The sequence below is a fragment of the uncultured Muribaculum sp. genome, assembly GCF_910583865.1.
Taxonomy (GTDB): domain Bacteria; phylum Bacteroidota; class Bacteroidia; order Bacteroidales; family Muribaculaceae; genus Muribaculum.
In genome coordinates this window covers 1-57671 of record NZ_CAJTYX010000008.1, presented here as the reverse complement: position 1 = coordinate 57671, position 57671 = coordinate 1, and the positions used below count along the sequence as shown (strand labels likewise).

Below are 57671 nucleotides of genomic sequence, written 5' to 3'. Positions count from 1 at the left end.
ATTATGACCGAACGGGGTGATGAGGTGGAGGCGTCGGCTCCGGTGGTCATATCGGCAAGCCGTTCGACCGATATACCGGCATTCTATGCGGAATGGTTCTTCGACAGGCTTTCCAAAGGATATTGTTTGTGGTATAACCCTTTCAACCGGAGGCCGACATATGTTTCATTCCGTAATTGCCGGGTCATAGTGTTCTGGAGCAAGAATCCTGCACCGTTGATGCCGTATCTTTCCCGTCTTGATGAGCTTGGAATCAATTACTACTTCCAATTTACTCTCAATGATTACGAGCATGAAGGTTTTGAGCCCGGTTTGCCGTCATTGGACAGTCGTGTCGAGACATTTCGGGCGCTGGCACGCAGGATAGGCACGCAAAGGGTGGTGTGGCGGTTTGATCCTCTGATCGTCACATCTTCGCTTGATGTCGCGGGATTGCTCGGCCGGATCTCGCGTGTCGGCGAGCTGCTGAAAGGATATACCGGGAAAATGGTTTTTAGTTTTGTGGATATCGCATCATACGGCAGGATTCGTCGGAACCTTATGTCTGTGGCCGATAGTTTCTTGGATAATGAGCCTTTGCAGGGCGAACTGTCGGATGATATGCAGGTGTGTCTTGCGGAGGGATTGGCGCAGTTGCGCCGCAGATGGCACGAAGAGGGATGGCCTGTTGAGATGGCTACATGCGCCGAGTCCGTCGATTTGAGCCGGTTCGGGATTATCCATAACAGTTGTATCGATAGGGAGATGATGATGGATGTTTTTTCTGACGACAGGGAGCTGGTGCATTATCTTGATTATGGCAAGTTGCCCGAGGCCGATCTCTTTGGCGGGACTCTTTCTGTACTCCTTGCATCGCATAGGTTTAAGGACAAAGGGCAGCGTCGTGACTGTGGGTGCATGATAAGCAAGGATATAGGCATGTACGACACGTGTCCGCATGGATGCATATACTGCTATGCGAATAGGAGCCATGCGGCCGCTCTCCGCAATTTCAGATCCCATTCGTCCGACAGCGAGAGTATAGTGGCAGGAAGGATATAGTATATCGGATTATAGATATCGGATTATAGATGTAATAACCAACGATTATGAATTATGATGAAAGTGGATATTTTGAAGAGTAGCTATAGGATACTGCTCCTTTCGGGGAGCATGGTGTGCTGCATTTCTGGCATTAGTGCCGATGATGCGTCGGGGATATCGTGTTGGATATCTCCCGTGCCGGGTTCTCCGGTTGCATATGTGGACCCGTTTATAGGAGCAAGCACCAACATGGATCGTGCGGGGACGTATCATGGGCTCGGCAAGACCTTTCCCGGAGCTACTACGCCTTTCGGCATGGTACAGGTAAGTCCGAACACCGTGACCGGAGGCGACAACGGGTCCGGCTACAGTCACGAGCATACGACGATCGAGGGCTTTGCGCTGACGCAGATGAGCGGAGTGGGGTGGTATGGCGATATGGGGAATTTCCTCATGATGCCTACGGTCGGGAAATTCTGTCCGGTGGCCGGCCGGGAAGATGGCCGTATCGCCGGTTACAGGTCGCACTATGACAAGGGGAGCGAGACGGCTCATCCGGGATATTACAGCGTCCATCTCACAGATTATGACATAAAAGTCGAGACTTCCGCCACTCCACGATGCGGAATCGCCCGCTTCACGTTTCCGGAGTCGGACACGTCGCGTATTCAGGTAGATCTTGCTCGCCGCGTCGGAGGCGCCTCCACGCATCAGTATGTGAAGGTGGTAAACGACAGTACGTTGGCCGGATGGATGCACTGCACTCCCGAAGGTGGCGGTTGGGGTGACGGTGCGGGAAAGGTGGAGTATAGGCTGCACTTCTATGCCCGTCTGAGCCGGCCGATGGAAAAGGTGTGCTTATGGCGCGCCACGATTCCGGAGGGCACGTCACGTCATCTCGCCGACATAGGCTCCGATGCCTATATGATTGCGATCCGTGATTCTGCGGAAATCATACATGGCGCGTATGAACTTGAAGGCGACCATATCGGCTTTTTCGCAGAGTACGCCACTTCAGGTCACGAGGCGATAGAGATGAAGGTCGGGGTGTCGTTTGTTGACATGGAGGGAGCGAAGCGCAACTTCATGGCCGAGGTGGACGGGCGCAGCTTCGACGACGTTCACCTTGATGCTGTCGGCATGTGGGAGAAGGCTCTCGACAAAGTGCGCGTGAAGGGTGGCAGTGACAATGAGCGTACGGCATTCTATACGGCGTTGTATCATACGATGATAGACCCGCGTATCGTCTCGGATGTCGACGGGCGCTATGTCGGGGCCGACAATGCCGTGCACAAGAGTGCCGACGGTTATGTGCGGCGCACTGTTTTCAGCGGCTGGGATGTGTTCCGCAGCCAGTTCCCTTTGCAGAACATAATCAATCCGGCTGTCGTCAGCGACGAGATCAACTCCCTGATCGCCATCGCCGAGGAGAGCGGCAAGGGGTACTTTCCGCGTTGGGAGCTGCTGAACGCTTACTCCGGATGCATGATTGGCAACCCTGCCATACCTGTGATTGCCGACGCTTATGTCAAGGGGATACGTACTTTCGATGTGGAGAAGGCGTTGCGTTATGCCGTAAACTCATCCGACATGTTCGGCACAAAGGCTTTGGGGTATGCTCCGGAGCCGTTGAGTGTGTCGTGCACGTTGGAGTATGCGTACGCCGACTGGTGCTTGTCGCGGCTGGCGCGTGCCTGTGGTGACGATTCTGTCGCTTCTGAGTTTGAGCGCCGGGCGCAGGCCTATAGGAATGTGTTTGATGAAAGTGTCGGATGGTTTCGCCCGCGTAAGGCCGACGGCACATGGATGCCGTGGAATCCCGACGATTCGCCCCTCACTCGTGAGGGCTACGGCTGCATAGAGTCCAATCTGTACCAGCAAGGGTGGTTCGTGCCCCATGACCCTGAAGGGATGGCGCGACTTATGGGCGGGAAGCCTGCGGCCATATCGGCGCTCGACACGCTGTTTTCAAAGACTCCGGGCGATATGAAGTGGAATGCGTATTATAACCATGCCAACGAACCTGTCCATTTCGTGCCATATATATATAACCGGCTTGGAGCGCCCTGGCTCACGCAGCTGCATACGCGCGACATATGCCGGTCGGCCTACGGGGTAGGCGTGGAAGGTCTTGTCGGAAATGAGGATGTAGGGCAGATGTCGGCGTGGTATGTACTTTCGGCATCCGGCATTCATCCGTCATGCCCCGGAGAATCTTCGCTTGAGATAACCTCGCCGGTGTTTGATGAAGTGGAATACTGTCTTGACGACAGGTATCATAAAGGTGGAAAGTTCCGGATCATCGCTCATGGCAATAGTCACGGAAATATCTACATCGACCATGCATTGCTCAATGGGAGGCCTTATGATAAATGTCGTATTGATTTCGATGAGATCAGCGCTGGCGGTGTCCTTGAACTGTTCATGTCTCCGATTCCCGGATTGCATTGGGGAACGGATTGATTCATAGCGATGTCACGTCATTGTAAAGGGAAAAATCCGGTTGCGTGGATGCTCGGTTAAATTTGGTTAATGATCATGATTACATTTGCGTGATTTACTTTAAAGGGTGGGCATTTGCATAAAATTATATTAAAATGTTATGATATAGTTTTCTTTTTAGTAAATTTGCATGTCATTTACACTCACATGGCAGATGAGTGCATTCCATTTGTGAAATCAAAATCGTGCTATTAGCAGTTTTAGGCTTATAAATTATGGAAAACTTTGCAAAGAAAAGAGGCGGTCGTCGTCCCGGTGCAGGCCGCAAGAAATCGACAGTGAAGCGCTATGGCTTTAATGCGCCGGCCACGGTACATGCTGTACTTCAGCAGGTCGACAGCATTACAGACTTCATTTGTGAGGCTGTGCTTAAGCATGGTCAGGATAAGGGTCTTTGCTGAAAAAGGATTTCTCTCCACCACGACATCATTCTCCTTTGGCTGATATCCGGCTGAAGAGCTTGCGCCGTAATGTCCTGCATTGCGGCGCAAGCTCTTTTCCGGGGTCAATGGGTAATCAGCGTGCGAAATTCTATCCTTGTCGGTTATCTGCTGAACGCATCATATGGCGCGTTGTGGATGGCGGGAAAATGCGTTTGGCTGTCACGATAAATATTTGTACCTTTGCGGAAATTTTAACATGAGACCAAAGGTCTCTGACGGAACAGAAAGAGAATAACAAGATTATTTCCCCAAATATAGTATGAGCAAGAAATTTAACGAGTACGATAAGCTCAACCTCTCCGAAGTCAACCGCGAGGTGCTCCGGGGGTGGAACGACGAGCACTTGTTTGAGCAGAGCATGAAGGTGCGCGAGGGCGCGCCGTCGTTTGTGTTCTACGAGGGTCCGCCCTCGGCCAACGGAATGCCCGGCATCCACCATGTCATCGCTCGTACTATCAAGGATACCTTCTGCCGCTACAAGACCATGAAAGGCTTCCAGGTGAAGCGCAAGGCCGGATGGGACACCCACGGCCTCCCCGTGGAGCTTGGCGTGGAGAAGAGCCTCGGCATAAAGAAAACCGACATCGGCACAAAGATTTCCGTTGACGACTATAATGCCGCCTGCCGGCGCGAGGTGATGAAATACACCCGCGAGTGGGAGAACCTTACCAACTCGATGGGCTATTGGGTGGATATGAACGACCCGTACATCACCTACGACAACCGCTTCATCGAATCCGTGTGGTGGCTTCTGAGCCGGTTGCACGAGAAAGGATATCTCTATAAAGGCTACACCATCCAGCCTTATTCTCCCGCTGCCGGCACCGGACTCAGCAGCCATGAACTGAACCAGCCGGGATGTTACCGCGATGTAAAGGACACTACAGTGACGGCCCAGTTCCTCATTGCCGATCCGAAGCCGGAGATGGCGGAGTGGGGCACGCCGGTGTTCCTTGCCTGGACCACCACTCCATGGACACTTCCCTCCAACACGGCCCTCTGTGTCGGTCCGAAGATCGAGTATGTGCTTGTGCGCACGTTCAACCCCTACACGGGCGAGAAGATAAGCGCCGTGATGGCCAAGGAAAGTGTGTCGGCCTACTTCAAGCCTGAGGGGGCCGAGGCCGAGATGACCTATACTCCGGGCGACAAGCTGCTCCCTTACCGCGTCGCCGCTACATATGCCGCCGACGAACTGATAGGGATGCGCTACCGCCAGCTGATGCCGTGGGTGAAGCCTTGTGAAAAGACAGGCCGTCTCGCTCCGGAGTTTGTCAATGAATATGCCGAAGCGCATACCGACAAGACCTTTACAGCCGGGCGCGACACCTTCGTTGAGCTTGCCGAGGAGGCGTTCCGCGTCATCCCCGGCGACTATGTGACCACCGAGGACGGTACAGGCATCGTGCATATAGCTCCTACTTTCGGTGCCGACGACGCCAAGGTGGCCAAGGCCGCAGGCATCCCCGGACTGTATATGGTGACACCCAAGGGCGAGACACGCCCGATGGTGGATCTTACCGGAAAATATTATACCGTCGACGAACTTGCCCCCTCTTTCGTGGAGGCATGTGCCGACGTGCCTGCATATTCGCACCATGCCGGCGAATATGTGAAGAATGCCTACGATCCGCGCTTCAATCCTGACGGAAAGTATGATGAGGCTGCGGCTGCCAAGGCCGAGGATCTCAACATCGTCATAGCCATGGAGATGAAGAAGGCCGGTGAGGCGTTCAAGATAGAGAAGCATGTGCACAACTATCCCCACTGCTGGCGCACCGACAAGCCTGTGCTCTACTACCCGCTCGACAGCTGGTTTATCCGCACTACCGCCGCCCGCGAGGCGCTTATGGCCAACAACAAGACCATAAAGTGGAAACCCGAGTCGACCGGCACCGGCCGCTTCGGCAAATGGCTTGAGAATCTCCAGGACTGGAATCTGAGCCGTTCGCGCTACTGGGGCACCCCGCTCCCCATCTGGCGCAATGCCGACGGCACGGAGGAGATCTGCATCGACTCTGTGGCTACTCTCTTTGCCGAAATCGACAAGGCTGTCGAGGCAGGCGTGATGAAGAGCAACCCCTACCGCGACCGAGGCTTCGTGCCGGGCGACTATTCGAAGGAAAACTACGAGAAGATCGACCTGCACCGCCCTTATGTCGATGACATAGTGCTCGTAAGCCCAACCGGGAAGCCCATGCACCGCGAATTGGATCTTATCGACGTATGGTTCGACTCCGGTTCGATGCCATACGCACAGATACATTATCCGTTTGAGAACAAGGAGGCCTTCGACCGTGGTGACCTTTTCCCCGCCGATTTCATCGCCGAGGGTGTCGACCAGACGCGCGGATGGTTCTTCACGCTTCATGCCATTGCCGGCATGGTGTTCGACTCCGTGGCCTACAAGGCCGTGGTGTCCAACGGTCTTGTCCTCGATAAGAACGGCAACAAGATGTCGAAGCGCCTCGGCAACGCCGTGGACCCGTTCAAGGCGATAGAGACCTACGGCTCCGACCCGCTGCGCTGGTACATGATCAGCAACTCTTCGCCGTGGGACAACCTCAAGTATGATCCCGCAGGCGTCGAGGAGACTGTTCGTAAATTCTTCGGCACTCTGTTCAACACATATTCATTCTTCGCCCTCTATGCCAATGTCGATGGCTTCGACAATTCGTTGCCACAGGTGCCTGTGGAGGAGCGTCCCGAGATAGACCGGTGGATTTTGTCGGTGCTCAACACTCTTATACGCGAGGTGGATGCCGACCTTGATGATTACGAACCCACGAAGGCGGCACGCGCCATAAGCGAGTTTGTCCAGGACAACCTGTCGAACTGGTATGTGCGCCTCAACCGCAAGCGCTTCTGGGGCAAGGATATGGATGCCGACAAGCTGTCGGCCTACCAGACACTATACACATGCCTTGAGACCGTTGCGTTGCTCATGGCTCCTGTCGCACCCTTCTTCGCCGACCGTCTCTACAAGGACCTGACATCTGTCACGCGCGGCACTTCCACATCCGTGCATCTCGCCCTCTTCCCCGAGGCCGGTGCGAGCGACGCGGAGCTGGAGGAGCGCATGCGCCTTGCACAGCAGATCACGTCGATGGTGCTCGCATTGCGTCGCAAGGTCAACATTAAGGTGCGTCAGCCGCTCGCCACGCTCATGGTGCCCGTGTCCGACGCGCATCAGGCCGAAATGCTGCGCTCTATGGCCGACCTCATCTTGAGTGAGGTAAATGTCAAGGAGATGCGCATAGTGACCGACGAGGATGGCGTGATGGTAAAGCGCGTGAAGCCTGACTTCAAGAAACTCGGCAAGAAGCTCGGCAAGCAGATGAAAGCCGCCGCCGCCGCCCTTGCCGCCATGTCGCAGCCCGACATAGCGCGCTTGTCGCGCGAGGGTATCATCACGCTCGACCTTGACGGCGTACCCGTGGCCATAGAAGTCACCGACGTGGATATAGTCAGCGAGGATATCCCCGGATGGGAGGTGGCTACCGACGGCACTGTAACCGTGGCGCTCGATGTGACCGTGACCGACGAGCTGCGCCGCGAAGGCATAGCGCGCGATGTAGTCAACCGTGTGCAGAATCTACGCAAGGAGCGCGGATTCAACATCACCGACAAGATCCGCCTGCAGTTTGCCCCGAACCCGGCTACCGACGAGGCTCTTGAGGCTTTTTCGGGCTACATCATGCGTCAGGTGCTCGCTACGGAGCTTACCATAGCCCCTGTCGATGCCTCTGACCCCGATGCCGCAGTGATGGATATCGACGGGATCAGTCTCGTTGCCAAGATATGCATTGTATAATACCACATAACATAGACACATTATGAGTGAGAAAACACGCTATACCGATGAGGAACTTCAGGAGTTCAAGGAGCTGATTCTGAAAAAACTTGACAAGGCCCAGAAGGATTATGAGCTGCTGAAGGCCAACGTGATGAACAGCGACGGCAATGACACCGCCGACACGTCGCCGACATTCAAGGTTCTCGAAGAGGGTGCGAGCACCCTCGGCAAGGAGGAAGCCGGACAGCTGGCACAGCGCCAGATGAAGTTCATCCAGCACCTGCAGGCCGCCCTGATACGCATCGAGAACAAGACCTACGGCATATGCCGCCAGACCGGGAAGCTCATTCCCAAGGAGCGTCTGATGGCGGTGCCCCATGCCACGCTGAGCGTCGAGGCCAAAGAGGCCGGGCGCAAACGCTGATACAATCTTTTTTCATAGCCTATGAAGCTTTCCAAGGGGTGGCTTGCCACCATCATCATCATTGCCGTGCTGCTTGCCGACCAGATCGTCAAGATTTGGATAAAGACACATATGTATCTCGGCGAAAGTATCTTCGTGACCGACTGGTTCCAGATTTATTTTATCGAGAACAACGGCATGGCTTTCGGAATGGAGATGGGAAGCAAGCTTTTCCTCACGCTTTTCCGCATCGTGGCCGTAGCCGCGCTCATCTACGCCATAGTCCGCATAAAGGATAAGCCGCGCTATTCCGCCGGCTTCATGACATGTGTCGCGCTTATTACGGCCGGTGCAGCCGGAAATATCATTGATTCGGTGTTCTACGGCGTGTTGTTCAATAATCCTGCGCCTCCCATGGTGGCGCAGATGTTCCCGCCCGACGGGGGCTATGCACCGTTGTTCCACGGCAAGGTGGTCGACATGCTCTATTTCCCGCTATTCAGCTTCTATTGGCCGGATTGGATACCTTTCATAGGCGGACAGTTCTTTCTGTTCTTCCAGCCGATATTCAACATCGCCGATGCGGCGATTACGGTCGGCATCCTTGTGTTGATATTGTTCTATTCCAAGGCGCTGTCGGTGTCCGAGGGGGAGAAGCCTAAGCCTGAAGCCGAATGATGCGCCGCCGCTCTCTTCTTGTCCCTGCCGCTCTCGCCTTGTTGGCTCTTACAGGCGCTTGCGACCGTACTCCCGATTATGTGATCGGGAAGAGCCGCATGGTAGATTTGCTTGTCGACATACACAAGGCCGAGGGGGTGGTGGACCTCAACCGCGCACGCTACGGCTCCGACTCCATGCGCAAGGTGATGAAGCAGTCGGTGCTTATGCGCCACGGGGTCACCCAGGAGCAGTTCGACACGTCGATGGTCTGGTACGGCCACAACATAGAGAAATACATAGAGATATACAACGACGTGGTGGCGCGCATCGAGGCGGAAGTGGCTGAGGTCGATGCCGACCAGGGCGGCGCACGTGTCGACATGGCCGTGGTTGGCGATTCGGTCGACGCATGGCCTGAAGCGCGCATGCACCGCTATTTCTACGGACAGCCCGATGCCATGGTGAGGTTCAATCTGCGCCGCGACGAGAACTGGGAGAAGGGTGACATCTACACGTGGCGATTCTACATGAACCGCACGCAGTCGCCGTTATATTATGCCCTTGCGACACAATATACTGATGGTACTTCCGACTACGTGACCGGAACCACCTCGGCCCAGGGGTGGAACGAAGTTGTGATGCAGCTCGACACCGCCCGTACCGCCCAGAATGTATTTGGTTTCGCCACCGTGTCGCCTGCTCCTTCCGAAGTGTCATATATCGACAGTATATCCCTTGTGCGCACGCGTTTCTCGCCCGATCATTACGACCGCACGCCTCTGTCGACTTATCGTCCCGGCGAGAAGCCGGAATGACCGCTTGCCGATGTCGCAGGCATATTTTTCTGAAGATGTCAAATATTCAGTATCTTGCTCTCGGAGTCCTTCATCGAGGAAAGCTCTACCGCAATTCTATCGTGTCGCTTGTCGCCGGTCGTGTCGTCATTCAGCCGTTTGACGGCGAGGTAGCGCAGACGGTTTTCGTCTCGGGACTCGTTGCCGTGTGCGATTCTTCCCGGCTGACATCCGGCCATCGGCGCGCCCTCACTCTCCGCGTGCAGGACGCGCCTCTCCTCGACCGTGCCGTTCTCCGCGCCGACCGCTATCTCACCTCCAACTCCCTTTATCTCGGTGAGGCATCCGAAGCATCGACGCCCGTCCTCCTCCTCTTACCCCGAAAATAAACAGTTTATGGATATGGAGTTTAATATGAATGACATGCGCGACTTCCTGGAGAGGGAGGCGGCGCTGATAAATAGGCCTGAGTTCATTGCGGACGATCCCGTGCAGTTCCCGCGCCGTTTCGAGTCGCTTGCCGACATTGAGATCACGGCTCTTCTTGCCTCGGCGATAGCGTGGGGCAACCGCAAGATGATATGCCGCGATGCCGACCGCATGCTCGCGCTGATGGACCATCAGCCCTATAAGTATATGATGGACCGTGGATACGAGGATCTGGATCCGGACATGAACATACATCGCACCTTTTTCGCCCGTAATCTGGTAAACTTCCTGTCGGGGCTGCGGCGCATATATGAGCGGTACGCTTCCCTTGCCGATTTTGCCCGTGCCAACAATGTCGGTGACGCGACGGCGCCTGCGTGGCGGCTGGTCGAGCTGGTCAATGCCGAACTTGATGCCGTATGCGAGGGTGGTGTGCACGATTCACGTTGCCTTCCCGGAAATCTCGACAATACGGCCTTGAAGCGCGTCAACATGGCCTTGCGCTGGCTGGTGCGTGACGACGGCATTGTCGATATGGGTGTGTGGAAGGGCGTAATCGACCCCTCCCGTCTCTACATCCCCCTTGACGTGCATGTCGGAAACACCGCCCGTTCGCTCGGGCTGCTTGAGCGCCGTGGCAACGACCGCCGTGCCGTGGAGCAGCTTACCGAGGTGCTCCGACAGATGCGCCCCGCCGATCCCGTCTACTACGATTATGCCCTTTTCGGCATAGGCGTTACCGGCAAAAGCCTTGGATAGTTACCCTTGAATATATATCGTTAAAGGATGTTGTATATGCGGAATGTTTGTTGTATATTTGCGAAATAAGTGAATGAAAACAGCTTAAACGTTGAAAATCATATAAATTTTACACATTTATTGTATGAAAAAAGTTTACCTTAATTTTCTTCCGCTCCTTGTGGCTCTGTTGACGGCCTTACCGTCGCAGGCCGGCACGTGGAGCTACGATTGGCCCGTTTCGGCTACAAAAGACAAGAATGCCGGTTTCTATAATCTTGGCAGTGACAAGACGTTGACCACTCAGACTCGTACTCTGAATGAACGTGAGTGGACAATAAACGTTCCGGAAGGTTGCTATCTTGCGTTCACTACTACATCCGGCCAGATGGTAGGAAAGGTTACAGGTGGAGTATTGCCTGTCGATGCATTCAACCTTGTTTCAGGTTCATTTGAAGGTAAAATCAAAAGTGTCACTATCAGTTCCCGTACTGAGGCTACTGAAGCGGCGGTCAATGTAAGTGTCAACGGCAAGGCTTACGCTTCCGCTGCCACTCCGGCTTCCATTGCCGGGAAATCCCTGATAGAGCATGTGTTTACATCCACGGACATGCAGGAAGGGGAGATAAAGATAGAATTCACGCAGACCGGGGCAACCAAACCGTTTTATATCAAGAAGATTACGGTAGAGTGGGAAGAGGAGGCGCCTGCGTTCGAGGCTCCTGCGCTATCAGTGGCCGAGGGCACATACGATGAGGCCCAGACAGTGAGCATCACGGCTCCGGAAGGGTGCGAAGTGGTCTACACCACCGACGGCAGCAACCCGCGTTCGTCGGAGACCGCTGTGGTATATTCCGCTCCCATTACCATTAACGAGACAATGACCCTGAAGGCCGTCGCCCGTAAGGATGGTGTGTATGGAGCGGTAGCCGTTGCAAAATACGTGATCCGCAAGGCTCCTGTCCTCAGCTTCGAGGAGCAGGAATTCTCCATAGAGTGGCCCGATGACGGTAGCGGCCCGTATCTAAACAATCCTGATAGGCTCACGGTAACCTATAAGACGGATGATCCGGAAGTTGCCTATGTCGATAAGTTCGGATGGATAACAACTGTCAAGGTCGGGGAGACAACCGTTCGCGCTACCTTTGCCGGCAACGACACATATTATCCGGGCGAGGCGAGCTATGCCCTCCATGTCGTGGCCAAGCCTCCTATGGACGCGCCGGTGATTACTCCCGATGGCGGTGAGTTTGACGAGCAAGTGACGGTGACATTCACCGCTACCGACGAACGCGCGCAGGCGTTGTGGTACACTATCGGCGACACCAAGCCTGAAATCGACGAGTGGGGGCTTCTCCAGGACTTCGAGATCAACCATGAGCCGACTATGACTCGGACTTTCGACGAGAACACCACCATATGGATCCAGGCCGTGGGCGACAACATCTGGAGCGAGGTGAAAATGGCTTCGTTCAAGGTCAACCAGAAGCTCGCAGCACGCTTTACTGCCCGTCAGACCGAGATTGCTGTGGCATCCTGGCATTTCGACTCGGAGGAGGAGACCGCCGGATGGTCGATTAGTTCGGGTGCTACATGGAGTCTGCAGGAAACATATGATGATGTCCCGGCGTTCAGTACCGTGAATCCCACCAGCAAGTATTCGCTGTATCATCCGTATGACCGTAACGAGGTCCAGGATCTCGCTATAAGCCCGGCCGTGGAGATCCCATCCGATGCGACACTGAATTTTTGGGCTGTTTTCAACCCCGTATGGCTTGTCTATGCAAACCTTCAGGTATATATAGTCGAAGGAGAGAGTGTGAAACTCGTATGGGATGCGTTCAGAGTAGCACAGGATCAGGCGATGGAGGATACGAAGTGGGCGCAGTATAGCGTCAATCTGTCGGAGTATGCCGGTAAGACCATCGAGTTTGCGTTTGTCTACGATGGAACGTATGGCGATCCTGTGATGGTAGATGATGTGGAGGTGGTATGCACCAACACCGGCGACGATGCCGTGGCAAACATTATCGCCGGCGAGAGCATCGATTTCATCGACTTGTCGAGAGGCTATCCCATATCATGGGAATGGAGCTTCCCCGGAGCGGAGACAGCCACATCAACCGAAAAGAATCCTACAGTGGTCTACAATAATATCGGCAGCTACGATGTGACGCTTACCGTCACCGACGGAAATGGCGGCAAGAATACCGTCACGCGCAAGAACTTCATCAATGTGCGCGGCATTCCGCCTACGGCTGAGATCGGCGTGCCCGAGCAGGCATACTACTCTCCCGAGGCCGTCCTCGTGGTGCCCGTAGGTGTCGACCTCACATTCACCGACATCTCTACAGGAAATGTCGAGAGCCGTCTGTGGAAGATACAGGGCGCCGACATTACAACCTCCACCGACAAGGCCGTCACTTTCAGATATACCGAGGCGGGCACATACGATCTCGACCTCACCGTGAAGAATGCCGCGGGCGAGTCGTCAACCTATCTCTATCAGATCAAGGCCGGGCAGGAGGCCAACGCATGGAATATTGCCGCCAAGGAGAATACAGATCTCACAACCGTTGTCCTTGGTTGGTACGGATATTACGGCGGCACCAACTGGCTCGACATGCCGGCATTCGCCGAGAAGTTTGCCAAACCGCTTGCTGCTGCGGAGATTTCGAGCGTCAACGTCTATTTCGCCAAGGCTCTTGTTTCCGAGGACTCTGCCGATACGCCGATCACCGTGTCTGTCGCCAAGTCGGAGAACGGTCTGCCCGGAGAGGTGCTTGCCACCTCACAGCTGAAAGCCTCGGAGCTTGTCGACGCATCCGAGACCTACAACGACCCGACCGTGTTCAGCTTCGGCGCTCCCGTGAACGTCGCCGATGAGTTCTTCGTGACTATAGCAGGCTTCCCCAACGCCGACGGCGATGATATTGCCATGTATCTTGCCCGTCGTGCATCCGACGATCGTAACACCGCCTACCATCAGGTCGTTGTCATGGATGAAGAGAATAAGCCTACCGGCGAGCTGCAGTGGTACAGCAACGATACAGACAACGGAGGTCTGTCGTTTGCCATATCTCCGCGCATAAAGTTTGTCGGCGGCACATCCGGCATTGACGGTGTGGACGCGGGTGTCATCGATCCTGCCGCTCCGGTGGAATATTACAATCTCCAGGGATTGCGCATCCCGGCCGACAAGGTAGTCCCCGGCATCTACGTCGTCCGTCAGGGCGCTGTCACGAAGAAAGTGCTTGTGAAGTAACGACCCCGTAAACGTGCATGTAAAGTCGTGGAAGTGCATGTAAAGTAAAGATGAAGTAAAGAGGAATCCCTCATGACGGCTTCGCGCCGTCGCGTCCGATATAGCGCCGCAGCCCGCAAATAGACTGCGGCGCTTTAATCGTGGCATCATTTGGTTGCGCAATTCAATGGTTTTCTCTCCAACTCTACGCGCAACCTTACTCCTCCGGTGCGTTCCGGACTTACTGGTTTTTCTGAATACCACCTTAAGGTGGCTGTGCCATTATGACATCGGGAATCGGCGATTGGTGACAATATGCCGCCCGATGTTGTTGTGGATTTGAATTTTGCTTTGGTTACAAATATTTTATTGGAAGTTTACATTTGTTTGCTTATATTTGCAATCGCTCGGTTATCCGGGCAGAGACAATCATTATTATTTATCTAAAATCTCAAATTTATATGAGAGTTAACTTGTTGTTCTTAAGTGCCTTACTGGGAGGGATCGGTGCTTATGCCTATGCTGCTGATACAGGGCCGACTGTGCCATCAGCCAAGAATTTTTTTCCACAGCGCATTGAATCAGCTCGCCTTGATGCTTCGTCGAAAGGTGTGTCAATTGTCAGCGTCGATGAAAACAATTTACTCAAAAACACTGACGGTCAATTATTTTCTACAGCTAAGGCTTCTTCTGACATCGAAGGAACAGAGTTCGTCGGGTTGTTGCAGGAGAACGGTATGCTGACTGTTTCCACTTTCTCTTTTGGTGAAAATGTAACGATTGAAAACCGCAATTATATTAATGCCCCGCTGGAAGCCAATTCGGCTGTGTTTATAGACGGGGAGTATTATGTGGTCGAGTCGTATGCCATGGCTAATCTGTATTTCATATACAGATATAGTTCGTCACTTGGCTGGGCCAATATGTCAAACAACATGGTCAGTGCGATTCGAGCCTCGTCCTTGACGTATGACCCTGTTGATAAGGTCGCATATGGCTGTTTCGCCGATGCAGCGGGATCGTCGTTCTCATTGTCCACATTAGATGTGAATACCGGGCAACAGTCGCCGGTCGGCTCGTTGCCGCAAAAATTCCCCACTCTTGCTTTTGATAAGTCCGGTAAACTTTATGGGCTGGGGGCGGATTGCACGCTTTACACTATCGACAAGGCCACCGGTGCGGTTGAAGCCCTCGGGGCAACTGGCATTTCGGTGTCGGGCAACAGTAGTCTCTGCTTCGATAATGACGGGACCACACTCTATTATTTTGTAGGTAGCGATGTGTACACGGTAGACACTGCCGACGGTTCCGCGACGAAGGTGGCGGACTTCGGGGGACGCATGGTCCAGTGGTCGGCCGTGTTTGCATTGCCTGTCGACAAAGGCCCCGTGCCGACATGGGTCGATAACCTGACAATCGATTTCCCAAAAGGTTCTTTGTCAGGGCATGTAACGATGAAAATGCCTGCGACGTCGGTTTCCGGCACACCGCTGTCAGAAACCCTGACATATCATCTGTTGGTTGACGGAGAAGATAACAGTGGCGATGCGGCTCCCGGCGAGGATATTTCCATACCATTGACACTTGAAGCCGGAACCCACGAATTTGTCGCTTATGCCGAATGCAACGGGAATGCCGGTATGGAAGGCCGGCAGAGTGTGTATATCGGTCATGACATCCCCATGGCGCCACAAAATGTCACTGTTAGTGGCACGGGCGCATCACCGCTTATCTCATGGATTCCTTCAACAGGCGGTGTCAACGGTGGATATATCGACATGGATGCATTGGCTTACATTATTACCCGTGATCCCGGAGAGGTCGTCGTTGCAGAGGGTGTGAAGGATGCGTCCTGGACCGATGCTACGATAGATGCCATGAACTATTACACATACAAGGTTGTGGCATCCGACGGGGTAAACACCAGTGAACAGGCTGTAAGCACCCCCGTTTTGTTGGGTAAGGAGTTTGGCGTGAACCCTCCGTTCTCGTATGTTTTCGATAACCAGGGTTTTGGACTGTTCACTTTTGAAGATGCAAATAATGATGGCTTTTCATGGATGTATTCCGAGAATCTTGTGTGGTTTATGCTTAACCCCCAGCAGGATTCAGATGACTGGCTTATGTCGCCGCCTATCACTCTTGAAAAAGGGAAGCATTATAATCTGAAGCTAAACATTCTCGGGAGTGTCGGTATGGAAATCCACAGGGTTGATGTCTGTCTTGGGAAAGATGCCACTCCTGAAAGCATGACCAACAATATAAGGACATCGGTTTTCCGTGGATATGCCGCGCTTGACGAATGGATTGTTCCTGAGGAGGACGGTGAATATTACTTCGGATTGCATGTGCTGACACCAAAGGGTAACGGCGCTATCAGCATTACGGACTTTTATATAGGTGCCGGATACAATGCAACGGTGCCCGGCACGGTTTCCGGTCTCGAAGTCAAGGCCGCTCCGATGGGTGCAATGCAGGCAACTGTGTCGTTCAAATGTCCGACCATTGATTTTGCTGGCAATGAACTCGGTGCTATCAAGCATGCTGTCCTTACCAATACCACCACCGGGACTGTTGTGAAGGTATTTGAGAATCCGGCGCCGGGCGCGGTTCTGGAGGCTGTCGATGAAGCTCCTGCCCAAGGCAACAATACGTATAGTGTGACGTGTGATAACGACAGCGGCGATGGTATGCCGGTCGAATCCACATGCTGGATAGGTGTTGACCTTCCCGGTGCCCCTGTGAATGTCCGCTGGATTCAGGATGGCGAATTCGCGCGTCTTACATGGGAGGCTCCCGCCGCCGGGCAACATGGCGGTTATATGGATGTATCCAAACTGCAATATCATGTGTCGGTTGGTGATTCACCGGAACCTATAGGTGAAGCGACCGATGGTTTCTCTGCCGATTTCAAGCCGGAATTAGAGAATCCGCAGGATGTGCTCCAGTTCAATGTATGGGCTGTGAATGAAACAGGTGCCGGAACTGTGGCAAGATCCAATCAGTCGGCCTTCGGTACACCATATCAGACGCCATTCTATGAGTCATTTGAGATGGCTGCCCTTCATTCGACACCGTGGTTGCGTAAAATCGAAGAAGGATACAACGCGATGAATGTTGTTACGTATGTCGAAGGGTTAAACGACATTAACGGTGTGCCTGTCACGGCGTTTGATAATGATGGCGGAATGCTTGTTTACTCACCGTTTACGCGTGGCGTCACATGTCTGGAAATGCCTATTGTTGATATTTCAGGCCTTTCCAAGCCTGTAATGAAGATGTGGGTTATGTTCTTCGATGACCAGACTGAGGTCAAAATAAAGGGGAATAATAATTCCGGAACAGAGTGGACTGACTTGGAAGTAATCAGAAAAGGCGACAAACCGAGCGGTTGGAACCTCGTGGTAGTGCCTATTGACAAGTTCAAAGGCGAATCGCGCCTCCAGCTCTGCGTGCAATGCTCAACACCCGGCAGTGGAACCTATGTGCTTTTCGACCGTATCAGTATAGAGGAGGGCTTTGATACTGACCTGATGGTGGCCGGAGTTGATTTCCCCTCTAAGATATATGCCGGTAAGACATTCAACACCTCTGTGAAAGTTGCCAATGCCGGACTTAAGGCTTCGCCGGCTTGTGAAGTGCAAGTGCTTATTGACGACAAGCTGGCTGCAAGTATGCCACTTGCATCTCTTCCTCCGAGTGGTGTGGCTACAATCGACCTGGAATCATTCCTTTCATCGAATGCCACTTCTGCACGTGTCCAGGCCCAGATTTATTGCATGAGCGACGAGGACAAGACAAACAACGCCCTTGTTGCCAACCTGCAGGTCGTAAGGTCGGCCCTTCCCGCTCCTGTCGGTCTTGGAAACACATCGGAATCATCATCGGAGGTGCGGCTTTCGTGGACTGCCCCTGAATGTCGGTATAATGCTCCTGTAACTGACAGTTTTGAAACATTGGAAGCCGGCAGCGTAGGTGGCATAGATGTGAAACGCGGTCCTGACGGCAACATGATTGTCAACCAGAATATAGGCTGGCTGAATGATTACAAACTTGTGGATAACGACATGCTTGCCACCACGACCACTGCACCGATGATGGGTACTCCCAACAGCCAGAACGGCATGGTATGCCAGGTTGTGGATGTGGTTGAGTTCAATCTTCGCGGTACGAGCACGATATGGGAAGCACATTCGGGCAATAAACTTCTTGCTTTCTGGCAAAGCAAGCGTTATGATCCTGAAACAGGAAAGGACTCGTACGATGAACCCAATGACGATTGGCTGATTCTGCCGAAGCTCTCGGAAGATGACAAATTCATCTCGTTCTGGGCTAAATCGCTGACGGAAAAGTATGGTCTTGAATCATTCGAGATAATGGTATCGCTCGAATCCGACGATATTGCCGATTTTGAGCGGTTCACCTATGCATCGAATATCCCTGCCGGATATGCTACGGATGCCGAACATGGTTATGTCTACTATGAATTCGACCTTCCGGAAGAGACTCAGTATGTCGCCATACGTTATAATTCCGCCGGAACAATGGCGCTGCTTGTCGATGACCTTTCCTACACACCGGCAGACAATATGGTTGACATTGAATTGCTGGGCTATAATGTTTATCGTGATGGCACACGTATTAACGATGAACCTCTTAAATCGCCTGAATTCGTCGACAGACCGGAATCTGACGGTTCTTATCGATATAACGTGACCGCGCTGTTTGCCGAAGGGGAATCGCCATATTCCAACACGGTTACTGTGTCTGGTTATTCCGGAATCCTTGATGTGAACGCTGGATCAGAAGGCGGATGTTCTATCAAGGTTGAAGGACGGTACGTAGTCATTGCTGCCGATGCACCCGTAGCTGCCGCCATCTATTCTCCTGACGGGCGTATGTTGCGTTCGGCTGGTGTCGATGGCGAAGTGCGCATAGGGATGGAACCGGGAATCTATATCGTGAAAGCCGGCGATGTCTCGCGTTCTGTGATAATCAAATAAATTTGACATGGAGAAACTGAGGAATATTTTCTTTATGGCTTCTCTGACACTGGCCTGCGCGGCGGCATTCGCTATGCCGCCGCGCCCGGGCCTTGTGCCGGTAGCGCAACCTGACGGATCCACTGTCGAGGCTGAGATATATGGTGACGGAACCTGGTGTGTGTATGTCGCTTCCGACGGGATGGTGCTTGAACCGGACATGTCGGGGGCGCTTGTGCCAACCGGGCGTTCGTTTTCCTCTCCTCTCCGGAAAGCTGCCGCATTGAATGCAGTCTCGGCATCGGCCCGAGAAGAGGTACGGCGTGTTGGCTCATATCCTACCAAAGGGAAGGTCAAGACATTGGTCATATTGGCAGCGTTTGCCGATAAGCCTTTTGTTTCGGAGAATCCGGCCGAATTGATGGGCAGGATGATCAGCCAGCACGGGTTTAGCGACAACGGGGCCACAGGGAGCGTATGCGACTATTTTTCCGACAGCTCTTTCGGGGCATTCGAACTTGATCCCACTGTGGTCGGGCCGGTTGTCTTGCCGAATGGAATGGCTTATTATGGCGCTGCGGTTGAAGGACGGCCGGACGTGCGGCCTGAGGAGATGATTCGTGATGCCTGCGCGCTTGTCGATGACGAAATCGATTTCAAGGAGTTCGATCTCGATGAGGACGGTTATATCGATAACGTATATGTGTTTTATCCCGGATATAGTCAGGCCGACGGGGCGGCAATCAACACGATATGGCCTCATTCGGGTTTTGCATGGGCGAAGCTTCATGCCGAATTCGACGGGGTGCGCCTTGACAGATATGCATGCTCCAACGAAATCGACATGTCAACCAACAAGCTTGTCGGAATCGGCACTTTCTGTCATGAGTTCTCGCATGTCCTGGGGCTTCCCGACCTCTATGCCACTGACTATTCTAACGAAGAGCATCCGGGCACATGGAGCATAATGGCATCGGGTGGCAGAAACAACAACGGACACACTCCTCCGTTGTTCTCTGCCTATGAACGTTATGCGCTTGGCTGGATTGAACCGGAGGAGCTTGCGGCTTCTGAAAAGGAGTATTCGATTGCTCCCGGTGTAAACAAGGCGTTCATGGTTCCTGCCTCTTCGGAAAATGAATATTATCTCATAGAGAACAGGCAGCGCTCGGGATGGGATGCATATCTGCCGGGGCACGGCCTTCTGGTATGGCATATCGATTATGATGAGGCGGCTTGGAAGCAGAACACCGTCAACAATAACGCGTCACATCAGCGCATAGACCTTGTCGAGGCTGACCGCAATTCATCGTCAGCAACGCGCAGCGGCGATTCTTTCCCCGGAGCTGCCGATGTGAGGGAACTGTCATTGATGAAAACATGGAGCGGGTCGGCGTTGGATGCCGGTCTGTTCAACATCAGGGAAGGTTCCGACGGCACAGTCGTGTTTCATGTGGCTCATACGGGCAATATGCTTGATACGCCTGAGATAAACGGAGTCGGTGAGATTTCACCTGTATCGTTCATGGTCGGCTGGAATCCTGTGCCAGAGGCGACAGGGTATGTACTCGATGTCTATACCAAGGTTCGCCAAGGGTCGGTTGTAAGCAAGGTTTATGTCGATGGTTACCGGATCTATATGACCGGTGACGCCACTTCGGCCGATGTGACCGGGCTGACCCCTTCGACCGAATACTTCTGTGTGGTACGTGCCATGGGCGGGGGACGTGTGAGTCATTATTCTGCCGAGAATGCCGTGACGACCTTGGAGCCCGATTTCCGCTCTTCGGTGATGCAGGCCGCTTCCTGCACCGAGGTGACATCTTCGGGCTTTACCGCCAACTGGGACGCGCTGGCAGGAGCCACTGGTTATATGCTGACTGTCAGCGAGGTGTCTGAGCAGTCCCCGTCAGTACAGATAAATGATTTTGCCGACGGCATCATGACGCCTGACGGATGGGGTGTGACTCCCGGTTGCACCACAGGCTCATTTACCGGATATTATGGCAGTATGGCACCGGGGTTGAGCATGGCCTCTGACGGGGCGTCTGTGCAGTCGCCGCTAAGCCATGATATGATAACATCACTGTCATTCTGGTATCGTGGAATCAAGGCTGATGACAGCCATGCGATAGAGGTTTCCGGTTATGATGGCCGAGAATGGCGCACTCTTGCCGAAATCACTTCCCTGGTGTCGGACAAAGCCGGGGCAACGGTTGTTGTTGAAAGTGAGTTTGCCGATATGCCATGCTATTCAACACGTATCAAGTTCCGGAAGCCTGTGACCAAGGGTACGCTCGTGATTGATGATATAAAAGTGGCGCATACCGGCATTCTGGCGCAACCCCTTCTTCCTTATGATGGGATCGATGTGGGTAATGTCCTTTCCTTTAAAGTGGACGGATTGAAGCCGTCGACCCTCTATCAATATAGTGTCACTGCTACCGATGGTGTATTCACTTCTGTTCCTTCCCTCCCGCGCATGGTCCGCACGATGGCCGAATCGGGTATATGGGAAACAGAAACCGGCAATGGATCTGAGTGCATTGTCTCTACCGGTAATAATGTCATGACCATCAGCAATAGGGGTGAATCGGTTGCAAATGTGGAGGTGTTCGCGATTACAGGCGCCTGCATGCTCCGCATCTCTTTGCCCGGAGTCTCGAATCTGTCGCTGGATATGCCTTCCGGCCTCTACATAGTGGTTACGGACGGTGTGACCCATAAGGTAGTTATGTAAACTGCCTGATATTGTTTAAACCGGGGTGTGTCGAAATGAAATGACACACCCCGGTTTTTTGTAGGGATAAGCCGTTCCTGAGGGTCAGACGAGTCCGACCTGTCTGACCGGTCCGAGGAGTCTGACTTGTCCGAGGAGCCAGGCGCGGCTTTATCTGCGGCCTTATCCGTATCGGGAGTGATGATTCATTATGAGTGTACCATCATCTTTTTGGCTCGGTTTTTGTTGTCTTTTAATATGGCGTGTCATGCCGTGGGGTATGGCAGGCCGTTATTGTGCAACGAATTGATATATATGGCTACAACACCACGACAATATATAGAGAGAATAGACAAGTATATAGGAGAGCGCAGGCTCAGGGATGCGTTCGTGCAGGTGCGTGCCCTTGCCGGACTTGCATCCGACTGGCGGTTGACCGAGGAGATCGACCGTCTTGAGCAGACCTACAGGATGATGCTCGACTATGCCTCAAAGGGGCATGCCGATCCCGGGCGCGACAATCTTTACGCATTAATAGTGGCAGGGCTGCGCGGTGTCGCCGACCGTGCCGTCTACCGCATAGAACGACGTGACTCCCCGACGATGTATTATTCCACTCTGCGCTATGAGGCATTGCAGCATGGCGACACCATGCGTTCGCTTCTTGACCGCTATCTGGCTCTTGCCGACAGGAATTCCGCGTTCAATGCCATACTTGGCGAGAATGGTACTGACAAAAAGTCAGATGTCGCCGAGCGTGAGGCATTGGAGCGGAGGATATTCATGCGGCTGTGGGTGGCGTATCCGCTCTCGGCGGAGCTTGCCGGAGAGTTGGGCGCGACGCTTGATTCGGAAGCTTTCAACGATGACTTCAAGTCGCTTCTGATATCCTCGCTCCTCCTCGGGCTGCTCGCGCATTACGACGAACGGCGCCTGACGCTGCTGCTCGATGTGTATTCCTCCGGCCGGTCATCCCGGCTGGCCATGCAGGCGTTGTGTGCGGCACTGATGGCCATGTACATATGCCGCAAGTCGGTAGATGCCGGCCGACTGAAACCACGTATCGACGCGTTGCGCGACACTACCACCTGGAGCGCCGACGTGCAGAAAGTGTTCATGCAGTTCCTCCGCTCGCGCGACACCGACCGGGTGGCCCACACCATCAATGACGATCTCATACCGAGGCTCAGGAAGCTGCGCCCGGAGATGCTGAAGCACGACATGGATGCTTCCTCGATAGAGGATCTCCAGGAACTGATGTCGGATAATCCGGAATGGAACGACATGCTGCGTGACAGCGGCGTGGCCGACAAGCTGAAGGAGCTGATGAAGATGCAGGAGGAGGGTGCCGACGTGATGATGCCGACGTTCGCGCAGCTAAAGACTTTCCCGTTTTTCCATGAGCCGGCCAACTGGTTTGTGCCGTTCCGGGCCGACCATACGGCGATTACCGGTGCCCTTGGCGACGAAGCTCCGAAGATCGGCGGTCTGATTGCCGCCGCCCCGTTCCTTTGCGACGGTGACAAATATTCATTCTGTCTCGCCTTGGCTGTCGCTCCGGAGGTGCAGCGCAGGGTAATGCTGTCGCAGATCAATCCGGAGGCTTTGTCGCAGCTTGAGATGCGTCAGGCCACCATCGATGCCGCAGGCGACGTGTCGGCACGCGAGACAGCCGCCGCAAAGTATGTGCAGTCGCTCTATCGCTTCTTCAAGTTGTTCCGGCGCAAGGGTGAGTTCTCCGATCCGTTTGAGCGCCCTCTTAACCTGCTGGTGCTTCCGCTTCTTGCTCCCGACCTCCATTCTCCAGAGACGCTTGGCGTGGTGGGCGAATTCTATTTCCAGCGCGGCTACTACGAGGATGCCGCCGAGGTGTTGAGGATGCGTGCCGCATCCGGCCCTGTTGACGCACAACTGTTTCAGAAACTTGGTTATTCCTGCCAGCAGACCGGCAGTCTTGAGGATGCGCTTCAATATTATTCGCAGGCCGAACTGCTTAATGCCGACAGCTTGTGGACGCGCCGCAGGCTCGGAGCTGTCTGCCGTCTGCTTGGCCGTACCGAGGAAGCACTTGCCCATTTCCGTATAGCGGAAAAGGCGCGTCCCGACGACGGGTCGATAGCGCTCAACATAGGACACTGTCTGGTGGAGCTTGGACGCCATAAGGAGGCGCTTAACTATTTCTTCAAAGCTGAATTTGTCGGGAAGAAGCCTGAAAGGGCCATACGTCCGCTTGCCTGGTCGCTGCTTCTCAGCGGTGACACGACGCGCGCACGTGAATATTACTCGCGTCTGCTGTCGGCTAATCCGACCTATGTCGATTACATGAATGCCGGATATGCCGCCACGCTCGACAACGACATGCCGGAGGCCGTCAATCTTTTCGCTCTGTCCGCCGACAATTTCAACGGGGAGTTCTCCGCGTGGCTCGAGCGTTTCCGCTCATCACTTCCGGCGCTTTATCCTCTCGGACTTGACCCGCTGCTCCCTCCGCTGGTTGTAGATACGCTGCTGTATCGCCGCGAACAATAATGAGGATGCGTCATAATGGCGCTGATAAGCTATTCCGTCGGACCGGTCGGACAAGTCAGACGGGTCTGACACTGTGCTATGTCACAGGAGGGCGGCGATGTCGTCGACCGTAAGGGGGGCGAATACGCGCTTCCCGTCGGGAGTGTATGCGGGTGACGTGAGTTTGAAGAGGTCGCTCAGCAAGTGGTCAATTTCCGATGCTGTAAGTATCTGGCCCGGACGTATTGCCGCCGAGCGGGCCATGGAAAGTGCGATGCGTACGCGCATGTCGCTCCCGAGTTCTTCGCCCGACTCCGAGGCCGTGGCGATAAGCTGTTCGATCACCTCGCGTGGATTGACCCCGGACAGCATGGATGGAAGGCCGTTGACGCTCCATGAGTTATCGCCGAGAAACGACAGGTCGAAACCGAGTGCGGCAAGTTCGCCGGATATCTCCTCAAGCACTACGCTGTCGGATGCCGAAAGGTCGATGGCCTCAGGAAACATCACCCTCTGCGACGTAAAGGCTTCCAGACGGGCCAGTTCGATGTAGCGGTCGAAGAGTATGCGCACGTGCGCCCTGTGTTGGTCCACGACAAGCAGGCCGTCGTGGGAGGGGGTGAGTATGTAACGGCCTTTTATCTGTAGCGCGGCAGGAGCATCAGCCGTGATTATCTGTCCTGAAGCATCGTCGTCGGCGACATTCATGTTGTTGAATATCGACTCCACCTTGCGGCCTCCGTCAGACGGCGGGAGCGAGGCGCCGAGATCGTTGAACGAGCTTGCATGCAGGGTCGGCATCCCCGACGGTACGGCGCGGGAATGGCTGTCGGTACTCGTGAAGTCGGAATACAGTTTTTCCCAATCGTCGGTGGCAGTTGTACGTGAGTGCATTCCTGCCGACGGAACCGCCATGCGGGTGGGTGAGGTTGTGGCGAAAGGATTGTAGCCGGGGTCGAGGTCGAGTCCGTGCGCTCCGTTGGCATCGGGATTGAACACCGGTATGTCGGGGGCGTTGGACTGGTCGAAATCTATCGACGGCACTGCGTTGAACTTACCCAGTCCCTCGCGGATAGTGGCCGTCAGAATCTGCCAGATGGGTTGCTCGTTTTCGAACTTTATCTCGTTTTTGGTCGGATGGATGTTGACATCGATGGTCTCCGGGGCGACGGTGAGGTTGATGAAGTATTGTGGCTGCTCGTCGGCGGGTATGAGCTGGTCGTAACATTGCAGCACCGCCTTGTGGAAATAGGGGTGTCGCATGTTGCGGCCGTTGACCATGAAATATTGCAGCGCTCCACGGCGGCGTGCATTCTCCGGACGCGATACGAACCCGGTAATCTTCACCAGCGACGTGTCTGAGATTACCGGCACGAGCTGTTTGTCGAGCGACTTCCCGAAAAGGTCGACTATCCTCTGTTTGAAGGATGATTTCAGCAGCTGGTGCACCACCACGTCGTTGTGGGTAAGCTCAAGCTCTATGTCGGGATTGACGAGCGCCAGACGCTCGAACTCGCGGAGGATGTTTGACATCTCCACATGGTCGCTTTTCAGGAATTTGCGTCTTGCGGGAATGTTGAAGAAGAGTCGTTTCACCGTCATGGTAGAGCCTGGCGCGCACGCCACAGGCTCCTGTGTCTCGATCTTGCTCCCGGTAATCACGATACGGGTGCCTATGGTGTCGGAACGGCGCATGGTCTTTAGCTCCACCTCGGCCACGGCGCAGATAGAGGCGAGCGCTTCCCCGCGAAATCCCATGGTATGGAGTGTGAAGAGGTCGTCGGCACGTCCGATTTTTGATGTGGCATGGCGCTCGAAGGCCATGCGTGCATCCATCGGCGACATGCCGCAACCGTTGTCGATCACCTGGATAAGCGTGCGTCCGGCATCCTTTATGTTGATCTTGATGATTGTGGCGCCGGCATCCACGGCATTCTCCACCAGCTCCTTTATGACGGATGCAGGGCGTTGGATCACTTCTCCCGCCGCTATCTGGTTTGCCACGGAATCGGGCAGCAGCTTGACTACATCTTCCATAACTACCGGCTACTCTTCTATGCGGGTTCAGAGGAGGAACTTACGCGCTCCTTTAGGAGTGCGGAGTATGTAAAGGCCGTGGGCGGGTAGGGTGATGGTGCACGAGGATGAGGGTGTAAGCGCAGTGGCGGCTACCACATGGCCCGCAACGTCGATGATCTCGATATCTACAGCGGACGATGCGTTGCCGTAAAGGGTGACATCAAGACCGTTTATTTCAATGTTCACGCCTGCGGAGCGGTCGGCAGCGACATCGTCGATGGCTGAGCTTTCGAATTCCTCTTCGCTTACCAGACGCAGTTCGGCTGCAGTCCCGGCCGGCACTTTCAGATATGCCGTGTTCGCAGGAAGATATTTCAGGTCGGAGCCGGCAGTTACGAAGCCTGCGTTACCGTCAGAGGTCAGGCCCAGTACACGCATTGTCTGCGGGTCGTAGTTCACTACGTTCCAATGTTTTTTACTGTCGGTGTTGTCGAAATAAACTCCTGTCAGCATGTTGCCGGCAAGATTGGCATTGGAATTGCCGCCGATCGACAGCTGATTGTCGGCCGGAGTAGACCCGGAGCATTCGATAAGGAGGGGTGATGCCACGGGCACACGTCCGTTCACCTCTTTTATCGCAGCCATTCCGTTGCCGAATTTGGTGACTACGTACACTTTCATTCCCTCGGAGAGGGTGGTGAAGGGGAAATCGGCGTAGATGGTCCCGTAATATTTTCCGTCGGTGGCTCTGACTGTCGGTTTGATGCCGAAATAAGACTCCTCGACAGGCATTATTTTCCAGTTCTGTCTTTGCACGGCCTGTGCTCCTCCTCCATCGCGTGGAAAGCTTCTCTCTTTTTCGAGATTGCCCTCGCCGTCGCTGAGGTATTTGGTGGTGCCGTGCGCTGTGCCCCCGATTTTATACAGTCCGTTACCACGGTCATATATGTGCGGGTACATCTCGATGAGCTTGTACACGGAAGTCCCCTGGCTCTCGATATCGTATTCGTTGCCGCTCTTGTGGTTCAGACGTATTATGCCGGATGCGTCATAATGTATGCGCTCGACATCTTTCAGCAGCCATATGGCATCGTAGTCGGCTGTCGTGGCACCCACGTCGATATCGCCTTTGTTGTCACGTACATAGACGTAACGGCTTGTAGTGGCGTTCTGTACACGGTAATATCCGGAAACCGGGAGTGCGGCTTCAGAAACTGAAGAGACTGCGGATATAAGTAGCAAGGGAAGTAACTTTTTCATCATAGTGTGTAGGGATAGAGCGAGAATTATCTGTTTTTCTGCAAAATTTCGACAAAGGTACAATAATTTGTCGGAATTTCTATGGAATGATGCGATAATAAAGGTGAAATCAGAAATCAGTATGGCTGCGCAGTATGGTTGTAGTGCAGTATGGCTATAGTATATGACGCAGGGCGACCGTAAGATAGGTTGGTAGGCTGGTAGGTGGCGTCCTGTATGCTGGGTGTGGGCATGCGTCGCGATGGCTACATACCGTTGCTCAGGTTCTGGAAGTCGCGGTCGAATGTGGCGTTGTCGAGCGCTTTTGATCTGATTTTCGCCCTATATGCGTAGATGGTGTTGGGCGAATACCCGAGGAAATCGGCCATGCGCGTAGTGTCGGTCAATCCGAGACACATGAGCGCGGCGATGCGCAGCTCCGGCACGAGGCGGCCGTCGTCGGGATCGGCATAACGCTCTTCGGTCCGGAGCAAGGTATTGATTTTTTCCACGAAGTCGGGATATATCTTCAGGAAAGTCCGGTCGAATATCTTGAACATGTCGCGTCGCTGCTCATCGATCATGCTTCCTGACTTCACGATGTTGAACAGTTCCTCAAACTGCCGGCTGGCAAGCTTCCGTTGGGTTGTGCGTGAGAATTCACTCATGCGGCGCATCGATATCGCGCATAATTTGAGAAAATTGGTAAGATAAAGTACCCGGTCTTTTTTCAGCCGTTCCACCCGTTCGTGTTCGGCATTGCGCCGTTTTATGTCACGCCTATAATGCATCAGCGTAATTATCAGCGCTATTGCCAGCAAAGTTATTGCCGCGATCATGCACCACATCAGCCAATAGTTGCGGTTCCATTGCTTGTTATAGGCATTGTCGATTATCATGAGCGATTCGGCCACCATGTCGGAATCTACTCCGGGCCCCAGTGATGTATTGGACAATGCCGCCGACAGGTAGGAATGAGCGCGGTCGATATCGCCGTTCTTGTAGAGCAAGTGTCCTACGCGTTGCAGGGCGAGGCCTTCTCGGTCTCCTCTCGTGATTTCGCTGAGGGCATGATGGAGTGTGTAATAAAGCTCGCCTTCAACGTCGCCGTTTTTTGCGCTTACACGTGCAAGGATGTCGGCGGCGCGCCCGTAGAGCATGTCATAGGGAGTAAGGCGTTTCAGTAGCTCGCTACTTGAGATTGCCGCCGCTGAATAGTTGCCGTTGAAATAGAACCTGCATGCCTCATGGAACAGCCATTCCGCCGATTCGGGAGGATAGTATCTCATGGCATGCTGGCGGTAGTTGTCGGCCATGCTGCCATATTTCTCGCTTAGTCCGGGCAATAGGTGTGATTTGTCGGATATGCTGGAATACATGTCGGCTGCGGCATCGTAGTATTCACGCTTCAGTTCTACGGGTACCATGGAAGGATTTACCGAGTCGAACACGGATATGGCCTGAGGACCCATTTCGACCATGGGAAGGACTATTGCCAGCCCCATGCGCGAACGGAAAAGGAGTGTGCTGTCGCCAAGCTCATGTGCATTGATGCGCGCCCGGCGCAAATATGCTATGGATGAATCGGCGCACAGGCTTCTGTAGCTTTCGGCTATGCCGATATATCCGGAAGTGCGCTCGTGTAGTGATGCCGGAAGTGCTGCCGACATGGAGTCTATCTCTGCATTGCGACGCTTTATGGCTGTGTCACGCATCTCGAGAGCGCTGTCAAGTTGCCGGAGCAGGCGGTCGGTATCGAGTTTTTCGGCATCGTACACCGTCTGTCCCGAAATTTTTCCGGAACAGAACACCATAATAATTATGGTGCAGGAGACGACATTGCGTAGAATCGCGTGCAAGCTTTTGAGGTGTTAGTAGTTGATCGTTAATGTATTTTTATGGAATCGGCCATTCATGGCGACGGACGGGATTAAACAAGGGGAGTGCTCCCTTTCCGGCAATGGATGGGGTCGGCCGCCTTGTTTGAATTCACAATCACGAATTCACTTGTGTTTGCAAAGATATATAACTTTACAGCACGTCACACTCAAATAAAAGAAAAATTAATGATTTTTTTGGCAAATATCCAATTATTTACGGGACGTACCTGGAAGCTGCACAGTGTAGACTGCCACCGCCATTTATAATAACATAATTTAACATTGCGTCTGCCATAGATGTGGCTCTTTCATTTCTTTTCGTTGTTGCTAATGCCGGTACGGTCATTGCCTCTTGTGCCGCTGTCATCGTCGGGCCATGGTCGGTGATGGTCATGTGGCTTCCCCGGGGTTGTGTGGTGCGTTTGTAGCATTTTCAGATATTCATCGTAGTAGGCCAGCAACAGTGTGGTCAACGGCAGGGCTATTATAAGGCCAAGGAATCCAAGGAGTGTGCCCCATATCGATAGTGACAGCAATATGATCGCGGGATTCAGCCCCATGGCTTTTCCCATTATCTTCGGTGTGAGGAACAGATCCTGTATCAGTTGTACGATGCAGTAGACGGCCATGCATTCCCAGAATATCGTCCAGAAATCGACACCCTGGTCGACTGAGCATACAAGACACAGGAATATAGTAGGCACAAGCGAAATGAGCTGAAGGTAGGGCACCATGTTCAGCAGTCCGATAAACATGCCGAGCACCACGGCAAGTGGCATCCCCACTATTAGGAAACCGATAGTGAAGAGCACTCCGACGCAGAATGACACGAGGGCCTGCCCGCGGAAATAGTGGTTCATAGACCGCTGGATGTCGTTGCCTATGCGAAATACCGTCTTTCGCCAGGCCGGCGGCACCATGTGGCGGAAGCTTTCGCCGAGACGTTCATAGTCGAGCATGATGAATATCACGTAGAGAAACACTATGAACCAGCTCAATACGCTTATAATCATGCTCACACCGCTTGTAAGCAACGACCAGAAGTGGGTCACCGCGCTTTCAATCAGTTTCATCTGGTCCTCCTTGCTCAAGAGGTTTGAAAGGTATTCGAAATCGACATATGTGCGGATAAACTCGTGGAGTCCCTGCGGAAGCCATGGAATGCTTACCTGCGAATTGGAATAAAGCTTCAGCAGATGTGCCATATGCTCCATCTCTGATGTGATCATAGGGATGAGCATGTAGCAGAACAGCCCGAAAACCAGTGTGGTCTCGAAAAGCGTGATGAATATGGCGGCCACGCGTCCTTTCAGTCGCAGAAGCTCGCGGTTGAACTGCACAAAAGGCTCAAGGATGTAGGCTACAAGCGCCGCCACGCAGAATGGCAGAAGCACGCCGCGCAGCCGGTAGATGAGCCACACTGCCGCACACACGACAATTGTGGTAATGACCAGGCGCACCACGCGGTCGAGATCATATGGACGGCTCGTACTCATATCAACGGGGTCTAAATGCAAAATAATGTTACGAAATTAGTTATTTTTTCCGTAATCCGCTCATTTTTGCATAAATTTGTTCCTCGAAAATCAAACCAAAATCATTATTACATAGAAAATGGCTATATTAAGTAAAGTGGCGGACATGTCCGCACAGGCACTTAACGACAAGGCGTGGGCGCGCTGGACAGCGCTGATACTCATTGCCGCGATGATGCTTTTCGCCTACATGTTTGTCGATGTGATGTCGCCCCTCCAGTCTCTCATAGAGACACAGCGCGGATGGTCGCCCGACGCGTTCGGCTACTACGCGGGCGCGGAATATATACTTAACGTGTTCGGCTTCCTGATACTTGCCGGTATCATCCTCGACAAGATGGGCGTGCGCTTCACCGGCACGTTATCTGCATCAGTGATGGTTGTCGGCGCATGCATAAAGCTATATGCCATCAGCGATCCGTTCACAGGTTCGGCTCTTGAACAGTGGCTCTCTTCCTGGTGGACGGCCATGCCCGGAAGCGCCAAGCTCGCCGCTTTCGGTTTCATGATTTTCGGCTGCGGCTGCGAGATGGCCGGCATCACCGTCAGCAAGGCTATCGCGAAATGGTTTGAAGGAAAGGAGATGGCTCTGGCCATGGGTCTTGAGATGGCCATAGCGCGTATCGGTGTGTTCGCCATATTCTCGGTGTCGCCACGTCTGGCCGACTGGATGGGCGGCAGTAATCCTTCGGTAGTCCCTCCGGTGGCATTCTGCACGGCTCTCCTATTCATCGGACTGATTGCATTCTCGGTGTTTACTGTCATGGACCGCAAGCTCGACGCGCAACTCGGCGCAAAGGCAGCCGCCGGCGACGAGACTGCCGAAGAGGAGTTCAAGCTCTCCGATGTAGGAAATATCTTCGGCTCGCGTCTCTTCTGGATCATCGCCATGCTTTGTGTGCTCTACTATTCGGCCATTTTCCCCTTCCAGCGCTATGCGGCCAATATGCTCCAGTGCAATCTCGGAATCGATGCTACGACGGCATCCGACATATTCCGCTGGTTCCCGATAGGTGCTGCTATCCTTACACCCGCTCTCGGCTATTTCCTTGACCGTAAAGGCAAGGGCGCGACGATGCTCATCCTTGGAGCGCTCCTGATGATAGTGTGTCACCTGACTTTCGCGCTCGTCCTCCCAAAGTATCCCACGGAATGGTTGGCGTTCAGCGCTATAGTGCTCCTCGGCATATCATTCTCGCTGGTTCCTGCGGCTCTCTGGCCTTCAGTGCCCAAGATCATGGACAAGCGTTTCCTCGGCTCGGCCTATTCGTTGATATTCTGGGTGCAGAACATCGGTCTGTCGCTCTTCCCGATACTGATAGGCATCGTGCTTACGGCATCCAACCCCGGAGTGACCGACCCGATGAAGTATGACTATACCAATCCTATGCTACTGTTCGCATCGCTCGGCGTACTTGCCCTTCTGTTCGGCTTGTGGCTGAAGGCTCTCGATGCCAAAAAGCATTACGGCCTTGAACTTCCCAACATCGCTCCCGACAAGGAGACTGAAATATTCGAGGAGGAAGGACGCACTCAGGAATAATTGTTAACCGTATTATCAGAGCCTGTCATGTGGATTTGAACAGGCTTCCGGAGATAATGAAAATGGACCGGGTCGCTGATTGTCAGCGACCCGGTTCATTTTTACTTTGAGAGGATGATTGTTTACTCCTTGTTGGCGCGTTTGCGCTCGAGCTCGTCGAGGATTATCTTGCGGAGGCGCAGATGATGGGGGGTCACTTCGACATATTCGTCCTCCTTGATGTATTCGAGGGCTTCCTCAAGGCTGAACACTACTGGCGGAATGATCTTGGCCTTGTCGTCGGCACCGGAGGCGCGCATGTTGGTGAGTTTCTTCGACTTGGTAACGTTGATCACTATGTCGCGGTCCTTGGCGCTCTCGCCCACGACCTGGCCGGCGTAGACCTCCTCTTGCGGGAATATGAAGAAGCGTCCGCGATCCTGTAGCTTGTCGATGGCGTAGGCATAGGCCGTACCTGCCTCCATGGCTATGAGCGAGCCGTTGGTACGACGTTCGATGTCGCCTTTCCACGGCTGGTATTCGAGGAAGCGGTGGGCCATGATGGCTTCGCCCGCCGATGCTGTCAGCACATTGTTGCGCAGGCCGATGATGCCGCGCGATGGTATGTTGAACTCTATGTGCAGGCGGTCGTTCTGCGTGTTCATGCTTACCATCTCGCCTTTGCGGCGCGTCACCATGTCGATGATTTTGCTTGAATACTCCTCGGGCACATTGATAGTGAGAAGTTCGACAGGCTCGCACTTGCGTCCGTCGATTTCCTTTATGATTACCTGCGGCTGGCCCACCTGTAGCTCGTAGCCTTCGCGGCGCATTGTCTCGATGAGCACCGACAGATGGAGCACGCCTCGGCCGAACACGGTCCATACGTCCTCATGGTCGGCTTTCTTCACACGCAGGGCGAGGTTCTTGTCAAGCTCGCGTGTGAGTCGGTCGGCGATGTGGCGTGAGGTGACATACTTTCCGTCGCGTCCGAAGAATGGGGAGTCGTTGATGGTGAATGTCATCGACATTGTAGGCTCGTCGATGGCGATGCGCGGCAGCGGCTCGGGATTGTCGGGGACAGTGATGGTGTCGCCGATCTCGAATCCTTCGAGACCGACAAGCGCACATATGTCGCCGGAGCTGACTTCGCTCACACGCTTGCGTCCCATACCTTCGAATGTGTGCAGCTCCTTGATGCGCTGTTTTACTACAGTGCCGTCGCTCTTGCAGAGGCCTATTTCCATGCCTTCGCGCAGCGTGCCGCGATGCACTCGTCCTACGGCTATACGTCCTACGTAGTTGGAGTAGTCGAGCGATGTGATCAGCATCTGGGGGTCGCCTTCAAGGGTTTTCGGGGCCGGGATGTATTCGATGATGGCATCGAGCACCGCAGTTATGTCCTCGGCAGGCTTGCGCCAGTCTGTCGACATCCATCCTTGCTTGGCCGATCCGTAGACGGTCGGGAAGTCGAGCTGGTCCTCGGTGGCGTCGAGGTTGAACATCAGGTCGAACACCATCTCCTGCACTTCGTCGGGGCGGCAGTTGGGCTTGTCGACCTTGTTGACCACCACCACAGGCTTGAGACCCATCTGTATGGCTTTCTGAAGCACGAAACGGGTCTGGGGCATCGGGCCTTCGAATGCGTCGACCAGCAGCAGACAGCCGTCGGCCATATTGAGCACGCGCTCCACCTCTCCGCCGAAGTCGGCGTGTCCCGGAGTGTCTATAATGTTGATTTTTGTGCCTTTATAGTCAATTGAAACATTCTTTGACAGGATCGTGATGCCACGTTCGCGTTCCAGGTCGTTGTTGTCAAGGATGAGTTCTCCCGCATTCTGGTTCTCGCGGAAGAGATGGCCGGCAAGTAGCATCTTGTCGACGAGCGTCGTCTTGCCGTGGTCGACATGGGCGATGATGGCGATGTTTCTGATGTTCTGCATGTGTCGTTGTAAATGTTTCTCTTCAATTCGGGCGCAAAGTTACGAATTTTACTTTAATCGGCGCTCTCCATTCTTGGCAAAATGTTGGGCGACCGGCATCATAAAAACGTCGGAAAACACCGGCTGTGTGTAAAAATCAATCCGACCGGTCGGACGAGTCTGACCAACCGGAATAGCTTATCACCTCACAAAAAACGGCGGGGTGTCGGATTTCTCGACATCCCGCCGTCCGTCAGATATGTGTATGTATTGTCAGAACAGACTCCATGTCACTGTCAGCCCGGCCATGACTATGGCCACCATCGACATGAGTTTGATGAGTATGTTGAGGCTCGGGCCGGAGGTGTCCTTGAAAGGATCGCCCACGGTGTCGCCGACCACAGTGGCCTTGTGCACGTCGCTCCCTTTTCCGCCGAAATTGCCCTCTTCGACATATTTCTTGGCATTGTCCCACGCTCCTCCGGCATTGGCCATGAAAATCGCCAGTACGAAACCGGAGCCGAGGCCGCCGACGAGCAGGCCGATCACGCCCGGCACTCCGAACACGAGTCCGGTGACAATAGGGGCGATGATGGCCAACAGCGAGGGGAACACCATCTCGCGCTGTGCGCCTTTCGTGGAAATTTGTACACAACGCGCGTAGTCGGGTTCGGCTTCTCCGGAGAGTATCCCTTTTATCTCACGGAACTGGCGGCGCACTTCCTCTACCATGTGGGCGGCGGCGCGTCCTACGGCGTTCATCGTCAGTCCGCAGAAAAGGAATGCCATCATCGAGCCGATGAATATGCCCGCGAGCACTTTCGGATTCATCAGGTTGACGTCGAAATATGTCATGAAGTCGGTGAATGATGCGTCGTGCAGACGGACACTTACATTGCCCGGGAGCGAGAGGAATTCTTGTCCGAGACGTGTCATGCCGATGCGTATCTCCTCGACATACGAGGCCAGCAGGGCCAGGCCTGTCAAGGCTGCCGAGCCTATGGCAAATCCTTTGCCTGTTGCTGCGGTGGTATTGCCCAGCGAATCAAGGGCGTCGGTCCGGCGTCGCACCTCCGGGCCGAGACCGCTCATCTCGGCATTGCCGCCTGCATTGTCGGCGATAGGACCGTAGGCGTCGGTGGCAAGTGTGATTCCGAGGGTCGACAGCATGCCCACGGCAGCGATTCCTATGCCGTAGAGGCCCATCGCGATGTTGGTGAAGTCAAAGCCGGAAGCAAACCAGTATGAAAGTATGATCCCCGCCACTACCGCCACTACCGGTACGGCGGTGGATATCATGCCGAGTCCTACCCCCGAGATTATGACCGTGGCCGGGCCGGTCTGTCCGCTTTCGGAGAGACGGCGTGTGGGCTTGTAGGACTGGGAGGTATAGTACTCCGTGGATCTTCCTATCACGATGCCGACAACCAGTCCGATCACGACCGCCATGCCTATCCAGAACCAGTTGTCGAGCTGTAGTAGCCAAAGGATAAGGAATGTCGCCCCGACGATGAGCGCGGAGCTAAGGTTGGTGCCGAACGAGAGCGCTCCGAGCAGTTGGCGCATGGTGGCATTCTCTTTTGTGCGCACCGAGAATATGCCGATTATTGAGAGCAGGCATCCTACGGCGGCGATGAGCATGGGCGCTATCACGGCGCGCATCTGCATGTCGACATCTCCGGATGCTATGAAGGCTGCGGCGCCGAGGGCCGATGTGGCCAGGATGGAGCCGCAGTATGATTCGTAAAGGTCGGCTCCCATGCCGGCGACGTCGCCAACGTTGTCGCCCACGTTGTCGGCGATGGTGGCCGGGTTGCGCGGATCATCCTCCGGGATGCCGGCTTCGACTTTTCCCACGAGGTCGGCACCGACGTCGGCGGCCTTGGTGTATATGCCTCCGCCAACGCGGGCAAAAAGGGCCTGGGTCGATGCCCCCATCCCGAATGTGAGCATCGTGGTGGTGATCATGCACAGTTTGGCGGTAGGCGCGTCACCCGGGAGTATGTCGACACAGCAGTTGAGCAGTATGTACCAGAACGCTATGTCAAGGAGGCCGAGGCCTACCACGATAAGACCCATGACGGCTCCCGAACGAAAGGCTATGCGCAATCCTCCGTCGAGCGAACGCCGGGCGGCATTGGCGGTACGGGCCGATGCGTAAGTGGCGGTTTTCATCCCGAGAAATCCCGACAGCCCGGAAAAGAATCCTCCCGTGAGGAATGCTACGGGTACCCAGGGATTTTGCAGGTTGAAGCCGTAGGCCATTATCGAAAACAGCACGACAAGTCCAAGAAAGACAATGCCGACTATGCGGTATTGCTGTTTCAGATAGGACATGGCACCCTGGCGTACATAGCGGGCTATTTTTTGCATAGTGTCGGTGCCTTCGCTCTCGCGGAGCATCTGCCGGTAGAAATACCAGGCGAGCAGCAAAGCTACTACCGATGCGCCCGGCACAATCCAGAAAAGCGTACTTTCCATGAAATAATTCAAGATTTTAAGTTGATGAATGGTGGTTATATGTCATCTCTCCACAGAGGGTGTGCCTTCATGCAGCAGGCGTGTAGGCATCTTCTCCGAATCGATTCGATTTGTACCTACAAAGATAGCATAAAATGCCGTTTGAAAGTAGCTGTGGAAATGTGTTTGACAACACAATTTCCAGATGTCAGTCCTCGCTATAGTGGCGCAGTACGCGGCGGTAGGAGTTGAAAATCTTTGATTTGGACACGAAGCCTATGTATCGGCCTTCCTCCACTACCGGAAGATTCCATGCGCCGGTACGGTCGAAGGTTTTCATCACGTTTTCCATGGTGTCGCCTATCTGTATGGTGGCCGGCGGAGTGGTCATGAACTTGCTGACATACATTTTCTTATAGAGGTCGGGGCGGAACATGATGTTGCGTATGTCGTCGAGGAGCACTATGCCCATGAGGTGGCCTTCCGTATCAAGTACCGGGAAAAGGTTGCGTGACGACTGGGATATGACGTCTACCATCTGCTTGAGGTTCATCTCGGGGCTTACCGGCTTGAAATCGTTCTCGATCACATTGTTTATCTTGAGCAGGCGCAGCACCGACTTGTCCTTGTGGTGGGTGAGCAGTTCGCCGCGCTTGGCCAGACGTATGGCATAGATGCTGTACGGCTCGAAAATCTTTATGGTTCCGTAGGATATTGTGCTGACTATCAGCAGCGGCAGGAACAAGTCATATCCTCCTGTGAGTTCGGCGGTGAGGAATATGGCCATAAGCGGGGCGTGCATCACGCCCGACATCACCCCGGCCATACCCATCAGGGCGAAGTTCTTGACCGAGAGGTCGCATCCAAGGCCAAGATGATTGAGGAGGTATGCGAAAAAGAATCCTGTCATGCATCCCATGTAGAGCGAGGGGGCGAACGTTCCTCCAACCCCACCGGCGCCGTTGGTCGACGATGTTGCGAAAGCCTTGGCGAGGCACAGCCCGGCGATGTACAGGCCGATCACCCACACCACGTTGCGGTCGGCGTAGAATATCGAGCCGTCGACCACGGAAGCAGTGTCGCCGTTGATCATGGAGGTGATCACGTCGTATCCCTCGCCGTAGAGAGGGGGGAATATGAAAATCAGCACCGCCAGGATGCTTCCGCCTATGGAGGCACGCACCCACGGATTCTTGATTTTTCCGTAGAAACCCTCCATCATGGCCATCACGCGTATAAAGTAGAGCGATGCGAATCCGCACACCACTCCGAGCAGTATGGCGAAGGGTATGCGCACGGTCAGGAAGTTCTCGCTTTGTGTGAAAAAAAACTGCACGTCGTAGCCGGTGAATATGTAGGCGATGGATGCCGCCGACACCGACGATATCAGCAGCGGCATGACTGACACGGTGGTAAGGTCGAGCATCAGCACTTCCAATGTGAACAGCGCTCCCGACAATGGAGCCTTGAAGATGCCGGCCACTCCGGCCGCCGCGCCACACCCTACCAGTATCATGAGCAGGCGCGGGGATAGCCTGAACATCTGCCCCAGTGTGGAGCCTATCGCGGACCCTGTGTAGACGATAGGGCCTTCCGATCCCACGGATCCGCCGAATCCGATGGTGATTGATGCCGCCACCACAGAGGTGTAGCAGTTGTGTGGCTTCAGACGGCTTTTATTCTGGGATATGGAAAACAGCACCTTTGTCACGCCGTGTGATATGTCGTCACGCACGACATATCGCACGTAGCAGCTCACTATGATGATGCCTATGAGCGGATACACGAGATAGAGGTAGTTGCCGCCGGTTATGTCGATGTTGAGCAAGAGCGACGAGGAGATGTAATGTATCAGCCACTTGAATGCCAGGGCGGCGAATCCGCAGACTATACCGACGATGAGCGCGAGGAAAAGTACGAAGTTCTTCTCCTTGATATGCTTTTCGCGCCACATGAGCATGCGGTAGAACAATGTATCGCCCTTTTCGGATATGTTTTTTAATGTTTCTTTCATCTGCGGGTGGTGAGTTTGGTCATTCCTTGCCGGAAAATCATATGCCCTTTCCGGTCAGCACCGTGCGCACGGTGTAAATCATTATTTTAAAATCGGTTGAGAATGAAATACGCTCAAGATACATGAGATCGTATTTCAGACGCTCCAGCATTGCGTCTATGTCGCTGGCATAGCCGTACTTTACCATCCCGAGAGATGTAAGTCCGGGCCTTATCTGCTGAAGGAGTATGTAATATGGCGCACGGGCCATGATACGGTCCACATAGTATGCCCGTTCCGGGCGTGGCCCGACAAGCGACATGTCGCCACGGAGTACGTTCCAGAACTGAGGCAGTTCGTCAAGACGGTATTTCCGCATGAATCGTCCCACGCGTGTCACACGGCTGTCGTGGGGTATGCTGAGTGCCGGGCCATCCGGTTCGGCATCGGGCTTCATGGAGCGAAGCTTGTAGAGGGTGAACGGTTTTTTATTTTTCCCGATACGCTCCTGGGAGAATATGACGGGTCCGGATGATTCGCATCGTATGGCTATGGCGAGCGCCGACATGACGGGTATTGTCAACAGCAATCCGAAAAGTCCCACTACTATGTCGCACAGCCTCTTTACATTAATGGTGGATTCCGGCACCCTGGCTTGTCCTATGTTGGCCAGCGGTTCTCCGGCAATCTTGTCGATACGCATCTGCGAGGTCAGCATACGGTAAAGGTCGGGCGAAGTGAGAACTTCAACGCCTAATGGCAATATCCTGTAAAGTGTGTCGAGCACTTTCTCATGGCTGTTATCCTGAGGCATCAGCACAAGGCAGTCAAGGCGACGTATCTTTACATTATGTTCCAGATCTTCGTCCGGAGCGATGCATCCGAGTATGCGCATTCCGCTCCATCTGCTTTCACGTTGCAGACGTTGGGCCATGTTCACTGCCTCCTCGCCTCTCCCTACCACCATTGTGTTGCGCATCCATTTGCCGGAGTATACCTCACGTCGCACATATGTGGTGATAAGCAGCCGCCCGGTATATACAAATAAGAATAATATTCCCCACAGGCATAGTATGAGTATGTATATGGTCATCCTCTGGTTCGTTCCGTTGTTGATGAGCGCAAGGACAAAGAATATGGCGGTCCCGAGAAGGGATGACAGCATGGTGCATCCCAGTTCTTCCGAGCGTGATTTCAGGAATACATTGTTGTAATACCCCGACAGCCAGTATATCCCTATCATGAGAATTGGGAACAGGACCTGTTCGAGCATCACGCTACGATCCCATAGGAATGCCGCTAATGACCCATGGGCGGCAGCCGGATCGATATGGTAGCGCAGGGTATTGTAGAGCAGCACGGCAAAAGCCGTCGTTATGAAATCGACGGAGATATAAATCACTCTATGACGTTGCATCTGTGTCACGGGCGGAGTATGGAAAGATGACCGTCACGGTCGATTTTCACTACTTTGGATGGAATGGACCGGGATGTGTCGTCGCGCCGAGACACACACACGTAGTCGACGGATTCGATTATCTCACGGGAGATGTCGGAGAAACACGCCGCCGCTTTTTCGCCGCTGATGTTGGCTGAGGTTGATACGATCGGACGTCCGAAAGAGCGGCAAAGGGTCTGAGCGAATTCTTCGTTGGGGATGCGCATGCCTACACTGCCGTCGTCGGCGAGGACTTCGGGTGCGAGACCCTTTCCTCCGTCGACCACTATGGTCGTGGGCCTTTCAACGGGGTGCGCGATCATCATCTCGGCCACGGCGGGGAGCGGAGCGGAATGTGCGCGCATCATGTCGCCATCGGCTACGAGAAGTATGAGCGCCTTGCTGTCGGCCCGCCGTTTTATGTTATAGACCCTACGTACCGCCCGGCTGTCGGTGGCGTCGCACCCTATGCCCCATACCGTATCGGTAGGATAAAGTATGACACCGCCTGCGCGAAGTATCTCGCAGGCATGTTCTATGTCGGAAACATATGTTGTCGGATCGCTACTTTCAGTCATAATCGTATTCGGTTGCAGGATATGATGTGATTTTATCCGTGATGCCACACAACAAAATTAGTCAATGAATCTTAATCCGCGAAATTTCCATGCCCAAAATTCCTGTTTACACTGTCACACGGCATGTCGTGAGATGGGCAGCCTCCTGATATGTGTGTCAGTCGGCACAGGATCCGTCAGGAAATATTGATTCGTCACGATACGGCTCTATATGGCTGGTGACGATGGTACTTTCGCCGAATATGTCGCGCAGTTTGCGCTCTACATCCGATGATATGGAGTGGGCCTGGCTCACCGTAAGAGTCGGATTCACCTTAAGATGTACGTCGATGATTATCGTGGAGCCGTTGCGGCGTGTGCGGAGATGGTGGTAGGTGTCTACCCCGGGAGTTTCGGCTATTGAATGGCGTATCTCGTTCTGCATGTCGGGTGGGAGGGCTTCTTCAAGCAGTTCGCGCACTGCGGGGAGAGCCATGCGGGCACCTACGATGATTATGAATATCGCGACCACCATCGCCGCGATCGGGTCGAGCACATGGAACTGCGGGCCGAGCCACATGGCGCCACCTACTCCGATGAGAGTGGCGACGGATGAGAAACTGTCGCTGCGATGGTGCCATGCGTTGGCAACCAGAGCGCCTGAATGTATGCGTTCGCCGGCGCGGCGCGTGTAATGGTATAGCCATTCCTTTACCACGATGGAAGCTGCGCACATGATCAGTGCGATCATTCCCGGACGCTGCAGTTCGTGGCCCTGTATGGTGAGGATTACGTTGTGAAGCCCGTCGATGAAGATGCCGATACCGACTACTACCAGCAATACGGCTATGAGCATCGATGCGAATGTCTCATATTTTCCGTGGCCGTATTCATAACGGCGATTTGATTTGCGGTGACTGATGGTGACCATCACAAGCACGATCACGTCGGTTATGAAGTCGGAGAATGAGTGAATACCGTCGGCAACCACGGCTCCGGAATGTCCGACTATACCTGCGATTACCTTTGCGGTGCCGAGCAGTGCGTTCCATATGAATCCTACCCAGGTCACGTGGCGTGCCGTGCGCAGGCCTTCGTCCGCGCTGACGCTATCCATGTGGAGCTTGTGTTCTTTGTCGATGCTTGATTCGGATGTCTGTTTTGACATGCTGGTATGCTTTTTGAATTGCAAAAGTAGTGTTTCTTTTCGATAACACGCCGATTCGGTGTAAATTTGCGTCATTATTAACCTCATTTGACGAGATATGGGAAAAGTCAGGCTGTTCAATCCTGAAAACGACATAATGCTGCAATGGCCGTCGGCAAGCACGTTTTCCGCCGCTCGTACCCTCGGAGCGCAAGTAGAGTTGTTGCGCGGGTCGGGTGCGATGCTCCCTGTGTGGTGGGCTGATGCCGGCGATGCGGTAGTGGTGCAGGAAGCTGACCGCGATGCTTGTACTCGATGGCTCGATAAAACAGCGGCTCTATTTCCGTCACTTTCAGGAATCTCAGTATCCGCAGGCGCGGACGCACGTGGTACGGGCGTCCCGTGGGGATGGTCGGGCGATGCTGCCCGCAGGCTTGTCATGGCAGGCGCGGAATGCCCCGATATGGATGCGCTCGAACGTATGCGCATGCTCAGCCACCGGCGCACGAGCATCGCCATACTCGAGAGGTTGGCCGGCATAGGGGTTGTACGTGTGCCATATGTCCCCATGGAAGTACGAAGCGTGGAGGAGTTGCGCCGAAGCATACAGCCCGGACGCGGCTACTACATGAAGTCACCATGGTCGAGCAGCGGGCGCGGTGTCGTCAAGTTTGACGGACTCACCCCGAAGATAGCCGAGCGTGCCGCCGGTGTAATACGCAAGCAGGGAAGTGTGATGATAGAGCCTGCGATGGACGGTGTCATGGATTTCGCCATGCTCTTCCATGTCGATGGAGGCATGGCGCGATGGAAGGGCTATTCCTTGTTCTTCAACTCGCATGCCGGTTATGCCGGGAACCTGCTTTGCGATGATGCAGCTATAGAGGAGAGGCTTGTCTCTGCGGGAGCCGGCCGTGATGCCTTGCATGGTATCCGTTCGGCATTGGAATCCGTGCTGTCGGATATAATAGGAGATGCATACTGCGGATGGCTCGGCATAGACATGCTTGTTACGCGTGATGGCATGATCGCACCATGCATAGAACTGAACCTGCGTATGACAATGGGCGTGGTGGCGCACTATCTCGCCGAGCGTGTGACAGCTCCGGGTGTGGAGGCTGTATATACCGTAGGCCCATCGCTGCCTGGAGGTCGGAAAAACGGTTCTCCCGCAATCGAGGCCGGTCGCCTCGTCGCGGGAGAACTGATGCTTACGCCCCCGGGGGCGTTTGAATTCCGGATAGCTGTCAGATGACCGGGTTATCAATAGATGTTGTGTATTAGGCTTTCGCCCCTTTCAGGCCACCTTTGGCGCCTCCTGTGAGGTTGAAGATATTCTGGTCGTATGACACCGTTTTCATCCCCTCTTCGCGTTTGCGGCGCAGGGCGAGTTTCACGAGTTCGTCCATGAGCAGGTCGAAGCTAAGGCCGGTCGCTTCCCAGAGGTAGAATGACAATGATCCGGGAATGGTGTTGATCTCGTTGACGTAGATTTTGCCGTCAGTACGGTCGATCATGACATCGACGCGGCTTACGCCGTGGCACGACAGCACGCGGAATGTCTCGCCGGCGAGGCGCTGTATCTCTTTGGTGACATCTTCCGGCAGCTCGGCGGGTATGCGCTTCTGGCTCGACTGCATCCCTTCGCTGCCTTTGCCGCCACCCATGTATTTCTTCTCGTAGGTGAGGAAGTCGCCGCTCTTTATAGGCTCTTCGAGCACGGATGTGCGGAAGTCGTCACAGTCGCCGAGCACCGAGCAGTTGATCTCCTGCATGTCGGCCAGCATATGCTCCACGATTATGCGGGTAGAGTAGCGTTCGGCATTGTCGATGCGCTCTTTCAGCTGCTGACGGTCATGCGCAGAACCGATTCCGACGCTCGAGCCGAGGTTGGCTGGCTTTATGATGACGGGGTATCCGAGACGGCTTTCTATTTTCTCGATCAACGCATCGCGCTTGGCATGCCATTCCTTGTCGGTGAACCATACATAGTCGACCACCGGCACGTCGTTGGCACGCAATATCATCTTCATGGTGATCTTGTCCATGCCGTTGGCTGAGGCGAGCACGTCGCAGCCGGCGTAGGGGATGCCTATGGTCTGGAGCACTCCTTCGAATATGCCGTCCTCCATGTTGGTGCCGTGTAGCACGGGAATCACCACGTCGAGTTTTCCAACGGGCTTAATTGCCGATGAGGTGAACAGCCCCTTGGGGTTGGCCGGATAGAGGTTGTAGTCGCCGTAGACGGGACGCATGTAGACTTCGGTGCACTGTTTGAGCAGTTCGGGGATATGGCGGTAGTTCTTCACGTCGAACAGCGGCTGCCCGGTGTACCATCGTCCCTGCTTGGTGATGTAGACGGGTGTCACGTCGTACTTGTCGCGGTCGATGGCGGCCATGGCCTGGGAGGCCGATATTACGGATATCTCGTGTTCGGTGCTTCTTCCGCCGAATATCACGCCTATGTTGGTTTTCATATGCTTAGTTTATTTGAATGTGTCTGGAAGGTCGTTTTCATACAGTACGGTGTCGCCGGGTGTGGCGATCGATGCCAATGTTTTCTGAGCCTGGGCGAATGTGTCGACGGCGTGCACACGCTCTTCCGGCATGCCTGCATCGCGCAGTCCGGCAAGGATGGCGTCGCGGTTGTATTCGCCGACAATCACCGCCACGTCGGCACACTCGGCTATGTGGCGTCCGAAGGCCTCGTTTGCCTCGCGCTGCCTGTCGCCCAATTCTATCATGCCGGGGGTGATGATGATGCGTTTGCCACCGTCCATGGCGCGGAGTACGTCGAGCGCCATGCGCGATCCGTGGGGGTTGGAGTTGAAGGCGTCGTCGATGATGGTGATTCTTCCGGGGGTATGCTTCATGCTGAGACGGTGCTCGACCTGCTCGACGCGGCTTACCGCCGACTGCACTTTCTCTATCGGCATCCCGAGACGCAGGGCTATGGCGATGGCCGGGATGAGGTTGGAGATGTTGCACTCGCCTACGAGGCGTGTGTCGAAGCGGTAAGCGTCACCGCCGGGCACATGGAGTGTGAACCGTGTGCCATCCTTGCCGTAGGCTATGTCGGTGGCATGGAAGTCGGCTCCTGTGTCGCCTATGGAATAGCGCAGGGCGCAGGTGTTGTCGACCTGACGCGACGCGGCGTAGGGGAAATCGTTGTTTATGAGCACGAATCCTTCGGCGGGAATCGCGTCGGCAAGCTCGAACTTTGTGCGCTGCACGTTCTCTATCGTCTTGAACGATTCAAGGTGCTGCTCGCCGACGGCGGTGATGATGCCCATGTCGGGGTGCACGAGGTCGCATATCTCCTTGATATCGCCGATGTTTTTGGCGCCCATCTCGCAGATGAATATCTCGGTGTATGGCTTCATCATCTCGCGCACGGTGCGTATCACACCCATGGGCGTGTTGTAGCTCCCCGGGGTCATCAGCACTTCCCACTGTTCGCTGAGGATGCGGTTGAGGTAGTGCTTGGTCGAGGTCTTGCCGTAGCTGCCTGTGATGCCTATCACCTTCATGTCGGGCATCGAGCGCAGTATGCGTGCCGCATCGTCGTAGTATCCTTTGTTGATATGCGCCTCGACCGGCTTGAGGATGATTACCGCAGCCATCATGATCGGATGGCTCAACAGGTAGAGCGCCAGCATGAACGCGGCCATGAACATCCAGTCGCGCGACAGGAACCATGCCGCCACAGATGCACATGCGGCTATGGCCACGGCTACGGCATAGATGCGCCGCGCGCGCGGAGTCCACACGAGCGGTTTCTTATATACTGCAGTGGCGAGCCTGAGCGTGTTGAACAGAAACAGGACCAGCATGCATGCGCAGCCTAAAACTATGCCGGTGTATGGGAGTAGGATGAGGAAAAACAGCACCAGTGCCGTGAGGCGCAGCCATGAGGTGGTGTCGCCCGAGGTGCGCAGCCATCTCATGTACCGCTCCGGGCGGTAGCTGTTCTGCTGCATCATCATCAGGTCGCGTTTCAGCTCCATCAGCAGGTTGGCGACGCCTGCCGCGCCGGTGACGGCAAGGAGTATGACGGAGACTGTTATGAATGACATCAATGTGTTCATAAGTAACTCGCAAAAATTATTTTATATTTACGACGAGGGAATTTTCGAACGATTTCAGGAAAGGAAACTGCGGAGAACGGCTGCGAACTGTGCCGGCCGGTCGAGGAAGCTGAAATGTCCCGCCCCGCTGAAGCTTACAAGGCCTGCGTCGGGAATGTGCTTCTCCATATATTTCGCGTCGGAGAGCGGGGTGGCCGTGTCGTCCTCTCCCCAGATGAGCAGGGTGGGGCAGGCTATGAAGCCAAGGAGATGCTTAAGGTCCTCGTTGACCACCTTGCTGAGGATGGCACGCATCATGGGTGTGGCGCGTGCGTAGTCGGCGGACCCTGCCTTGGCGCGGCGGCGGTCGAGTATCTCCTCTGCCGCCGATTTTCCGTGGAGCATATAAAGCAGATGTTTCATAGCCTTGAACGTGTACACCTTATAATAGTACTTCCACGTGCGCCTCGGCTTTATGCCTGCGGAATCTACGAGTATCAGCTTGTCGACATCGTGGTGGCGCGACGCATAGACGATACCCACGCGTCCTCCGAACGAATGGCCGAGGAGCACCGGGCGCTCTGGCTTTTCCCGAGCCATGACGGCCTCCAGGCAGCGGGTGTAATCCTCCACTCCCCATACGTGTGCCGGCTCTCCCGACCTCCCGTGTCCGGGGAAGTCGATGCTGATTGTACGGTAGCCGCATTCGAGAGCCGTCTTTTCAACCGACCTGAGGGTGGTGGAGTCGCATCCCCATCCGTGCATCAGCACTATGGGCGCTCCGTCACCCTCCACAGTGTAGGCCACGCGCACTCCCTCGTGTTCGATCTGCTTTTCCATGAATAGTTCGTAATTTTCTGTGCAAAGTTAATATTTCACCATGGATTAGGGCCTTCTTTCTTGTACAAAAAATGCTGTAGTCACGGACGTATGCAATCAGCCCGGACATCGTTGACCGTGATGTCCGGGCTGTGTGATAGGGTGTCGGCCGGCGATACATGGCTGTACCGCATGGCGGAAGTGGCGCGATAGCGCCTGTGGCATATTTATTTCTTGGAAGCCTCGAGTGAAGCCTTGCGGAACTCCTTCATGAGCTTCTCGAGTTCAAGCGACGCTTTGCGGGCACGTGCGCCGGCAGCCTTGTTGCCGTTCTCTACCTGAGATTCCGCTTCCTTCTTGAAGGCTTCGTAAAGAGAGGCAGCCTTTTCTACTAATGTTTTCATCTTAAATTGGTGGAACTTTTAATAAGGTTAAAAATTTTGTTGTCACAAAACTAAGAAAAGATTTCTTATCTCGCAACATTTTAATACGCTATTCTGTGCGAAATCTTAAAAAATACGAAAAAACGCCTGGCCGCAGTCTCCACCGGGGGTGAGGAGGTGCGTATGCGGGGTGCGGCAGGTCGAAAAGTGTTTAAAAGCACACTTTTCAGTCATCCTTTGCCGGAGACGTCCCGAGGCCTTTGTAGGTGAATGTCATGAGCGCCTGGTCGCGGTGCTGGCGTTCTGTTCCCTGATGTTCGCGTACCGATTTTTCTATGCGCTTCACAAGCTCGCTTGCCGAAAGGCCGGGATAGTTGGCCATTATGATGGTGACCGTATGGTAGAGCGTATAATCGGTGTAAGCCGCGCCGCCGGCGTTGGTGGCCGTGATGATTCCGTCGGTAAAGAACACCATACGCGATCCCGGACGCAGCGTGATCATAGACTGCGTGAACTCTTCAAGCACGTTGGCGCCTAACGGCAGCGACGATGAGCCGGGCAGGAATTCCGTCATTCCGTCGGGATACACCAACAGCGGGGCATTGTGCGAGGCGTTGGCATAGATGAGATTTCCCGACGCGAGGTCGAGCGAGCCTACAAACACAGTGGCGTTGAGGTCGGTCTCCGGATTGTCATGGAGCACGTTGCTCATGGATTTTATGGTGACCTCGGGATCCTGCCCCGCAGATATCGACGAGCGGAACACGGAGCGCACCACCGTAAGCAGCAACGATGTCGACACGGTGCCGGAGCATGATACGGTGCCTATGCAGAAGTAAAACTGCCCGTCGGCGAGCATGAAGTCGTAGAAGTCGCCTCCGATGGTGTTGACCGGATTGAGCATTGCATACACGTCGATGCCGGCACGGTCTGCCGAAGTGGGGAATGTGCGCGGCATGGTCTCCTTCTGTATGGCGTGGGCTATGTCGAGTTCGCTCTGTATGCGCGCCTGGGCTATTGTCGACTGCCTGAGGCTCGAGATATAGTCGGTAAGCGACTGCTGCATGTGGGCAAAAGCGTCGATGAGCGTTCTTATGCTCGCGTCGCCGGCATTGTGCGGCAATCTTGTCGAGAAATCGCCTCGGGCTATCTTGTAGGCGGCGTTGGTAAGCTGTTCGAGCGAGTGGGTGTTGCGCTTGATGACGTAGCGCAGCACAATAAGAAGCACCACAAGCCCGACGAGCAACACCGCGAGCATGTAGCCCGTCACAGCTCCGAGATGTCTCACTACTTCCGAATACGGGCTGAAAGTGACCACTATCCATCCGGTGCGCGGTAGGGTGGTGTAGTTGACAAGCACGTCCTTGCCGCGCACTTTGCGCCTGTCGTAACCGTCTTTGCCGCTGAACATGTCCTTGGCCAGTGCCTTCATGCTCTCGCTGTGCAGCGAGTCGGCATATGAGAATATGGTCTGGTTGAGGATTACCGTGCGCGTAGGGTGCACGATGAACGTGCCGCGCTTGCTGAGCACGAAAGATGAGCTTTCGCGGTATGGGGCAAGCTTGGCTATGTCCCTCACAAGCTCGTCGATCGACATGTCGGCAGTCATCATGGCATACATGTTGCCGTATTTGTCGAACAGCGGCAATGCATACGACACCATCATCACGTCGCCCCCGCCGTCGTCATAATAAGGCTCCGACCATGTGCCGTGTCTGGCCTTCTTGGTCGATTCATACCATTCCATGCTGAAATAGTCGTAGTCCTCGCTGCCGAGGTATTTGCTCACGGGCTTGTTGCCGAGGGTACGCGTCACGTACGGCATGAAGTATTTGCCGCGTTCCGGATAGTAACTTTCAGTGAATGCTATGGATCCTCCGACTATCAGCGAGTCGCTCAACGCCCATCGTTCCACCATATTTATCAGGCTGTCCGGGGAGCCGATACGGTCCTTCACCAGGGGCTCGTAGCTCTTGACGATGTTTTCCACAGTCAGCAGACGCTCGCTGATGCCGTGCACCATGTCGTTGAGCATGAATCCGGCATAACGTCCGCCCACTTCCTCCTCACGGTCGTCACTGTAGGCGCGGAATATGGCCGCGATGCCGCAGAACGTCACCAGGATCACCAGGGTGGTCCACAGGTAGAGGCGCGTGGAAAAGTCGAGTGTTATCTTGCGGAAGAGTCTCATATGATGATGTTGTCTTGAGCCGGAGGCTTCGGGTCGCCGGGTTCAGGATGCAAATATAGCTATTAATCCTCTACATGTCGCGCACTATCCCGTTTTTTCGTTCCGGAGGCGCCGTAATGCCGAGCGAGAAGGCGAGCGACGTGGCGCAACGGTCGCCGTCGATGGCCGCAGACACGATTCCTCCGGCGTAGCCCGCTCCCTCGCCGCAGGGATACAGCCCACGGACGCCCGTGTGGCAAAGGCTCTCGGCGTCGCGCGGTATCCTCACGGGTGATGACGTGCGTGTCTCACAGCCTATGAGCGCGGCTTCGTTGGTGAGGAATCCGTGCTGCTTGCGCCCGAATTCGGCGAAGCCTTTGCGGAGACGGTGTGCTATCTCGGGCGGCAGGAGGCGGTCGATGCGCGCGCAGTGTATGCCCGGCGCATACGATGTGGGCGGCAGGTCGGTCGATGCGCGTCCGTCGACAAAGTCGGCCATGCGCTGCGCGGGAGCGTTCTGGCTTCCGCCGTCCTCCTCGAAAAATGCCTTCTCGATGCGCTCCTGGTAGCGCATCATCTTCAGCGGCCCGTCGGCCGGGCTGTCGGGCACATCCTCCGGAAGGATCTCGACCACCATGCCCGAGTTGGCCCGTCGGCCTCCGCGCGACGACGGCGACATGCCGTTGACCACGAGCTGGCCGGGTGCGCTCGCGGCAGGGATGATGAATCCTCCGGGGCACATGCAGAACGAGTAGACGGCGCGCCCGTCCACCCGGGTGAGCATCGAATATTCAGCCGGCGGGAGCCAGCGGCCGCGCCCTTGGGGGGAGTGGTATTGCAGACGGTCGATCAGCTCCTGCGGATGTTCGAGGCGCACTCCGATGGCAAGTCCCTTCGGTTCGAGCGCGATGCCGGATGAGGAGAGCGACTCGTAGACGTCGCGCGCCGAATGCCCGGTGGCCAGTATCACCGGCCCGTCGATGGTCTCCCCGGAGGCTGTGGCCACTCCCGCCACACGGTCGCCGTCGAGTAGCAGGCGCTCCACGCGGGTGTCGAACATCACCTTGCCCCCGCTGCGTTCGATGGTGAAGCGCATCCCCTTTATCACGTCGGGCAGGCGGTCGGTGCCGATGTGGGGGTGCGCGTCGACGAGTATATCCTCGCTCGCGCCATGCTGCCAGAGCACGGTCAGCACCTTCTCGACGCTGCCGCGCTTCTTGCTGCGCGTGTACAGCTTGCCGTCGGAGTATGCTCCCGCGCCACCTTCGCCGAAACAGTAGTTGGAGTCGGGGTCGACCACCCCCTCGCGGGCTATGCGCGCCATGTCGCGTCGGCGCGAGTCGACATCCTTGCCTCGCTCCACTACCACGGGGCGCACCCCAAGCTCTATCAGGCGAAGGGCGGCGAACAGTCCGGCAGGGCCTGCGCCCACCACAATAGCCTGCGGAGCGCCGGGTTCTACGGGTGAATAGCTTATCGGGTCGGCGAGTGCGGTCGATTCCGGAGTCTCGTCGACGTAGATGCGCACGCGCACGTTGACCATCACCCTGCGTTGGCGTGCGTCGATGCTTCGGCGTGTGATCTTGATCGCGGCCACGCGTGCCGGATCTATTGAGGCCGCGCGGCATGCCTCGTCGCGCAGCAGCGTGTCGGGATGTCCGGCCACCGCCGGAGCCACCCTCAGGTCAATATCCTGGTACATAGCTGTATTATCTTATCGGTCGGTTATTCTACCGGCTGTTCGATAGGTTTCACTCCGGCGAAGCGCTTGTTGAGCCGCCGCACCATCACGAACATCGTCGCCATCGCCACGATGAAGGCTATGAGATCGGAGCCGCACATCGAGGCCCAGACGCCGTCGACACCGTAGTAGCGCGGAAGCACTATCAGGAACGGGATGAGGAACAGCAGCTGGCGCGTCAGCGACAGGAATATGGATATCTGTGGCTTGCCTATCGACTGGAAGAAGTTCTGTATCACGATCTGGGCGCCTACCACGGGGTAGAATATGAAATATATCCTGAACCCGTTGCGGGCTATGGCGGTAAGCGTCTCGTCCTTGGTGAACATGCGGCTTATGGCGTCGGGGAAGGCCTCGCACACGGCGAATCCTATCAGGGTGATCGCCACGCCGAGCCATATACCTATATATAATGTGCGTTTCACGCGGTCCCACTTGTCTGCGCCGTAGTTGAAGCCCAGTATGGGCTGCATGCCCTGGGTGACGCCGAACACTATCATCACGAAGAACATGGTGGTGCGGTTGACGATGCCGTATGCTCCCACGTCGAGGTTGGAGTTGGCGCCCCCGTAGTCGAGCAGTGCGCGGTTGATGAAAACCACCACCACGCAGGCACACACGTTCATCAGGAACGGCGACAGGCCTATGGCGTAGATGCGGCGGATTATCGAGAGGTTGAACCATCGGTTTTCAAGCCGGAAATGGATGAAGCTCTTCTTCGACATGAAGTGGGCGAGCACCCATATGAACGACGCCGTCTGGGCGCCCACCGTGGCCCAGGCCGCGCCGGCGATGCCCCACTTGAACACGAAGATGAACACCGGGGCGAGGGCCACGTTGACGGCCACTGACAGCAGAGCCGACACCATGGCCTTCTTGGGGTAGCCTGTGGCGCGCATAAGGTTGTTGAGTCCGATGAACACGTAGCTCACCGGTGTGCCGTAGAGGATGATGCGCATGAACTCGCGGGCATAGCCGATGGTCTCGGGGGTTGCACCGAAAAAGAGGAGTATGGGGTCGAGAAAGAGCAGCGTCATCCCGCCGAACACCACGGCGTGGAGCAGGCACAACACCATAACGTTGTTGACGCAGTCGGTGGCGCGGCTCTCGTTCTTCTGGCCTATGAATATGGAACTTATCGTGGCGCCTCCCACGGCTATGAGCGTGCAGAAGGCCACCACGAGGTTCATCAGCGGGAAGGTGATGGCCAGGCCCGCGATGGCCATCGGCCCTACGCCCTGGCCTATGAATATGCTGTCGATGATGTTGTAGAGCGATACGGCCACGCTGGCTATGATGGCGGGCACGGAATACTGCACAAGCAGCTTGCTGATCGACTTTGTGCCCAGCGTCAGCGGGCTGTTTCCTGCCCGGGGCTGCATGGCCTCGTTATCGGTATTGTCGTTGTTTGCCGTTGTCATCGGGTTTGTCTAAATCACATGCATGAATCATTACGGTTGTCTGGCAGTCAATTGGCCGGCCTGCTGATGTGCGGGGAGTTGTCGATGTATCCACGTAGGGATGCACCCACGGTGCATCCGCCTCCACATCCGCCCCACATGATTTTGACTACTTGACGGATGCTTCGGGAAGCATCCCTACGCTTTGCTGCCGTTTGGTGGAAAGATGTAGAGTCCATCACGTTCAATCTCTTTTAGGAAAAAAGCACTTAGGTTGCCAATGCTGTTGATTGGGGTGATCCGGTTGCTTGATACAAAGGTATAACAAATTTCCGGGATTTTTGGTGAAAATATGATTTGATGCGAGTTCCTGAAACGATTAAGACGGTGATGATAATAGTGCATATGGGGTGAACGAGGGGTGGGGCGGGTTTACAAGTTTTTGGGGTTATTGTTGAACTTTTGGTTAAGAGGTGTGTTATGACATTGATGCGATATTCGACGAAATATTTGTGTAAATGATAATTATTGCGTATTTTTGCCGAATAAATTTCATCACATACATGATATTCCGCTGGGGATCATGTGGTTGGATTTACGCGGGTGTGGCTGCAGAGGGTCTCGCCGCGTTTCGGGAGTCCCTCCGGCCCGAAAAGTCCGGCATAACGCATTCATACATTAATTTAAAAATATTAACCATTATATATTCTGAAAATTTACCGACAATTTTTTACTAAATTCAATATTCACTTTCAAGATGAAGAAAATCATTAGCGGAATGCTCATCTTCGCTTCGCTTGCGGGCGGCATGAGCGCTTTCACATCCTGCAAGGACACTGACGACGATCAGTATGCAGTGCTGCAGCGTGAGGACTTTAGACTGATGGAGCAGATTCAGGCTCTGCAGACTGCTCTTGAGGAAGCAGAGAAACAGTTTGCTGCCGATTTGGAGCAGGCTCGTAAGGATCTCGATGATGAAATCACCAAGGGTTATGGATCCAAGGTTACGTTCGAGGAACTTGCTCAAAAGATAAAGACTCTCGAAGGGCAGATTTGCAAGTGCGACGATCTTGCTGAAAAACTCAACAACCTCAAAACTGAAATCCTTAAGGAAGTCGATAAAAAAGGTTATCTCGACAATACCGCTCTTAAGAAATATCTCGACGATAATGGATATCTGACCTCCATACCGGATGAATATCTTACCGATTCCGAGTTGGATACCAAGCTTACCGAATATCTCAAGTCCTCCGATCTTAAGACTGAGGTCGATAAGATTTTAACCGCTTACAATTATCTTACCGCAGAGACCCTTAAGGAGGCTCTTGATAATCTCGGTTATAAAAACTACGACGACACTAATATTAAGAATGACGTTGCTCAGCTTCGTGCTGCTCTTGAGAAACTCGGTTTTACCGTAACCGATGACAACGGTACGATTACAGTTACCCCTCCGACATGGGCCTCGGATTCTGAAGCTCTTAATAAGGCTGTTGCTGAAGCTCAATGGGTTGCTGCCAATAAGACTGCTCTTGAAAACCTCATAAACACTCTTGGTTCTCTTGACCCCAGCAAGCTGCTTACTAAAGAAGATGCTGCAAGCACATACCTTACAAAGGAGGACTTCGAGAATTACAAGAAAGGCCTTACTAATGCTCTCGATGAATTCGTGACCACATACAACAACGTGGCCAAGAACTTCGACGGTATGAAGTCGGACTTTACCAACCTTACCGACCTGCTTACCGATTGGGTGCAGTGGCGTGCTGATATTGCTGCTAAGGTTGCTGCCAACGAGGCCGCTATCAAGGCTTTGCATGATAAATATGACCTTGTTAACCAGCGTCTCGACGCTATGATTACGAGCATCGTGGCCGAAGGTGCATGGAACCCCGTGTTCGGCACATTCGCTGTTCCCGCAGGCATCGCTTCCAATGTGGCCATGGCCTACTATGGCGAAATGGGTAAGGTTGAATTCCCCTATGACGGTGGACTGTATGAGTTCGACGGTGAGATGGTAATCACCACCAAGGACATGCAGATGCTCGGCGTTACTTCCAAGACATTCGAGGGCACAGTGCTTCTCGGCGAGGAGAACGGCTACAAGGGCAACGCCGGTACGATCTACATGACCGTCAACCCGGGCAACGCCGACATGACCGGCAAGACCTTCACTCTCGTCAACAGCCAGAACCAGGAGAACGGCATGGCCATCGAGACTCCCGTGAAGAGCGACCAGGTGCTCACATTCGGCTACACCCACGGACGTGCCGCCCAGGACGTATCGCTCTACGAGGCCGGCGCAACTCTTACTCCCGAGAACATCGCGAGCTGCCGCGTGGAGATCGAGCCGGGTCTGAAATCGGCCGCTTCCCAGTTTATCAACAACCGCAACGGCAGCAGCCTCGCATCGCTCATGCGCGCTGTCTACGAGCAGCTCAACGGCATCCTGCCGCGCATGGCGGTGAAGGCCGAGTGGGAATACACCACCTCGAAGTGGGATGACACCAGCGCCGCATGGGTAGACGCTACCGAGCAGGGCATCGTACGCTCCGGTCTCGACATCGCCGCCACCGCATTCAAGCCGCTTTCTTACAAGAGCCTTGAGGGCAAGAAGTTCAACCGCCGACTCCCCATCTATGAGGAGATCAAAATCGACTGGGACAAGCTTATCCCCGAAATCGAGAAAATCGACATCAAGCCTATCGATCTCAGCAATATCAAGATTGACTTCAAGCTCTCTAACGTCGATTTTAGCGAAATCAACAAGGATCTTACAGTTACTGTAAAGGGTGAAGTCGATATCAAGGGTGAGAAGCAGGAAATCGAGCTGACCGGTCAGGTTAATCCTGACAACCTGCAGAACTTCATAGACCAGATGCAGGCTGCTTTCGAGGAGCAGGTCAAGAACTCCAACGACGACATCAACGAGCAGTTCAAGAAGATCATGACAGACCTTCAGAATCAGATCAACAGCATGATTCTCAATGTCAACACCCAGATCAACGATATGCTTGACAAACTCGTTGAGGACATCAAGAACAACATCGACGGCGAGACAGGCAAGTACTTCGACAAGGTCAACAATCTGATTAACCGCTACAACTCTATTGCAAACCGCATCAACAAGGTGCTTGAGAACCCCAACCACTACATGCAGGTGACCATGCTCTTCAAGAACAGCGAGGGTGGATTCAGCTTCCTCTCGACCAACGAGGCCGCTCCCTCAAGCTTCACGCTCGGCGCAGGCAACTCGCTGCTCCTCTTCCCGACTTCCTACAATGCTGAGATCATCTCGCCCGCATTCAAGAAGTTTGTAGGTATCTGCGACGCTGTGAACCTCGCCACCGGCAAGAGCGCACAGGATGGTGACGCAGCCGCCAAGGCAGCTCTCGACAAGGCCAACAAGGGCGCTAATTTCGACCAGGTAATCGACGGTACGAACCTCCGCGTCGCTACCGGCGACCTTACTGCCGGATTCAAGTACGTCGTAGCCTACTCGGCTCTCGACTACCGTGGCTTCACCTCCACCAACAAGTATTACTTCCAGGTAAACAAGTAAACACCAACTCCCTGACCCATAGCCCCGCATCAAGGGCTTTCAGAAGCCCTTGATGCGACGGCCAAATCAGGCAAATCACAGCTTATATAATGAAATTCAAGAAGATATTTCTCACAGCTACACTTGCCGCAGTGGCCATGGGCATTTCAGCCCAGGAAACTGTGATGGTCGAGGAGCAGGAGACCGTGTTCCGTCCCAACTGGTACGTCCAGGGACAGTTCGGTTTCCAGGAGACTCTGGGTGAGACCTCGTTCGGCAAGCTGATGGCTCCCAACGCGCAGATTGCCGTAGGGCGCAACTTCAACCCTGTACTCAGCCTTCGTTTGGCTGTAAATTCATGGCGTTCCAAGGCCGCGATGACGCTCGACGAGCGCTATTGCTGGAAGTGGAACTACGTGGCCCCGATGCTCGACGTCACGTTTGACATCACCAACCTTATCGGCGGCTTCAACCCCGACCGTCTTGTCAGCTTCGGCGTGTTTGCCGGCGTGGGCCTCAATGTGGCCTGGGACAACGGCGAGGCGGTGAAGATCAACGATGCGCTCAAGCCCACCATCGGTGGAGAGAACGCTCTCCGCAACATATGGGACGGCACAAAGGTGCGCATGGTGGGTCGCATGGGTGCCAACGTCGATTTCAACGTTGCCCGCAACGTGCAGATCGGCTTCGAGGCCCAGGCCAACTTCCTCAACGATGACTACAACTCCAAGCTCGCCCACAACGCCGACTGGTACTTCAACTTCCTTGCCGGCGTGAAGTACACCTTCGGAGGCAACTCGAAGAAGGTGAAGAAGATGGTTGCCGCTCCGGTGGTTCCCTGCGAGCCTCAGATCGTAGAGAAGATTGTGGAGAAGATCGTGGAAGTCCCTGTGGCTTCCAATGCCGCCAACCAGACCAACGCACAGGCCAAGCTTGAGCCTCTGCGCCGCGACGTGCTCTTCGCCATCAACCGCTCTACCATCGCCAACGATCAGGAATATAAGGTGAAAGAGGTTATCGAATACCTCAAGGCCAATCCTTCGGCCAAGGTGGTAGTCACCGGCTATGCCGACAAGGGCACAGGCACGAAGGCTATCAACCTGCGTCTCGCCGAACAGCGCTCCAAGGTGGTGGCCAAGGCCATCATCGCCGGAGGCATCTCTGCCGACCGCGTGACAACCAAGAGCATGGGCGACGACATGTACCAGCCCTACATCGACCCGATCCAGAACCGTGTTGCCATCTGCGTGGCCGAGTAATTTTAGCCGCTAATCAATCTCCATAGAAAGGCGCCGTAACCACTCCGTTGGTTGCGGCGCCTGGTTTTATCGGTCGCGATGCCTGCCTTATCGGTTGCAATACCTGCTTTATCGGTTGCAATACCTGCCTTATCGGTTGCAATACCTGCTTTATCAATTGCGATGCCTGCCTTATCGGTTGCGATACCTGTTTTTTATGAGAGCAGGTGTCTGTTTTTATTTCGAAATTTTCGAAAATGGTTGGGTATGCCAAAATTATTTCCTAATTTTGCATCGTTAATCCCTGCGGCAGTAGCTCAGTTGGTAGAGCATCAGCTTCCCAAGCTGAGGGTCGCGAG

Annotated in this window: 34 protein-coding genes and 1 pseudogene (1 of these 35 running past the window's edge); 18 read left to right on the top strand and 17 right to left on the bottom strand. The window is 54.5% G+C overall.

Annotated features, from left to right (window positions below):
- From QZ303_RS03130 to QZ303_RS03070, 13 genes and pseudogenes are all read left to right on the top strand, one after another.
- Positions 1-1041, top strand: the 3' portion of a protein-coding gene (locus QZ303_RS03130) for a DUF1848 domain-containing protein (RefSeq protein WP_295729013.1). The gene continues 21 nt to the left of window position 1, outside the view; 1041 of the gene's 1062 nt are visible here — the last part of the coding sequence; its start codon lies beyond the left edge, outside the window; it ends in the stop codon at positions 1039-1041.
- Positions 1042-1098: 57 nt separating this feature from the next.
- The gene (locus tag QZ303_RS03125) at positions 1099-3486 is read left to right on the top strand and encodes a GH92 family glycosyl hydrolase (RefSeq protein WP_295729011.1); all 2388 of its coding nucleotides are present in this window, start codon (positions 1099-1101) and stop codon (positions 3484-3486) included.
- 254 nt (positions 3487-3740) lie between these two features.
- On the top strand, positions 3741-3926 hold the full coding sequence (locus QZ303_RS03120; RefSeq protein WP_068959959.1) for a hypothetical protein: 186 nt from the start codon (positions 3741-3743) through the stop codon (positions 3924-3926).
- Between the two features lie 301 nt (positions 3927-4227).
- A pseudogene (ileS, locus tag QZ303_RS03115) lies at positions 4228-7698 on the top strand (isoleucine--tRNA ligase); the annotation flags it as partial.
- A 106-nt stretch (positions 7699-7804) separates the two neighbouring features.
- A complete protein-coding gene (locus QZ303_RS03110; protein ID WP_295728961.1) occupies positions 7805-8188 on the top strand; it encodes a TraR/DksA C4-type zinc finger protein in 384 nt (127 codons plus the stop codon).
- 21 nt (positions 8189-8209) lie between these two features.
- On the top strand, positions 8210-8845 hold the full coding sequence (locus QZ303_RS03105) for a lipoprotein signal peptidase (protein ID WP_295728958.1): 636 nt from the start codon (positions 8210-8212) through the stop codon (positions 8843-8845).
- Positions 8842-9642, top strand: coding sequence for a DUF4296 domain-containing protein (locus QZ303_RS03100; protein ID WP_295728955.1), 801 nt, complete (start codon positions 8842-8844; stop codon positions 9640-9642). Before QZ303_RS03105 ends, QZ303_RS03100 begins: the two co-directional genes overlap by 4 nt.
- Positions 9643-9677: 35 nt before the next feature.
- Positions 9678-10010, top strand: a complete 333-nt coding sequence (locus tag QZ303_RS03095) for a hypothetical protein (protein WP_295728952.1) — start codon at positions 9678-9680, stop codon at positions 10008-10010.
- 13 nt (positions 10011-10023) lie between these two features.
- Positions 10024-10809, top strand: a complete 786-nt coding sequence (locus QZ303_RS03090; protein ID WP_295728949.1) for a TIGR02757 family protein — start codon at positions 10024-10026, stop codon at positions 10807-10809.
- Positions 10810-10933: 124 nt separating this feature from the next.
- Positions 10934-14053: a PKD domain-containing protein gene (locus QZ303_RS03085; RefSeq protein WP_295728946.1), complete on the top strand. Its 3120-nt coding sequence runs from the start codon at positions 10934-10936 to the stop codon at positions 14051-14053.
- Positions 14054-15063: 1010 nt separating this feature from the next.
- Positions 15064-19035: a choice-of-anchor J domain-containing protein gene (locus tag QZ303_RS03080; protein WP_295728944.1), complete on the top strand. Its 3972-nt coding sequence runs from the start codon at positions 15064-15066 to the stop codon at positions 19033-19035.
- 34 nt (positions 19036-19069) lie between these two features.
- Positions 19070-21754: a M6 family metalloprotease domain-containing protein gene (locus tag QZ303_RS03075; RefSeq protein WP_295728941.1), complete on the top strand. Its 2685-nt coding sequence runs from the start codon at positions 19070-19072 to the stop codon at positions 21752-21754.
- Between the two features lie 294 nt (positions 21755-22048).
- Positions 22049-24262 carry a tetratricopeptide repeat protein gene (locus QZ303_RS03070; protein ID WP_295728938.1) on the top strand — a complete coding sequence of 738 codons (2214 nt, stop codon included), beginning with the start codon at positions 22049-22051 and terminating at the stop codon, positions 24260-24262.
- An 81-nt stretch (positions 24263-24343) separates the two neighbouring features.
- Here QZ303_RS03070 and mutL read toward each other — a convergent pair whose 3' ends face one another.
- The 4 genes from mutL to QZ303_RS03050 all read right to left on the bottom strand — a co-directional run bounded on the left by mutL (position 24344) and on the right by QZ303_RS03050 (position 30875).
- Positions 24344-26278, bottom strand: a complete 1935-nt coding sequence (gene mutL / locus QZ303_RS03065) for a DNA mismatch repair endonuclease MutL (RefSeq protein ID WP_295728935.1) — start codon at positions 26276-26278, stop codon at positions 24344-24346.
- Positions 26279-26305: 27 nt separating this feature from the next.
- A complete protein-coding gene (locus tag QZ303_RS03060; RefSeq protein ID WP_295728931.1) occupies positions 26306-27523 on the bottom strand; it encodes a hypothetical protein in 1218 nt (405 codons plus the stop codon).
- Positions 27524-27765: 242 nt separating this feature from the next.
- Positions 27766-29313, bottom strand: a complete 1548-nt coding sequence (locus QZ303_RS03055; protein ID WP_295728928.1) for a DUF6377 domain-containing protein — start codon at positions 29311-29313, stop codon at positions 27766-27768.
- A 374-nt stretch (positions 29314-29687) separates the two neighbouring features.
- Positions 29688-30875: an AI-2E family transporter gene (locus tag QZ303_RS03050; protein ID WP_295728926.1), complete on the bottom strand. Its 1188-nt coding sequence runs from the start codon at positions 30873-30875 to the stop codon at positions 29688-29690.
- 214 nt (positions 30876-31089) lie between these two features.
- Between QZ303_RS03050 and QZ303_RS03045 the strand changes: the two genes are divergently transcribed.
- Positions 31090-32457: an MFS transporter gene (locus QZ303_RS03045; RefSeq protein ID WP_295729009.1), complete on the top strand. Its 1368-nt coding sequence runs from the start codon at positions 31090-31092 to the stop codon at positions 32455-32457.
- 122 nt (positions 32458-32579) lie between these two features.
- On the opposite strand, the gene typA is transcribed toward QZ303_RS03045, so the two are convergent.
- The 6 genes from typA to QZ303_RS03015 form a co-directional block, all read right to left on the bottom strand.
- Positions 32580-34379, bottom strand: a complete 1800-nt coding sequence (gene typA / locus QZ303_RS03040; RefSeq protein ID WP_295728923.1) for a translational GTPase TypA — start codon at positions 34377-34379, stop codon at positions 32580-32582.
- A gap of 252 nt (positions 34380-34631) precedes the next feature.
- Positions 34632-36839, bottom strand: a complete 2208-nt coding sequence (locus tag QZ303_RS03035; protein ID WP_295728920.1) for a sodium-translocating pyrophosphatase — start codon at positions 36837-36839, stop codon at positions 34632-34634.
- 187 nt (positions 36840-37026) lie between these two features.
- Positions 37027-38832 carry a chloride channel protein gene (locus tag QZ303_RS03030; protein ID WP_295728917.1) on the bottom strand — a complete coding sequence of 602 codons (1806 nt, stop codon included), beginning with the start codon at positions 38830-38832 and terminating at the stop codon, positions 37027-37029.
- A 37-nt stretch (positions 38833-38869) separates the two neighbouring features.
- Positions 38870-40228 (bottom strand): sugar transferase, encoded by a 1359-nt coding sequence (locus QZ303_RS03025; RefSeq protein WP_295728913.1) that lies wholly within the window; start codon positions 40226-40228, stop codon positions 38870-38872.
- Between the two features lie 5 nt (positions 40229-40233).
- Positions 40234-40827, bottom strand: a complete 594-nt coding sequence (locus QZ303_RS03020) for an L-threonylcarbamoyladenylate synthase (protein ID WP_295728910.1) — start codon at positions 40825-40827, stop codon at positions 40234-40236.
- Between the two features lie 157 nt (positions 40828-40984).
- Entirely contained in the window at positions 40985-41974 is a 990-nt protein-coding gene (locus QZ303_RS03015) for a cation diffusion facilitator family transporter (RefSeq protein ID WP_295728907.1), read from the bottom strand.
- Between the two features lie 97 nt (positions 41975-42071).
- Between QZ303_RS03015 and QZ303_RS03010 the strand changes: the two genes are divergently transcribed.
- Positions 42072-43208 carry a hypothetical protein gene (locus QZ303_RS03010; protein WP_295728904.1) on the top strand — a complete coding sequence of 379 codons (1137 nt, stop codon included), beginning with the start codon at positions 42072-42074 and terminating at the stop codon, positions 43206-43208.
- 25 nt (positions 43209-43233) lie between these two features.
- Here the strand turns inward: QZ303_RS03010 and QZ303_RS03005 are convergent, their stop codons facing one another.
- The 7 genes from QZ303_RS03005 to QZ303_RS02975 all read right to left on the bottom strand — a co-directional run bounded on the left by QZ303_RS03005 (position 43234) and on the right by QZ303_RS02975 (position 52515).
- The gene (locus QZ303_RS03005; RefSeq protein ID WP_295728900.1) at positions 43234-44430 is read right to left on the bottom strand and encodes a D-alanine--D-alanine ligase family protein; all 1197 of its coding nucleotides are present in this window, start codon (positions 44428-44430) and stop codon (positions 43234-43236) included.
- A 9-nt stretch (positions 44431-44439) separates the two neighbouring features.
- Positions 44440-46041 carry a UDP-N-acetylmuramoyl-tripeptide--D-alanyl-D-alanine ligase gene (gene murF / locus QZ303_RS03000; RefSeq protein WP_295728897.1) on the bottom strand — a complete coding sequence of 534 codons (1602 nt, stop codon included), beginning with the start codon at positions 46039-46041 and terminating at the stop codon, positions 44440-44442.
- 54 nt (positions 46042-46095) lie between these two features.
- Positions 46096-46860, bottom strand: coding sequence for an alpha/beta hydrolase (locus QZ303_RS02995; protein ID WP_295728894.1), 765 nt, complete (start codon positions 46858-46860; stop codon positions 46096-46098).
- Between the two features lie 206 nt (positions 46861-47066).
- Entirely contained in the window at positions 47067-47243 is a 177-nt protein-coding gene (locus QZ303_RS02990) for a histone H1 (RefSeq protein ID WP_068961181.1), read from the bottom strand.
- 205 nt (positions 47244-47448) lie between these two features.
- Positions 47449-49413: a SpoIIE family protein phosphatase gene (locus QZ303_RS02985; protein ID WP_295728887.1), complete on the bottom strand. Its 1965-nt coding sequence runs from the start codon at positions 49411-49413 to the stop codon at positions 47449-47451.
- A gap of 70 nt (positions 49414-49483) precedes the next feature.
- Complete coding sequence (locus QZ303_RS02980; RefSeq protein ID WP_295728884.1) at positions 49484-51094, bottom strand: NAD(P)/FAD-dependent oxidoreductase; 1611 nt, start codon at positions 51092-51094, stop codon at positions 49484-49486.
- A gap of 23 nt (positions 51095-51117) precedes the next feature.
- Positions 51118-52515, bottom strand: a complete 1398-nt coding sequence (locus QZ303_RS02975; protein ID WP_295729008.1) for an MATE family efflux transporter — start codon at positions 52513-52515, stop codon at positions 51118-51120.
- Between the two features lie 775 nt (positions 52516-53290).
- Between QZ303_RS02975 and QZ303_RS02970 the strand changes: the two genes are divergently transcribed.
- The 3 genes from QZ303_RS02970 to QZ303_RS02960 form a co-directional block, all read left to right on the top strand.
- Positions 53291-56095: a hypothetical protein gene (locus QZ303_RS02970; protein ID WP_295728882.1), complete on the top strand. Its 2805-nt coding sequence runs from the start codon at positions 53291-53293 to the stop codon at positions 56093-56095.
- A gap of 89 nt (positions 56096-56184) precedes the next feature.
- Positions 56185-57333, top strand: coding sequence for an OmpA family protein (locus QZ303_RS02965; RefSeq protein WP_295728879.1), 1149 nt, complete (start codon positions 56185-56187; stop codon positions 57331-57333).
- Positions 57334-57411: 78 nt separating this feature from the next.
- Positions 57412-57671, top strand: a 260-nt coding sequence (locus QZ303_RS02960; protein WP_295728877.1) for a hypothetical protein, incomplete at its 3' end; no start/stop codon positions are given.

Bases quoted from the DNA above. Each gene is read 5' to 3' on its own strand.
- QZ303_RS03125 (WP_295729011.1), top strand. From the start codon at position 1,099: ATGAAAGTGGATATTTTGAAGAGTAGCTATAGGATACTGCTCCTTTCG.
- QZ303_RS03120 (WP_068959959.1), top strand. From the start codon at position 3,741: ATGGAAAACTTTGCAAAGAAAAGAGGCGGTCGTCGTCCCGGTGCAGGC.
- QZ303_RS03110 (WP_295728961.1), top strand. From the start codon at position 7,805: ATGAGTGAGAAAACACGCTATACCGATGAGGAACTTCAGGAGTTCAAG.
- QZ303_RS03105 (WP_295728958.1), top strand. From the start codon at position 8,210: ATGAAGCTTTCCAAGGGGTGGCTTGCCACCATCATCATCATTGCCGTG.
- QZ303_RS03100 (WP_295728955.1), top strand. From the start codon at position 8,842: ATGATGCGCCGCCGCTCTCTTCTTGTCCCTGCCGCTCTCGCCTTGTTG.
- QZ303_RS03095 (WP_295728952.1), top strand. From the start codon at position 9,678: ATGTCAAATATTCAGTATCTTGCTCTCGGAGTCCTTCATCGAGGAAAG.
- QZ303_RS03090 (WP_295728949.1), top strand. From the start codon at position 10,024: ATGGAGTTTAATATGAATGACATGCGCGACTTCCTGGAGAGGGAGGCG.
- QZ303_RS03085 (WP_295728946.1), top strand. From the start codon at position 10,934: ATGAAAAAAGTTTACCTTAATTTTCTTCCGCTCCTTGTGGCTCTGTTG.
- QZ303_RS03075 (WP_295728941.1), top strand. From the start codon at position 19,070: ATGGCTTCTCTGACACTGGCCTGCGCGGCGGCATTCGCTATGCCGCCG.
- QZ303_RS03070 (WP_295728938.1), top strand. From the start codon at position 22,049: ATGGCTACAACACCACGACAATATATAGAGAGAATAGACAAGTATATA.
- mutL (WP_295728935.1), bottom strand. From the start codon at position 26,278: ATGGAAGATGTAGTCAAGCTGCTGCCCGATTCCGTGGCAAACCAGATA.
- QZ303_RS03060 (WP_295728931.1), bottom strand. From the start codon at position 27,523: ATGATGAAAAAGTTACTTCCCTTGCTACTTATATCCGCAGTCTCTTCA.
- QZ303_RS03055 (WP_295728928.1), bottom strand. From the start codon at position 29,313: ATGGTGTTCTGTTCCGGAAAAATTTCGGGACAGACGGTGTACGATGCC.
- QZ303_RS03050 (WP_295728926.1), bottom strand. From the start codon at position 30,875: ATGAGTACGAGCCGTCCATATGATCTCGACCGCGTGGTGCGCCTGGTC.
- QZ303_RS03045 (WP_295729009.1), top strand. From the start codon at position 31,090: ATGCTTTTCGCCTACATGTTTGTCGATGTGATGTCGCCCCTCCAGTCT.
- typA (WP_295728923.1), bottom strand. From the start codon at position 34,379: ATGCAGAACATCAGAAACATCGCCATCATCGCCCATGTCGACCACGGC.
- QZ303_RS03035 (WP_295728920.1), bottom strand. From the start codon at position 36,839: ATGGAAAGTACGCTTTTCTGGATTGTGCCGGGCGCATCGGTAGTAGCT.
- QZ303_RS03030 (WP_295728917.1), bottom strand. From the start codon at position 38,832: ATGAAAGAAACATTAAAAAACATATCCGAAAAGGGCGATACATTGTTC.
- QZ303_RS03025 (WP_295728913.1), bottom strand. From the start codon at position 40,228: ATGCAACGTCATAGAGTGATTTATATCTCCGTCGATTTCATAACGACG.
- QZ303_RS03020 (WP_295728910.1), bottom strand. From the start codon at position 40,827: ATGACTGAAAGTAGCGATCCGACAACATATGTTTCCGACATAGAACAT.
- QZ303_RS03015 (WP_295728907.1), bottom strand. From the start codon at position 41,974: ATGTCAAAACAGACATCCGAATCAAGCATCGACAAAGAACACAAGCTC.
- QZ303_RS03010 (WP_295728904.1), top strand. From the start codon at position 42,072: ATGGGAAAAGTCAGGCTGTTCAATCCTGAAAACGACATAATGCTGCAA.
- QZ303_RS03005 (WP_295728900.1), bottom strand. From the start codon at position 44,430: ATGAAAACCAACATAGGCGTGATATTCGGCGGAAGAAGCACCGAACAC.
- murF (WP_295728897.1), bottom strand. From the start codon at position 46,041: ATGAACACATTGATGTCATTCATAACAGTCTCCGTCATACTCCTTGCC.
- QZ303_RS02995 (WP_295728894.1), bottom strand. From the start codon at position 46,860: ATGGAAAAGCAGATCGAACACGAGGGAGTGCGCGTGGCCTACACTGTG.
- QZ303_RS02990 (WP_068961181.1), bottom strand. From the start codon at position 47,243: ATGAAAACATTAGTAGAAAAGGCTGCCTCTCTTTACGAAGCCTTCAAG.
- QZ303_RS02985 (WP_295728887.1), bottom strand. From the start codon at position 49,413: ATGAGACTCTTCCGCAAGATAACACTCGACTTTTCCACGCGCCTCTAC.
- QZ303_RS02980 (WP_295728884.1), bottom strand. From the start codon at position 51,094: ATGTACCAGGATATTGACCTGAGGGTGGCTCCGGCGGTGGCCGGACAT.
- QZ303_RS02975 (WP_295729008.1), bottom strand. From the start codon at position 52,515: ATGCAGCCCCGGGCAGGAAACAGCCCGCTGACGCTGGGCACAAAGTCG.
- QZ303_RS02970 (WP_295728882.1), top strand. From the start codon at position 53,291: ATGAAGAAAATCATTAGCGGAATGCTCATCTTCGCTTCGCTTGCGGGC.
- QZ303_RS02965 (WP_295728879.1), top strand. From the start codon at position 56,185: ATGAAATTCAAGAAGATATTTCTCACAGCTACACTTGCCGCAGTGGCC.